Consider the following 57,671-nt stretch of genomic DNA (forward strand, 5'->3'; position numbering starts at 1 on the left):
ATACCTGCTTGCTTAACATCACTCCAAAAACTTTGAGAATTTTCTAATTCTTCTTCAAAAATTCTTTGACTTTTTGAATTTAAAAATTTTGTATAAAAATAATCTATTCCAACACTTGTTGCATAAGCAATCCAATTATAATCAATATTTTGATTAAAAATTTCATTGAGATAGGACAGATTATCATCGTTATTATTAATGGAATTAGCTATGATGAAATTTTTTCTGTCATTAGGTTGAGTTAGACTAAGAAATACAGGATTGTAGTTTATTTGGGTAGATAATAAAACAAAAGGATGAATATCATAAAATCTTAGTTGAGAACTACTTAAAGCTGTTTTAATTAGTGGAGTATTAAAAAATATTGAAGCATCATTTAAATTTCCTTGAGATTTAAAAAGTTTTTCAAAATCGAGCTTATCACCTTCAATTTTATAAACTCTAGCTTGATTATTTTGACTTAAGATTTGAGTATTTAAATTGTTTGATAAGATAGAATTATCACTAAAGATTGCTATGTTAGAATTAGAATATTCTAGTAATTTTTTAATTTGTTCACTATAATCAATACTTCCGAAATAAATATTTTCATTGTTTATATTTGTATTGCTTTTATGTATAGTAGGTATAAATATTTTTAAATTTCCTTTATAATCATTTAAAGCATTAACGCCTTTTAAGGTAAATCCTGCTATGAGATATTTATAATTTTGATTTTCAATTTGTGATAAAGTTTGTTTAATCTTTACTTCATCTTCTGTACCAATTAAAAAAACTTTAACTTTAATTTCGGCACGTTGCTTTAAAAGATAAGCAATACTTGCATTAATTATAGTATTAGAATAACTTTTAATTGTTTTTTCTGGAATAATAATAGCTATTTTTACAGAAGTAATTTTTTGTAAATTTGTTTCAAAGTCAGTAATGGAGTTAAGAAGTTTAGAATAAATATTTGATAAAAATTTATCTTTATTATCTGTAAATTCGCTTAAAAAACTAAGATACATTTTTGTTTCTAAAAGTTCAAATAAACAACTAGAATCGCAAAAATTTGTATTCAATTTAGGATAAAAATTTTGCACTAAATCACCTTCTATAAGCTTTTGTTCTTTTGAATATGAAAAACAAAACATAAAAGAGATGATTAAAAGTATTTTTTTCATAAAAATCCTTTAAGTTTTTTTAGATCTTCAATAAATTTTTGTTCATAGCTTGGATTTTTTTCTATAAAATCAAGCTCAAAGCTTGGTAAAATAAAAAAATTTTTATAAGAAAAAATTTCACCACGTAAAATATTAAAATCTTTTAGACCCAAGCTTTGGAAAGCATACTCTCCAAGACATAATAAAATTTTAGGTTTTATAAGATTTAATTCATTATAAAAAAAAGGTAAGCAAGATTGTAGCGAAAAATCGTCATTTTTTCTATAATCAAAACATTTAAAAAGATAGGAAAAATAAAAATCTTTTTCTTCTAAATTTAAATATAGTTTAAGATATTCTTTAAGTAGAGAACCTTTGTGAGAATTTAGCAAAATTCCGCTTTCATTTTCACTTTTATCTCCATGAGAAGTTAAAATCATTAAATTGACTTTTTTTTGCACTTTTTCCATTAAAGAATTTTTTCTATTTTTAGAAAAATGACATAAAGTGCATTGTTTTACATTATTATTTAAATTTGCAAAGCTGATATTATATTCATTTTTATAAGGAAAGTCTTTTAAAAAACTATAACCCATAGCTTTAAGATAATGTAAATCCCTAATCATTATTACTTAATTTATTTAATTGGTCTTTGTTTAAACGATATATTCTCCATTGATTTAAATGAATTGAAGATAAATTTTCATAAAATTTAATACCTTCTTTATTATCGTTTAGACAAAGCCATTCTAATCTTTGCAAATTTTCTTTTTGACAAATATCAGCCAAAAATTTAAAAACTTGTTTTCCATAGCCTTTATTTCTATATTCTTTTTTTAGGTAAATATCTTCAAGATAAATTCCATTGGCACCCAAAAATGAAGAAAAAGTATAAAAATAAATCATATAGCCTATAGTTTTATTATTTTCTTTTAACAAAAAAGCTTTGGCTACTTTTGTTTTAAAAATAGAGTGATATAAATTTTCTTTATTACATTTTATTTCATCTTGCATAATTTCATGCAAAGCAAATTCTTTAATTAATTCTATTAAAATATCTAATTCTTGTTCTTTTAAAACTTGTATTGCAAAATTTTGCATTTTAGTACCTTATTTAAGATAATTTGCGTAAAAATTTATCAAAATAAATTAAAATTAGCTTTAATTAAAAGCAATTTTAAGTAAGATTAAATATAATACCTGATTTATAACATATTTTATTAAAATTAAGGAAAATAGACTATGAAAAGAACTTATCAACCACACAATACTCCAAGAAAAAGAACTCATGGTTTTCGTATGCGCATGAAAACTAAAAATGGTCGTAAAGTTATTAATGCAAGACGTGCTAAAGGGAGAAAAAGATTAGCGGTATAAAAGAATTTTCAAGACTTAATCAGTCTGAAGAATTCTCGCTTATTTATAAAAAAGGTAAAAAATGGCATTGTAAAGGAGCTATTATTTTTTATCTTAAAAGTCCAGAAAAAAAGGTTGCTTTTGTTGCAAGCAAGAAAGTTGGGAAAGCTGTAGTAAGAAATAGATCTAAACGTGTATTGCGTGCTTTATTTTTTAGCATAAAAAATCAGCTTGAATATGGAAAATACATAATAGTTGCCAAAGCAGAAATAAAAGATTTTTCTTTTTTTGAGTTGGAAAAAAATTTCAGATGGGGTTTAAAAAAAATACAATGTTTAAAAGAATCTGCTTAGCAATAATAAAATTCTATCAAAAAAATATAAGCCCCTTAAAACCAAAGGTTTGCAGATATTATCCAAGTTGCTCGGAATATACATCTTGGCAATTTCAAAAAAATCATTTTTTATTCGCTTGTTATTTTTCATTTTTAAGAATTTTAAAGTGTAACCCTTTTTTTAAAGGCGGTATAGATTACCCTAAAATTTATAAAATAATTAAACATACAAATTTCTGCTTTAAGCCTATTTTTTTAGCCAAAAAAAGACTTAGTTTTTTATATATCCCTTGTAAGGATAAGGGTTTTTTTATTATTAAAATAATATAAAAGGAATAATAGTGAACAATTCAAATAATATTTTCGAACAAAAACGCATACTTTTAGCAGTAATTATATCTTTTTTATTTTTTGTTATATATGATTATTTTTTTATTCCAAAAAATAATCATATCATTGAAAAGAATATAACTCAAAATCAAATTGCAAGTCAAACTCAAGAAAATCTTGCACCAAGTATAGAAAGTAAAAATATAAATTCAGATTTAAATTTTAGCAATCAAGATTCGATTATTTCTATAGTTAAAAGTGATCATTTTGAAGCTCAAATTGATTCTTTGGGAAGAATTACTGCTTTTTATTTGAAAGATAAAAAATTTCAAGATAAAAATAATGAATTTATTAATCTTGTATCAAAGGAATTAGCGCCTTATCCACTAGAAATAAGATTTAGCGATAGTGCTCTTAATCAAGAAGCGTTTAAAGTAGCTTATACTGCTGATAAAAAAGAACTTTTTATAGATGAAAATGAAAGTAAATCTTTATATTTAACCCAAAAATTATCCAACATTGAAGTAACAAAAAAAATTACTTTTTATTCTAAGGGAAATTATGAAATTGAGGTAAAATTAAACAAAAATGCTAGTTATTTTATTTCTCCTGGATATCGTCCTAATATAGCAGTAGATAGCTATACAGTACATGGAGCTTTAGTGCTTGATGATAAAGAAACTTTGCATACTATTGAAGATGGAGATGTAAAACAAGATGAGAATTTTAAAAATGTTTTAATGACCTCTGCTTTTGATAGATATTATGCAACATTTTTTTATAATTTTGAGAAGCCTTTAAATATCACCATAACTAAAGATTCAAAAAATAATCCTTTGATATTTGCATATAGCGAAAACGAATTTCAAGCAGGTGCTTATATAGGTTCTAAAGAGCATAAAATTTTAAGATCTATTAATCCAAAGCTTGAAGCAGTAGTTGAGTATGGTTGGTTTACTTTTATTGCTAAGCCAATGTTTGAATTTTTAGATTTTTTACATAATTATATAGGCAATTGGGGTTGGGCTATTGTTGTTATGACTTTGATCGTACGTATTGTGCTTTTTCCTTTAACTTATAAGTCTATGATTTCTATGAATAAATTAAAAGATTTAGCTCCAAGAATGAAAGAAATTAGAGAACGTTATAAAGGCGATCCACAAAAAATGAATATCCATATGATGGAACTTTATAAAAAACACGGGGCCAATCCTATGAGCGGATGCTTGCCTATACTTTTACAAATTCCTATCTTTTTTGCAATTTATCGTGTTCTTTTAAATGCCATAGAATTAAAAGCGGCTCCTTGGGCATTTTGGATTCATGATTTATCTATAATGGATCCTTATTTTATTTTGCCTATTTTAATGGGTTTAACAATGTTTTTGCAGCAATTAATTACACCTATGAGCATACAAGATCCTATACAAGCTAAAATTATGAAATTTTTACCTTTAATTTTTACCTTTTTCTTTATAACTTTTCCAGCAGGACTTACTCTTTACTGGTTTGTTAATAATGTTTGCTCTTTAATTCAGCAATGGATCATTAATAAAATCTTTCAAAAGGAACACTCTAATAAAAAAGAGAGTATCAAATGATAATTGAAGAAAAAGATTTGCAAAGCGCCTTAACAAAGGCGTCTCAAACTTTAAATTGTTCTGTAATAAATCTTGAATATAAAATTTTACAATATCCTAAAAATGGTTTTTTAGGTTTTGGAAGAAAAAATGCTATTATAGAAGCTAATATTAAAAAAAAAATTAAAGATCATAAATTTCATAAAAAATCTCATTATGATAATAATTTTGAAAAATCATTGAAAAAAATTGATGAGTTTATAAAAACAGAACATTATAAAGAAAAATTAGACCAATATCAAATAGAACTAGAAAAGCCATCTTATACAATAAAAAATGAAAAGATTTTTGATGCTTTTTATAAAGAGGAAATAGATTTAGAAAATACAGATAGTATTTTAGAAGAAATTAAAATTCAGCTTACAAATCTTCTTAAAACTTTTGATTTTAAAATTGAACTTCTAGAACTTTGCATGTATGAAAAAGATTGTATTTTAATTAGACTTGATGGAGAAGATTCTGCTTTAATGATAGGAAAAGAAGCACATCGTTATAAAGCAATTTCTTATCTTTTGTATAGCTGGATTAATGATAAATATAAGCTTAATATTCGTCTTGAAATTGCACAATTTTTAGAAAATCAAAGCAAAGCTATGGATAATTATTTATGCGGGATTATTGAAAAAGTAAAACATTATGGAAGAGCACAAACTAAGCCATTGGATGGAGTTTTGATTAAAATTGCCTTAGAAAAACTTAGAGAACAATTTCCAGATAAGTATGTAGCCATTAAGCAAAATAATGATCAAAAATTTATAATTATTAGTGATTTTTTTAAAAAACATGAATGAAACAATAGTAGCTATTGCTACAGCACACGGTATAGGCTCTATTAGTATTGTTAGGATAAGTGGGACAAAAGCTTTAGAATTTGCTTTAATTCTAACAAATAAAAAAGAGCTTAAAGTGCGTTATGCTCATTTTTGCAAGCTTTACACAAAAAATCAAGAATTTATAGATGAGGCTATTGTTATTTATTTTAAAGCCCCATTTAGTTTTAGCGGAGAAGATGTAGTTGAATTTCAACTTCACGGCGGCTTTAGTGTAAGCGAGATTGTGCTTGAAGAACTTTTAAGTTTAGGAGCACGATTAGCAGAACCTGGAGAATTTAGCAAAAGAGCTTGTTTAAATAATAAAATGAGTATTATAAAAGCTCTAAGCATACAAGATTTAATTTTGTCAAAATCAGCTTTAGCTGCAAAAATTATAGCTAGAAATTTAAATGGAAATTTAGGAAATCTTTTAGAAAAAATAAGAACAGACTTGGTAAAAACTTTAGCTTATGTTGAGACATCTATTGATTATGCAGAAGAAGATTTGCCACAAGATTTGCTTTTGCAAATTGAAAAAATGTGCGAAGAAAATGCAAAGATTTTATATGAAATTTATGTTCTTTCCCAAAGTAAAAAAGGTTTAATAGAAGGTTTTAAAATAGCTATTATAGGAAAACCAAATGTAGGTAAAAGTTCGCTTTTAAATGCATTTTTAGGTTATAAAAGGGCTATTGTTTCAAATATTAAAGGAACAACAAGAGACACTATAGAAGAAAGCTTTAAACTAGGAACCCATTTGCTTCGTATCATTGATACTGCCGGCATAAGAGAAAGTAATGATGAAATAGAATGTATTGGTATAGAATTAAGTAAAAAAAGCATACAAGAAGCAGATATTGTTTTAGCACTTTTTGATGCTTCTAAAGAGATAGAAGAAGAAGATTTAGAAATTTTAAATTTAGCAAAGCAAAGTGGTAAAAAAGTTTTTTATATTCTTAATAAAATTGATTTAGAACTTAAATTTAAAAATGACGAGATAAAAAATTTTATAAAATTAAGCACACAAGAAAATATAAATATTTTAAAACAAGAATTAAAAAAATATTTAGATAGTTTTGATACAGATGGGATAATGGTTAGTTCTTTAAGTTTAATTGAAGCTTGTAAAAAAGCAAGTGAAGCTATTAGTAGGGCTCAATTTCTTTTAAAAGAATCCAGTTTGGAACTTTTTGCTTTTGAAATTAATGAAGCTATAAATCAGCTTTCTAAATTTAGCAAAGATTTTGATAGAAATGAGATATTAGATGAAATGTTTAGTAATTTTTGTTTAGGAAAATGATTATTTAAGGAATGAAATGGATTTAAAAACTATAAAAGCTCATAAAATCAGTCAAGATGAATATAAAGAAATTTTAAAAATTTTAAATAGAGAACCTAATCTTTTAGAGCTTGGTATTATTAGTGCTATGTGGAGTGAGCATTGCTCTTATAAATCAAGTAAAAAATATTTACAGGGTTTTCCTACTCAAGCTTCTTATGTGATACAAGGCCCTGGAGAAAATGCAGGGGTTATTGATATAGGCGATAACTTAGCAGCTGTATTTAAAATAGAAAGCCATAATCATCCAAGTTTTATTGAGCCTTTTGCAGGTGCTGCTACTGGGGTCGGTGGTATAATAAGAGATGTTTTTACAATGGGTGCGCGAGTTGTGGCTTTAATGAATTCTTTAAAATTTGGCAATATACACAATAAAGAAATGGGCAAATATCAAAAATATCTTGTTAAAGGTGTTGTAAATGGTATTGCTCATTATGGAAATTGTATGGGAATTCCAACTATAGGTGGTGAATGTGCTTTTGATGAATGTTTTAACGGCAATATATTAGTCAATGCTTTTGCTTTAGGAATTTGCAAAAAAGAGGATATTTTTTATGCTAAAGCTGAAGGTATAGGCAATCTTATCATTTACGTTGGTTCGAAAACAGGTAGAGATGGTCTTGGTGGTGCTGTGATGGCTAGTGATAGTTTTAATGAGGAAAATAAAAGATTAAGACCTACTGTTCAAATTGGAGATCCTTTTTGTCAAAAGCTTTTAATGGAAGCTTGCTTAGAACTTTTTAAAAGTGATTGTATTATAGGAATTCAAGATATGGGAGCTGCTGGACTTACTTCTAGTTCTTTTGAAATGGCTGGAAGGAGCGGTAGTGGTATGAAGCTTTATCTTGATAAGGTTCCAACAAGAGAAAAAGATATGACCCCTTATGAATTGATGCTTAGTGAATCTCAAGAAAGAATGTTAATTTGTGCTAAAAAAGGGTATGAAAAAAAAGTTTTAGAGATTTTTAAAAAATGGAATTTAGATGCTGTTGTGATTGGAGAGGTAAATAATAGTGGCAAAATGGAGCTTTTTTGGCATAATAAATTAGTAGGAGAAATTCCTATTGCTCCTTTGAGTGAAAAAGCACCTATTTTAAATCGTCCTATAAATAAACCTAAGTATTTGGATGAAATTAAAGATTATGAGTTTAAGCTTAAGGAAAATGTACAAGATATTTTTATAAAAATGTTGCAAAATGAAAATATTAATGATAAGTCTTATATTTATGATCAGTTTGACTCAAGTGTACAAACTAATACTTTAAAAGCAGATGGAGCTTTAGGAGCAAGCACTATATGGGTAAAAGAAAATAATAGTGCTCTTAGTATAGCTATAGAATGTAATTCAAGATTAAACTATATTGATCCTAAAAAAGGTGCTATTTTAGCTGTAGCAAATGCAGGAAGAAAAGTGGCTTGCACCGGAGCTAAGCCTTTAGCTATTACAGATTGTTTAAATTATGGAAATCCTGAAAATGAAGAAGTAATGTGGCAGTTTGCAAAAGGATGTGAAGGCATTAAAGAAGCGTGCAAGACTTTAAATATTCCTGTTGTAAGTGGTAATGTTTCTTTATATAATCAAAGTAAAGATTTAAATATTTATCCAAGTCCCACTATAGTAAATGTAGGCTTATTAAAAGATGCAAATAAATTATTAAAAAGTGCTTTTATAAATTCTAATACAAGTGTTTATTTATTAGGTAGGACTTATAAAGAATTTGGAGGATCTTTAATTTCTAAAATACAAGATAAAGTAGTTAAAGGAAAATTAAAAGATTTTGATTTTGAATCCGAATTAAAACTTTGGAAATTTTTAGAAGAAGCTTGTAAACAAGAAGTATTAGAATGTGCAAATAGTGTTGGTATAGGTGGTATAGCAATAACTTTAGCAAAAATGTGTGCTGTTTCTTGTGTGGGTTTAAATTTAAAAACTTCTTTTCAAGATAAAGCTTTACTTTTTGAGGAAAGTCCAACTAGAGCAATAGTAGGCGTTAAAAATGAAAAAGATTTTTTAGAGCTTGCAACTTCAATGGAAATTCTATTTTTTAAACTAGGTCAAACTACTAAGGAAGAAAAATTTATTTTAGATGATATTTTTTTAGAACTTAAAGATCTTAAAAAAATTTATTTTTCAAATTTTAGGGAAATGTTATTATGATTTTTATTCTTATTGTATTTGTTGTTTTGGTGTTTTATTGGTATTATAAAACTTGGGATAAACAAGGTTTATTAAATTCAACAACTCGCGGTGCCAAAAGTTTTATGCGAGGTTTTGCAAAAGGTGTAATGGAAGAAAGAATTGATGAATTTAGAAAAAAAATGAATTATTACGTTATAGCTTTACTTGCAAAAATTGCAAAAAGCGATGGCAGGGTAAGTCAAAGCGAAGCTGATATGATTTCTCAAATTTTAGATGCTAATGCCAAAAATGAAAGAGAGAGAGAATTTTTAAAAAGTTGTTTTAATGAGCATAAAAATAATCTCAATGATGCTTATGAAGTGGCAAAAGACTTTTTAAAAGAAGTTCCTTTACCAAAAAATGAGCGTTTAAACGTATTAAGAGTTCTTGTTTTTATGGCTTTGATTGATGGAGAATTTCACAATAAAAAACAAGAAATTTTAAATCAGATTGCTAGAGCTTTTGGAATTTCTGATAGGGAACTTAAAGAATTTATTCAAGAAATTAATAATCTTAAAAGCCAAAGTAAAACTATGAGCATAGAAGAAGCTTATAATGTTTTAGAACTTAATTCTAGCGCCACTCTTAATGAAGTAAAAAAACAATATAGAAATTTAGCCAAAAAATATCACCCTGATATTTTAAATGCTAATAATGTTTCCAAAGAAGAATTAGAAAAAGGAGTGCAAAAATTTCAAAAAATCAATGAAGCTTATGAAAAAATTAAAAAATATTTAGAACAATGAAATAGATAATAATTTTTAAATAAATAAAAATAATTGATATTAAAAAACAGGAAATAATATGAAAAGAGCTCTAATAAGCGTAAGTGATAAAGAAGGTATAGTAGAATTTTCAAAAGAACTTGAAAATTTAGGTTTTGAAATCCTTTCTACAGGCGGAACTTTTAAACTTTTAAAAGAGCAGGGTGTTAAAGCTATTGAAGTAAGCGAATTTACTAATAGTCCAGAGCTTTTTGAAGGACGTCTTAAAACTTTACATCCAAAAATACACGGAGGAATTTTATATAAAAGAGATAATTTAAAACATCAAGAAGAAGCAAAAAAATATAGTATTAATAATATAGATTTAGTTTGTGTTAATTTATATCCTTTTAGGGAAACAACACTTAAAACAGATAATTTTGATGAGATTATTGAAAATATAGATATCGGCGGTCCTACTATGATAAGGAGTGCAGCTAAAAACTATAAAAATGTTTTAATTGTTTGTGATGTTAAAGATTATAAAAATATAATTGAAAGTATAAAAGAAAAAAAAGATGATGAAATAATGAGACGTAGTTTAATGATGAAAGCTTATGAGCATACTGCAAATTATGATTCTTATATAGCTAATTATATGAATGAGCGTTTTAATAAAGGTTTTGGAAATTATAAATTTATAATAGGAAAAAAAGTTTTTGATACAAAATATGGTGAAAATCCTCATCAAAAAGGTTCTTTATATGAGTTTGATCATTTTTTTAGTAAGAATTTTAAAGCTTTAAAAGGTGAGGCAAGTTTTAATAATTTAACAGATATTAATGCAGCTTTAAATTTAGCAAGTAGTTTTGATAAGGCTCCAGCAGTTGCTATTGTTAAACACGCTAATCCTTGCGGTTTTGCTATAAAGGAAAATCTTCTTCAAAGTTATATTCACGCTTTAAAATGTGATAGTATAAGTGCTTATGGAGGAGTAGTGGCTATAAATGGAACACTAGATCTTGCTTTAGCTCAAAAAATTAATGAAATTTATATAGAAGTTATTATTGCTGCTAATGTGGATAAAGAAGCTTTAGCTGTTTTTGATGATAAAAAGCGTATTAAAATTTTCACACAAGAAAGCCCTTTTTTAATACGTAGTTTTGATAAATATGATTTTAAACATATAAATGGGGGTTTTGTTTATCAAAATAGTGATGAAGTGGATATAAATGAACTTAAAAATGCTAAATGTATGAGTACAAGAAAAGCTAATAAAGACGAGTTGAAAGATTTAGAGATTGCTATAAAAATCGCTGCTTTGACAAAATCAAATAATGTAGTTTATGTAAAAAATGGTGCTATGGTAGCTATTGGTATGGGAATGACAAGTAGAATTGATGCAAGTAAAGCTGCTATTGCTAAAGCTAAAGAAATGAAACTTGATTTAAAAGATTGTGTTTTAGCTAGCGAAGCTTTTTTTCCATTTAGAGATAGTATAGATGAAGCTCATAAAATAGGGGTTAAAGCTATAGTTGAGCCAGGTGGAAGCATAAGAGATGATGAGGTTATAAAAGCAGCTAATGAATATGGTATGGCACTTTATTTTACAGGGGTAAGACATTTTTTACATTAATATTTTATTAATTTTAAATTAATAAAATATTACAATTTTGAATAATATTTTATTTCAGGAAGTGCTTAATGCTTAAAAGTATGGGTTTTAAAGTTTCAATCTCTATGTTTTTTGTTTTATTAATTAGCTTTATTATTGTGCAAGTAATTATAAATTTGGATTTTAAGAATACAGCAAATAAAATGAGTCAAGCTAATTTAAATAGTATTAGCATTTCTGTTTTTCAGACTATGAGAATGGCGATGAATTTAGGAGATCCTGAACAAATTCAAGATGCCATTAAAGAGGCAAAAAAAATTGAAGGAATTAATAATATAAAAATTTATCCTTCTAAAGAAACTATAGAGCTTTTTGATATGAAAAATCCTCTTATTTCAAATGAAAAAATCATCTTAGATCAGTTTATAAACCCTCAATCAAAATCCTTAAAAGAAGAAATTAATAATATCAATCATTTAAGATTAATACGCCCTTTAATAGCTGATCAAACCTGTATTACCTGTCATGCAAATGTTAAAGAAGGTAGTGTTATAGGTGTTATGGATGTTTATCATTCTTTAGAAAGTATTGAAAAAGATATTAATAAAACTAGTCGTTCTTATATTATTATATTTGGCTTGGCTTTAATTTTTACACTTATTGTTGCGCTTATAACTTTTAAAATAGTTGTTGGTAATCCTATATTAGAACTTTTAAAACATGCTAAAGAACTTGCTCAAGGAAGTGGTAATTTAAAAACTAGAATAAAAGTCAAAGGACAAGATGAGATAGCAAAGGCTTGTGATTATATCAATCAGTTTATAGAAAAAACACATAAAACAGTAAGTGGTGTAAATTTAAGTTCTAAAAGTGTGGAACAACAAAGCAAGCTTTTAAATTCAAATGCCATTTCTTTAAATGATAATTCTAAATTAAGCCATCAAAAAATTGACTCTAGTTTTCAACTAGGGGCAAATATCGGTTCTGATTTAACAGAGTTAGCCAACTTATCAGGTGATGCAAATGCCGCAAATGACAAATCTTATAAACTTTTAGAACAGATGTTAAAATCTTTATTTGAAGTGGCACAAAAAGTTACTGATGTAGCAGAAAATGAAAATAATTTAGCCAAAAAAGTTGAAAATATGGTTTTGCAAGCAAAAAATATACAAAAAACCACTCAAATGATGGATGAAATTGCAGATAAAACAAATCTTTTATCTTTAAATGCAGGAATTGAATCTGCAAGAGCAGGAGCTTTTGGAAGAGGATTTTCTGTTATAGCTGAAGATATTAGAACTCTTGCTAATCATAGTGAAGAATTTTTAACTAATGTTGCAGTTATTACAAAAGAGCTTTTGGATAGTATAGAAGAAATAGCTAGCGAATTAAGAAAAAATTCTCAAAGCATACATTCTTTACATGAAAATACAAATTTACTTGTAAATGATGCCAATGAAGTAAAAATTTGCAATCAAGATTCTAAAAATCTTGCAATCTTATGTGCAAATAAAATAAAAACTTGTCAAGAAAGCATACAAGATTTATTAATGAGAATGCAAGAAAATGTTGAAGCGAGTGAAAAAAATGAAGAAATTTCTAAAATTTTACTTCAGGTTGTAGACGAATTAAAATTAGTATGTCATAATCTCGAAAGTGAATTAAAACAATTTCAAATTTAAAGGATAATTCAATGAAAAAAATTTTTCAAATAGCTTCTTTAGCTACAATTTTATTTGCAGGATGCGCATCAAATAATATAGCAACAAAGGAAAATAATATGTCTTTTGATATTTTGCCTCAAAATGCAATTTTAAAAATTGAAAAAATAGTTGTAAATGATAAAACTTTTATTCCTAAAAATACAGAAGAGGATCCAAATATTAGTTTTGACAATAATAAATTTTATGGTTATTCAGGATGTAATCGTTTCTTTGGCGCTTATCAAAGTGATGGAAAAATTCTTACAGTTGAAGGTGATCGTGTAGCCTCTACTCAAATGTATTGTCATCCACAAGAAGTAATGGATTTTGAAAATACTTTTTTATCTAATTTTAAAGGGAAATTTAAAATTTTAAATGAAAATGGAAAACTTAATTTGAGTAATGAAAATGGATCAATGAAAATCTTTTTTAAATAATATTTTATCCATTAATGAGTAAAATACGCCTTTTATTATCAAAAAAGGTTAAAAATGATAAAAACTATTGCTGAATGGAGCGAGCAAGAATATTTAATTCTTGCACTCCCTCATAAAAATACAGACTGGAAGCCTTATTTAAATGATATTCTTAAAAGTTATAAAGAATTTATAAAAGCAATTATTCCTTTTCAAAAAGTATTATTGATTGCTCCTTCTAAAGAAGATTTTATTCCTTATTTATCATTTAATAACGTTGAATTTTTTATTTGTGATACTAATGATACTTGGATAAGAGATTATGGACCCATTGCGATTTTAGAAGAGAATAAGCTAAAAGCTTTAGATTTTACTTTCAATGCTTGGGGTAATAAATTTCAAAGTAATTTGGATAATAAAGTCAATACAGAGCTTTTTTTAAGAAAATTTAAAGAGAAATTAGAAAAAATTGATTTAATCTTAGAAGGAGGAAGTATTGATTTTAATGGAAAAGGTGTAATGCTTACTACTTCAAATTGTCTTTTAAATTCAAATAGAAATTCACATCTTAATAAACAAGAATTAGATAAAAAATTAAAAAATATTTTTGGACTTGAAAAAATTATATGGCTTGAAAATGGATTTATACAAGGCGATGATACAGATCATCATATCGATACCTTAGCACGTTTTATTGATGAAAATACCATAGCTTTTTGTACTTGTGAAGATAAAAAAGATATTCATTATGAACCTTTAAAAAAAATGAAAGAAGAGCTTTTAAAAACAGGATTTCATCTTTTAGAACTTCCTTTACCTAAGCCTTTGTTTTATGAAGGAAAAAGACTCGGTGCTACTTATGCAAATTTTGTTTTCATTAATAATGCTTTAATTATGCCTTTTTATAAAGATGAAAACGATGAAATTGTTGCCAAAAGATTAGCCAAAGCATTGCCCAATAGAAAGATTATAGGAGTTGATGCAAGAGTATTTTTAAGACAAAATGGTTCTTTGCATTGTTCTTGTCAAAATTATTTTAAGAATTTAAAATGAATTTACAAAAAAAAGCAACTATTATTGCAAGTTCTTGTGCTTTTTTTCTTGCTTTATGTAAATTGATTATTGGTTTAATGAGTGGCTCCATAGCTATCCTTTCTAGTGCTATTGACTCTATGGTGGATTTTGTTATTTCAGCTTTTAATTTTCTGGCCATACGTAAATCAGCTCAAAAGCCAAATGAAAACTATAATTTTGGTTATGGAAAAATTGAAGCTATTATGGGATTTATTGAAGGTTGTTTTATAGCTGGAATTGGCATTTTTATTTTTTATCAAAGTATTTTAAAGATTTATTATCAAGAGAAAATTCAAGATATTAATATCGGTATTTTTATAATGATTTTTTCTTTGATTTTAACTCTTTGTTTAGTTATTTTTTTAAGTTATGTAGCTAAAAAAACAAAAAGTTTAATCGTAGAGAGTGATTGTTTGCATTATAAAAGTGATCTTTTAACTAATTTTGCAACACTTTTAGCTCTTGTTTTAATTTCTTTAACGGGCTATTTTATTATAGATGCTCTGTTTGGTATAATTGCAAGTTTTTATATAGCTTTTAGTGCTTTTAAGATTATAAAAAAAAGTATAAGTTTATTGATGGATGTAGCACTAGAAGAAAATAAAGTTGAAAAAATTCGAGAGTTGATTAAAAAAAATAAAGAAATTATAAGTTTTCATCATTTAAAAACTCGAAAAAGTCCAAATATGAATTATCTTAGTGTTCATCTAGTTTTTTGTCCTATAATTTCTTTATATAATGCGCATAAGATTTCAGATGAAATTGAAATGAGTATTAGAAAAGCTTTTAATGATGAAAAATGGGATATTCAAATTCATCTTGATCCTTATGATGATCAAGAGCAGGAGGAAACAAATGAAAATAGCTTTAATACAGCAAAAATTTCACCAAAATAAGCAAGCTACCATTGAAAATACTTGCGAGCTTATAAAAAAAAGTGCCAAGGAAGGAGCTGAGCTTGTTTGTCTTTGTGAGCTTCATCAAAGTGAGTATTTTTGCCAAAGCGAAAATGTTGATTTTTTTGATTTAGCTAATGACTATGAAAAAGATCTTGAATTTTGGTCTAAAGTAGCTAAAGAAAATAATATAGTTTTAATTACCTCTTTATTTGAAAAGCGTAGTGCTGGACTTTATCATAATACAGCCGTAGTTTTTGAAAAAGATGGAAGTATAGCTGGAAAATATAGAAAAATGCATATTCCAGATGATCCTTGTTTTTATGAGAAATTTTATTTTACCCCAGGAGATTTAGGGTTTGAGCCTATTAATACAAGTATTGGAAAATTAGGAGTATTAATTTGTTGGGATCAATGGTATCCAGAGGCAGCAAGGTTAATGGCTTTAAAAGGAGCTCAAATTCTTATTTATCCAACAGCTATAGGTTGGTTTAATAAAGATAGCATAGAAGAAAAACAAAGACAACTTGATGCTTGGATAGGCATTCAAAAAGGACACGCTATCGCAAATGGTTTATATGTTGTTAGTATCAATCGTGTTGGTTTTGAAAAAGATAAGAGTGGGGTAGAAGAAGGTATAAATTTTTGGGGAAATTCTTTTATAGTAGGACCTCAAGGAGAGGAACTTTTTAGAGCTGATGATACAAGTGAATTATATAAAGTTGTAGAAATTGATCAAAAAAGAAGCGAAAATGTGCGTCGTTGGTGGCCTTTTTTAAGGGATAGACGTATAGAATATTTTAACGAATTAAATAAAAGATTTATTGATTAAGTAAAACCTTAAAGGTTTTACTTAGCTATAAGTTTTTGGGTAATTTTTGTTATTTCTAATTCTTCATCAGTAGGAACAACAAGGATTTTAATTTTAGAAGAGCTTTTGTTAATTTCTCTTTCTTTTTTTGATCTTTCATCATTTAATTTTTCATCAAGCTCAAATCCTAAATGTAAAAGTTTTTGACAAACAAGTTTTCTTACTAAATTTCCATTTTCTCCAATACCGCCTGTAAAAATTAAAGCATCTGTTCTTGGCAATACTGCTAAATAAGAGCCTATATATTTAACAAGACGATAGCAAAACATATCAAGAGCGAGTTTGGCTTTTTTATCACCTTTTTCAATTTGATTTTCTATATCTCTAAAATCATTAAATCCACAAATTCCATAAACACCACTTTTTTTATTAACTAAAGTATCAATTTCTTGCATGCTAAGATTTTGAGTTTGTGCTATAAAAGGTAAAATAGCAGCATCAATATCCCCACATCTTGTTCCCATAATAAGACCTTCTAAAGGAGTAAAGCCCATAGAAGTATCTACGCTTTTTCCATTTTCTATTGCACAAACACTTGCGCCATTTCCAAGATGCGCACTAATTGCATTGAAATTATTGTAATCTTTATTTAAAAATAAAGCAGCTTTCTTACTCACATAAGCGTGAGATGTTCCATGGAAACCATATTTTTTAATATTATATTTTTCATAATATTCATAAGGCAGGGCATACATTGAAGCAAATTCTGGCATTTGTGAATGAAAAGCTGTATCAAAAACAGCTACATTTTTAACATTTGGCGCAGCTTTAATCATTGTTTTAATCCCTGCTAAATTTGCAGGATTATGTAAAGGTGCAAAAATACTAACTTTATCAATTTGTTCTAAAACCTTATCATCAATTAAACAATGTTCGCTAAGTTCTTTTCCTCCATGAACAATTCTATGACCACAACCATCAAGCTCACTAAGATCGGTTAAAATTCCAGATTCTTTGAAAAGTTCATTTGTGATTTTTAAACCTTCTTCGTGATTTTTAATATTTACCTTTTTTTCAAATTCTTCACCCGTTAAAGTGTTTTTTAACTCAACTCTTGAGCCATTTTCTCCTATTTTTTCTATCAATCCGCTAGCTTTTACAACTTCATTATCAAAAAGTTTAAATTTGATAGAAGATGAACCCGAATTTAATACTAAAATTTTCATTTTTTCTCCTTTTATTGTTATTGTGCTTGAACTGCACTTAAGATTACTGTATCTACAATATCATCAACCAAGCAACCTCTACTTAAGTCATTAACTGGTTTTTTAAGACCTTGTAAAAGAGGACCTATAGCTAAAGCATTGGCAGTTCTTTGAACTGCTTTGTAACATATATTTGCAGCATTTAAGTCAGGAAAGATAAAAACATTAGCATATCCTGCTATTTTTGAATGAGGCATTTTACTTTTTGCTGTACTAGGATCATATGCTGCATCAAATTGTATAGGACCTTCAATAGCTAAATCAGGATATTGTTCTTTAGCAATTTTTACAGCTTCTTTAACTAAATCAACGCTTACTCCTTTTCCACTATCTCCACTTGAATAAGAAAGAAAAGCAATCTTTGGATCTAATCCAAATGCTTTAGCACTTAAAGCACTAACATAAGCACTTTGCGCTAGTTCTTGAGGAGTAGGATTTGGATTTACAGCGCAATCTGCAAAAGCTAAAACTTCATCTTTAAGCCCCATAAAAAATATGCCAGAAACTGAAGTAATTCCTTCTTTTGTTTTAATGATTTGCAAAGCAGGGCGTATAGTTTCAGCTGTGGTTGTAGAAGCTCCACTTACCATTGCATCAGCCTTTTGGCTATGAACAAGTAAAGTGCCAAAATAAGTCCTATCTTTGATTAATTCTTTAGCCTCTTCTAAGCTCATACCTTTAGCTTTTCTTGCTTCATAAAGCATAGTGGCAAATTCTTCATTAAAAATAGAATTTTTAGGATTTAGAATTTGAATTTTGCTAGTATCAAAATTAGCCTCTTTTTTAATTTGCTCTTCATCACCTAATAAAATAATATTAGCTAAATCATTTTTTATTAAAATTTCACACGCTTGTAAAATTCTTTTATCATCACTTTCTGGTAAAACAATAGTTTTTTTATTTTTAATATTTTTTTTAATTAATTCATATTTAAAACGATAAGGGGTTAAAAAATCATAATCTTTTAAAGTATCAAGTTCATTTAAAGTAGAATTTTCACTTATAAGTGCATAATTTTTATTTTTTAATGCTTGATCTAAATATTTTTTTGCAAGTATATTATTTTGTGTAATCACTGCAATAGGAGTATTAAGATTTTTAGCTAAATTTATATTTAAATCTAAAGTATCTAAAATGTCAAATTCATTAAAAGCTATTGCAAAAACTATGTCATATTTATTTTTTAATGTTTCATATTTATCTAAAATAGTATTAAAGAAAATAAATTCATCATCATTAAATTGCTTTATAGCTTCTGATGATTTAAAAACATAAGTGCGATTTAATTCTTGTTGTATATTGAATTTTTGCATTAAAATTTGTATGTCGTTTATTTCATTTTCATTGATAACAGGATAAAAAAGTCCTATTTTTTTATTAGAGTATTTTTCTAACACTTTTGTAAGAATTTTAGAATTTAGTTCTTTGTTGTTTGATCTAATAATATAAATTCCATTCATATTTTTCTCCTATGCTTTTAAAAATAATAGCTTAATTTAAACAAATATTAACTTAATACTTAATTTAAAAATGAAAAATTATTTTGGAACTTTATTTGCTTCTAATTTGATCAAAGGAAGTATTTTTTATAAATTGATTTTATAGAAAATTTCATATTCAAAGGATAGATAATGAAAAAGAAGATAATTTATATGTTACCAATTGTATTTTTTGGTTGTAGTGCTACTGTAGATCCACAAATTTCTATGAAGCCACCCGCATATGTTGAAGAGTTGGCTCCAAAGCAAAGTAATAATATAGAAAGTGCTCCTGGCTCTTTATTTGGAAAAGGCGATAATCCTTTATTTTCTGATAAAAAAGCTATGAATGTTAATGATCTTGTAACTGTTGTAATACAAGAAAGCACAACACAAAGCACACAAGCTAATAAAGCAACTACTAGAACAAATACAGCGAATTTAGGTGGAGGAGCTTTAAGCGGAAGTACTGGAGTTGTTGGTAATGCTATTAATAAAGTTAATGCTTATTCTAATATAGGTTTTCAAACCAATAGCACTTCTAATTATCAAGGAACAGGCTCTCAAAGTCGCAATGAGAGTTTCAATACAACTATTTCAACAAGGGTAATTAAAATTTTATCTAATGGCAATTATTTTATAGAAGGTTCAAGAGAACTACTTATAAATGGAGAAAAACAAATAATACAACTTAGCGGTGTTATACGCCCTTATGATATAGGTCAAGATAATACCATAGATAGTCGCTATATTGCTGATGCTAAAATTCTTTATAAAACCGAAGGCGAAGTAGATAGAAGCACAAGAAAACCTTGGGGAAGTAAAGTTATAGAAGCTATTTGGCCATTTTAATTAAAAGATTAAACCTAAAAAGGTTTAATCTTTATCAAATTTTATAATTCTTTTTTCAAGATTTCTAGCAATAAGTTCATTTTTTAAATTGTTAATATTTTGTTCTAATAAATTTTTAAAAATTTCTATTTGAGAAAATATAAGGGTAAATAAATATAAATGATCTTCTATCCATAAATTCTTTTTGGCTAAAAGTTCCTCTTTATTGCTTGGATTAAGAACAAAAATTTTTGCTAAATTAAATTCAAATTGATTAATGGTAGGATAAAAAGCCATATATATACTAGAATGATTATTTCTAACCTCGTCTATTTTTAATTTAATTTCATCGATATTTTTAATAAGTTTGCTATATAAATTTTCATTATATTCTAATTTAAGATTTAAAAAATCATTGCTAAGTAGTTTTAATTCTTTATCAAAATAATTTATAAAATCATTACATTGTTTTATAAGACTTTTTATTTTAGCATAAGCTTTTAATAGATATTCATTTTGCTTTGCAATACTAGGTATGGGTATTTCTTTAAAATTTTTTTCATCATTTAATAAATTTGCACAAATACTTTTAAAACTTTGTTCTATACTTCCTTCTATCCTAGCACCCCCTTCAGTGCAATTATATACTTTGATATGAGGATTTTGGGCTATATTTTTTTCAAAGGTGGTTCTAAAAATATTCCAAATTTCTTGTGTATAAACTAGACCTTTTCCACCATAAGCTGTAGTTTGAAGTTCATATTTTATATCATTAGGATCTTGCTCATCATTAGCTCCATATAAGTATTCTTTAGGATGAGAATTTCCTTCTTTATCGTAAGCTAAATCTTGTCCTATTAAAATGATATTTTTATGATTTAATATTAAAGCTAAATCATAACACATATGTGCAACACTATGTCCTTGTCCAAGACCTAAAATTTGTTTAAATTTAAAATTTCTAAAGAACATATCTTTTGGAGTTAAGATATATTTTCTATTGGCATTTTGAATATGTTTTAGGGTTTGTGGATGTGTAAGAGTGCTTAGTATAAATAAAATTCCTTGATCAAATTCTTTAAAATCATTATCAAAAAATTTAGAAGTTTCAATAACTCTTTCTGTGGATAAAACATAATCAGGCTTAATGCCATAATTTGCTAAAATTATATAAGAACTATCAGCACAAAAAATAGAGGCTTTAGAAGTATATTGTTTAAGCAATGGTAATTGTTTTATAAGAGAAGGGCCTGTTGAAACTATAATAGCATTTTGCATTTTGTTTTTTCTTGCTTTTATAAGATCTAATAATGAAGAATTAGTAAGCATAGGAGCAAGATGTTGTAGATTATGTCTAATTCCAATCAAAACATCTTCTGGATCATTTCCTTGTTTCATAAATATATCTTTAATCAGTTCAGTAAATTTTTTGTTTATTTTTAAAATATTTTCTTGATGATTTTTTGCATAAAATTTAGAATGAATATCCAAAAAATATACTCTTAAAAATTTAAAATACGGCTCTGCTTGACTAAGAAGTAAAAGATCGCCAAAAAAGTTTTCTTCATAAGGATTAAGTATGATTAAATTAGCAAGTTCTTTAGAAAAATCAATAGAATTAAATAAAACAAAAAGTAAGGGAATATTAGGTTCAAAAATAACAATTTTTTGATGATTTTTATTTTGCAGAAGAATTTTATATAAAATTCCATTACCAAAGCCATAAAAATAAAGCACAGGGTATAAATAATATTTATGATTATAAAGTTCTAATTTTTCTTTTAATTCTTCTAAAGGATTTTGATATATACCCCCCCCCATTTTAGAGTGAATATTGATATCTAAATTATCTTTTCCTTGTAAAATATAAAACCCATTTTCAAAATGAGTATTTTCTTTAAGTTTAAGAAGCTTTTCTTTTAAAACAATATTACTTAATGCATTGATATTTTTATAAAAAATTTCCATATCTACTCCTTATAAATAACTTGGTGCATCATTGGAAAAAAGTATTAAATCTCCATCTTTTGTTTCTTTGGTTAAAATACTGATAAGTTCTGATTTTTCTTTTAAAAAAAGACTTGAAATTGTAAGAGTTTCTTTAAAAATCTCTTGATTTATTTTAGCACTAATTATAACCAAATCAAAACATTCATTAATAATTTTTGCAAGTTTAATATTTTCTTCTTTATTTACTTCAACAATACCAGGTGTTATTAAAATTTTACGCCCTTTATATGTTTTACAAAGTTTATAACTTTCACTCATTCCTTTAAAATTTCCATTAAAACCATCATCTATGATAAATTTAGGTTTTTTTGAAAGTATTTCTAAGCGATGTTTAACGGATTTAATTTTAAGAACTTGTGTTTTAATTTTTTCTAAATTAAGACCTAAGAAATTAGCACAAAGTATGCAAGCACAAAGATTTTGAGCATTAAATGAGCCTAAAATAATGCTTTTAAAAGAATGATTTTCATTGTTTAAGAAAAGATCAAATTTTATCCCTTCTAAAGAGGTATCAATTTTTGAGATTTTTTTATCATAAAGACTTATAATATTATTTTCATTTTCTTTAGTACTTGTATGTAAAAATGCTTTTTTAAGCCTTTTGGAGCTTAGAGCTTCTAATTTTGTCTTTCTTGTATTTTCTAAATTTTTAAAATACTCCAAATGAGCATTTCCAATCTCTCCTATAATGCAAATTTGAGGCTCTAAAAGTTCAGTAATTTCTTTTATATCTCCTTGATTTCTAGCTCCTGCTTCTGCTATATAAATATCAAATGTTTCATTAAGATTTTCGTTAATATCGCGTATTATACCCATAAGCGTATTAACGCTTTTTGGGGTTTTATAAACTTTGAAATCGTCCTTTAAAAGAGTATAAAGAAAATTTTTAATACTTGTTTTACCAAAACTTGCTGTAATAAGTATAATAGTAAGATTTTTGTTATTTAGAATTTTTTTCTTTGCCTTAGAATAAAAATATTTTGCTCCAAAAAAATCATAGATTTTTAAACAAATTAAAGAGCAAGGTAGGCTAAAAAGATTAAATAAAAAAGATATATGAAAAGATAATAAAGCAAATAAAGTATTAAAAATAAATACAAACATAAAAAATATTTTAACTTTTTGAGTAAAAACAAGTTTTTTGTCAATTTTTTTATTCCAAAAGTATAAAATAACAATATGAATTAGAAAATAAAATAAAGAATAAAATGGAAAAGCTAAAAATAAAAAATAGGGTAAAAATAAAAAATATAAATGCCATAAAGGTTTATGATAGTGAAATATAATACGTTTGATTTTATAAGAATACCACTGTAAAGCACTAATAAGATAAAAAGCAACACAAAAATTAAAAATTAAAGTATTAAGATAATAAATTATATTAAGCATTTTTAATTCCTTGTATTTTTTGAGCAATAAAATCAGCGTGTTTTAAAAAGAAAAAATGATCTCCATTTAAAGGATAAAATTCGCTATTTTTTATAAAAGAATGAATAAGTTCTCCACTCTTTAATGGGGTATCTTTATCATCAATACCCCAAAAAATTAATGATTTAGCTTTTTGTTCTTTAAAAATAGTTTCGTAATTTTCATCAACTACCTTTTTAAAGGTTTCATACATTAAACTATTCATATGAGCTACATCTTTACTTGCAAAGAATTTATAAAAAGAGTTTAGACCTAAAAATTTTAAACATTTAAAAATATAAATTTTTGTTTTTATTTTTAATGATTTTTTAGGAACTATACCAGCGCTTGAAAGCAAGATTAATATTTGATTTTCTTGACAAAGCAAAGTGCTTAATTTTCCTCCAAAAGAATGCCCTAAAAAAACATCAATATCTAGTTTTTTTTGGATTAGAAATTCTTTAACAATTGAAGCATAATCATAAGAATTTAAAGCTTCACTTATACTAGATTTTCCAAAACCTGGCAAATCTAAATAAATTTGACAAAAAGAATTAAGTTTTTTTTCAAAAGCTTGTTTCATAAGCTCTTTATTAGCCCCCCATCCGTGAAGGATTAAAATTTTTAGTTTTTTATCTTGATTAATTAATTCATAAGAGAGTTCATATTTTTTTTCTTTAAATATTATACTAGTTAATGCCATTTTAAACCTTCTGATCTGTGTAGATTTTTTCTAAAAGTTCTAAAGCATTTTGTAAGCGTTCGTATTCTTCTATATTGAGCATCACAGCTTCAAATTTATTATTTTTTAAAATGACTATTTTTCCTGATTTGCTTTTTTTGAGTTTGTCTATAATGGGACTAAAATTCCTTACAACTTCTGTGGCAGTGTAAATTTCATCTTTTTTAAAAGAAAGCATATAACAATCCTAAAATATGTTAAATTTTATGTAAAATTTAACATATTTTGCCTTAAAAAGCCTATAATTTACCTTTTTGCCCGTTGATAGAATTTAAAAATTTATATTCAATTGAAAGTGATTTTTCATTTTTGCAATTTTGTGCTAATTTTTGCAAAAGCTCTGTAAAATTATCAAAAAGATAGTTAGCTAAAGATCCTGGATTTGGATTAATTTCATTAAGATAAATTTCATCATCAATAATAAAAAAATCACAACGTATTAATGCTCCTTTAAAAAGAGGATTATAAATTTTTTTAAAATTTTCTTTAAGTTTTTCTTTAAGTTTTTCTTCTAAAGGAGCTTCTTGAACTTTTGCATGAGAAGAGAAACTAAGATATTTTTGTTCAAAATCTAAATATTCTTGTTTTTTTGGTTCTTCTATAATTGAAAAAATAAACTCATCATCTATCATGCAGCCTGCTAGATTATATTCTTTAATATTATTTTTAAAACATTCTACTAAAATTTCATCATCAAATTCAAAAGCTACATCTTTAGCGTATTCAAGTTCTTGTTCGTTTTTTGCAACACTTATTCCTATACTACTTCCAAGTCTAGCTGGCTTTAAAATAACCGGAAATTCAATATTTTGTTTTTGATCATCATATCTTTTAATCATAGTATAAGGTAAGGTTTTAACTCCAACTTTTTGTGCATAAAGTTTTGTTAATTCTTTATTGTATGATAAAACACTTGCCTCTAATCTTGCCCCTATATAATTTATCTTATAAAAATCAAATAAAGCTGCTATTTTGCCATCTTCTCCATCTTTTCCGTGTATAAGATTAATTACGCAATCAAATTCTATTTTTTTTTCGTTAAAAATATTTTTTTGATAAAAACCTGCATTTTTAAGAAAAATTTGTTTTTCTTTTTTGTATAAGCCTTTACAAAAAGTTTTTGAGTTCATTTTCTCACTTGGAATAAGATAAAAATTTCTTTCTAAATCACAAAATATAAAAATAGTTTCTTTTAAGATTTTTTTTAGAACTACTGCACTAACAATGCTAATTTCATGCTCATAAGAATTTCCTCCAAAAAGTATTACATAAGTCATTGTTTTCTCCTTTAGCTTAATTTTTTAAGCGCTTCTTTAATTAAATCACTTGTGTTGTTTGAAGTGCAATTTGATAAAACTTTAATGATTTTATCTTGTTTAAAACCAAGAGAGATTAAAGCAGCTAAAGCTTGTGATTTATCATCGCTAATTTGTTCTAAATGGGTTTTAGCATCGCTAAGTTCTATAAGTATGCGTTTAGCACTTTTTGGTCCTATTCCTGGTACTTTTTTAAAAATATTTTCATCATTAAGACTTAAAGCCTTATAAAATGAATTTACATCAAGACTTGAGCATATAGTCATAGCTGTATTAGCACCTATGCCATTTACTTTTAAAAGCATTTCAAAAATTTTTTGCTCTTCTTTATCTAAAAAGCCATAGAATTTATTAGAATCTTCTTTAATGATTTGAGTAATTAAAAATTCATATTTTTGTCCAAGCTCAACTTTTGCTGAGCAAAATAAAGAAATAAATACACCATAACTTAGCCCATTAATACATTTAAGTATGATAAAAGTAGGTTCTTTTTTTGTAATTATTCCTTCGATACCAACAATCATTGTATATCCTTTTCATCATAATCTAATTTCCTATCAATTTCTATAGTTGTTTCTTTTTTTATAACTCCTATAGATTTTGTTTCTTCGTGTTCTAAGATGGAGTAAAAAGCCATTACTTTTGGGTGTAAAAATTCATATTTAATCTCATTCATATTTCCCCATTTGCCGCTTTTATTAATGAGTTTTGCTCTTAAAAGTTCATTTTGTAAAAGATCTAATCCTTGTAAAATCTGATTTTTTTCATCTTCTAATTTTTGTCTTTGATTTTGTTGTTTTGTTAGCTCTTGATTGTAAAGATGAAAGTCTTTAATAATTTTTTCATATTGTAAAGGGATAGGTTGGTTTGAATTTTTAAGCTCAAGAACTTTTTTTTCTAAAGCATATATCTCTTCTTGATTGGAATTTATATTTTGTTTTAAAATATCTATTTTTTGATCAATTTGTAAAATTTGATTTTTATTATTAAAAAGTTCTTCAGTATAATTTTTATTTAAACTTTTTATTTTTGCGTTAAATTTATTATTATTTCCTTCGCATTTTCCTAAAACTATATTTTGATAAAAAGTAAAGGTGTTATTTGTTAAAAGCTCATCTATATAAATTTTATCAGCTTCTATGATCCCGCCCAAACTTTTTTTAATTTTTACAATTTGAGCTTTAATTTTTCCACCTTCTAAAAGATCTATATTTACTTCTTTTGCTTCAATATAACCTCTATGTGTTTTAACATAAATTTCTTCAGCATTTATTTTGCTTTTGCTATGCGTTGTTCCTTTGATATTTATTTTTATTGCATTTAAAAAAGTATTTGCAGCAACATTTCCTTCAACATTTAGCTCTTGACACTCTATTTTAATTCCTGAGTTAATAGCATCGTGGAGATCTGAAGGAAATTTAACATTGATAATAATTTCTTTATCAAGTCCAGCTTTAATAGTTCCTATTTTTTTAAAATCTAATTCTTGAAAATCTAAGACATTTTGGATATCGTATTTATTTCCATCTTCAACGACAAATCCTTTTTTTTGCGCTATATATTCTATGCGATCTTCTTTTTCATTTATTTTTATAGCATCTGTATGAGAAATACTAAATTTATTTTGCATAGGATCAAGAACTTTTAATAAATGTAAATTTAAATCTCTTCCTTCTTTTCCATTTTTTGCTTTCATATGAGTAAGAATGATTTCATTTTCATCAACTACAATAATGCCTGATCTTTTTTCATCTTGAGTATAATTCTTAGTTTTTTCTTTATAGTTAAAAACTAATATTTCATCTTGGGCTTGTATAGGTGAGATCCCTTTTGCAACGGTAATTTGAGTAAAATTATGTGAAGAAGACTTAATTTTTGCAACACTTTCAAGTAATTGTTTTTTAAAGTCAAAAATACGAATACCAATTAGAAATTTCAATTTAATCATTTTTTTATAAATATTTTGAAGCAATTCTAATGCTATTTTATCATGATACGTTATTTTTTGAAGTTCTATTTCTGCTATAAGTTTTGTTAAATTTTTATTTGCAATCAGCTTAATAGCATCATTAATATTTTTATTTTCATTATGAATAATTTCTATTTTATATTCTTGTTTAATTTCTAAATTATTTTTTAAAAAAATTTCATCTTGTTCAAAAATATTGAGTTCTTTTTCGCTAATTTTTTTCCATTCTTCATTACCAAAACGATACCAAGTTGAAAACGCAAGAAGATTATAGTCAAGTTCATTGATATCTATATTTGTGCGTGAAGCAACTGCTAATAATTCTTTATAAGGGTTTGAAGTGTAGGAAATAATTTTTTCATTTTCTAACAAGTTGTTCTCCGCTATTTTTCATATAAATTATATATTATAGTAAATTTTTAATCAATTTTGGTTAAAATATTTATTCTAAAAAATTATTAAAATCTTGGTTCTATGGTATTATGAAGAATTTAGTGTTTAAAAATTTTATTATTAATGCTTTGGGAATTTTATTTTCTAGAGTTTTAGGTTTAATAAGGGATATTTTAATTGCTTTATTTTTAGGAGCGGGGCTTTATAGTGATATTTTTTTTGTGGCACTTAAAATGCCTGCCTTTTTTAGAAGAATTTTTGCTGAAGGTGCGTTTAATCAATCTTTTTTACCTAATTTTACAAAAGTAACAAAAAAAGGAGCTTTTTGCATAAACGTACTTTATCAATTTAGTATTATTGTATTTTTATTTTGCCTTTTAGTAAGTTTTTTCTCTTCGTTTTTTACAAAAATTTTTGCTTTTGGTTTTGATAAAGAAACTATAAAACTTGCTTCTCCTTTGGTAGCCATAAATTTTTGGTATTTATTTTTTATTTTTATTGTAACTTTTTTAGCATCTTTGTTAAATTATAAACAAAAATTCTTTATTACTTCATTTTCATCTTCTTTGTTTAATCTTAGTATAGTTATAGCAGCTTTTTTTGTGGATAAAAATAATCCTTATGAAACGCTTTATTATTTCTCATATTTTATAGTTTTAAGTGGAGTGGCGCAATTGGTTTTGCATATGATTGTTTTTTATAATAGTAGAATTTTAAAAGCTATAATACTTTCTTTAAAATTTAAAAAAACAAAAACAAATTTGAAATCTTTTTATGAAAATTTTTTTCATGGAATTTTAGGTTCTTCTGCTACACAATTTAGCTCTTTACTTGATACAACTATAGCCAGTTTTTTGATCACTGGAAGTATTTCTTATCTTTATTATGCAAATCGTATTTTTCAACTTCCTTTAGCCCTTTTTGCTATTGCTTTAACGCAAGTTTCTTTTCCTAAAATTTTAAAATATTTAAAAAGTAATCAAGAAAACTTGGCTTTAGAATTTATGAAAAAAGCTTTAGCATTTTTAAGTATTTTACTTGTTTTTTCTTCTATGATTGGTATAATTTTTTCTCAAGAAATTACTAAAATGCTATTTGAAAGAGGTAATTTTTCTAATGAAGATGCCACAATAACAGCTTATGTTTTAATAGCATATCTTTTAGGGCTTTTGCCTTTTGGGTTGCAAAAAATATTATCTTTATGGCTTTATGCTAAATTTAAACAAAAGATAGCTGCTTTTATAGCTTTTAAGGCTTTAACTTTAAGTGCTTTATGTTCTATAGTTTTTATTTTATTTATTGAAGATGAAAAAAATAAGATCTTAGCCGTTGCTTTTTCTTCGTCTATTAGTGCTTTTTATTTATTATTGGCTAATATTAAAGAATTCGGTTTTAAAGAATTTTTTTCTTTAATTTCTTGGAAATTTTGCATTTTGTTTATTGTTATATTTGCTTTGATTGCTGTTTTATTATTTGAATTTAAATCAAATATAATTTTTGTTTTTTTATATATATTTGAGTTTATAAAAGGGATAATTTAATGAAATTAACAGATAGTGTCTCAAAAGAAAAAAAAGAGTTTATTCCAAAAGAAAAAGGAAAAGTAAATATTTATCTTTGTGGTCCTACAACTTATGATGATGCTCATTTAGGTCACGCTAGAAGTAGTGTGTGTTTTGATCTTTTAATGAGGGTTTTTAAAGCCAAAGGTTATGAGCTTTATTTTGCGAGAAATTATACTGATATAGATGATAAAATTCTAAAAAAAATGCAAGAAAAAAATAAAAGTTTAGAGGAATTGAGCGAATATTATATTAAAAGCTATGAAGATGATATGAAAGCACTAAATATATTAGAACCAAATTATAAACCAAGGGCTACTCATTTTATAAAAGAGATGATAGAACTAATTCAAAAACTTTATAATGAGGGTTATGCTTATATTTTAGAAGATGGGGTATATTTTGATACAAGTAAAGATAATAAGTATTTTAGTCTTTCTAAAAGAGATGTTTTTCAAAATCAAAGTCGTTTAGAAAATGAAGTTTTTAAAAAAAATGAAAGTGATTTTGTTTTATGGAAATTTGATGAAAAATTTTATGAAAGTCCTTTTGGCAAAGGAAGACCCGGTTGGCATAGTGAATGTATAGCTATGATAGAAAGCATTTTTCAAGACAAGCTTGATATACACGCTGGTGGGATTGATTTATTGTTTCCACATCACGAAAATGAAGCAACACAATGTCGTTGTGCATATGATTATGAAGTTTGCAACTATTGGCTTCATAATGGTTTTGTAAAAATTAATAATGAAAAAATGAGCAAGAGTCTTAATAATAGTTTTTTTATTAAAGATGCTTTAAAATTATTTCCTGCAGAAGTTCTTAGAATTTATCTTTTAAGCACTCATTATAGGGCCCATTTTAATTATTCTTTAGAAGATTTACAAATGAGTAAAAAAAGACTTGATAAATTTTATAGACTTAAAAAAAGAATAGCACTTCAAAAGTGGGATAATCAATTTATAAATGAAAAATTTGAAAGTAAAATAAGTCAAGAAATTTTATTTGCTTTGGAAGATGATTTAAATATTTCAAAAGCTTTATCCTTGCTTGATGAATTTATTATTAATGTAAATCTAAGGCTTGATAAGGAGAATAAAGATAAAAATTTAAAACAAGAGCTTTCTAGAAGTCTTAAAGAACTTTGTTTGATTTTTGGTTTTGGCTTTTTAGATCCTAGTGAGTATTTTCAGTTTGGAGTAAGTTTAGAGGAAAAAGAATTTATAGAAGAGCAAATTTTTTTAAGAAATGAAGCTAAAAGAAATAAAGATTTCAATAAAGCAGATGAAATTCGTGATAATTTACTTAAAAAAAATATTATTTTAATGGATACTCAAAATGGAACCTTATGGGAAAAAAATAATGCATAAAAAAATGACTTTAATTGATGTTTTAATGCGTTTTAAGCCTTTTTATAAGCAATATTGGAAATATTTTTTATTTGCTATTATAGGCATGCTTTTTGCATCTTTAGGAACCGCTGCAAGTGCTTATGTAATTAAACCAATTTTAGATGATATTTTTGTAAATAAAAATCTTAGCTTATTGTATATAACTCCTTTTTTTATTTTTATAGTTTATTTTTTTAAAAATTTAGGAGCTTATTTGCAAAGCTATTACACAAGTTTTATTGGAATTGATATATTAAGAGTATTAAGATCTAGAGTACTCGAAAATCTTTTAAAGCTTGATATGATGTTTTTTAAACGATATAGAAAAGGGGAGTTAATCAGTCGTTGTACCAATGATATCAATGCTTTGCAAAGTGTAGTAGCTAATATCATTCCTGATTTTTTAAGAGAAGTAATTACTGCCATTGGACTTATAAGTGTTGTAATTTATCAAAGTCCAATTTTAGCTTTTTTTGCTTTAATTGTTTTGCCAGTAGCTATTTTTCCACTTGTTTGGTTTGCTAAAAAACTTAAAAAATATGCAAAAACAACTCAAGAAAAAAATTCAGATCTTTTATCTCGCTTGAGTGAAATTTTTTCTAATATAGAAATTATTAAAGTAAATAATGCTGAAACCAAAGAAAAACTAAGATTTTCAAAAGAAAATGATGAATTAAGTAAAGTTATTTTAAAAAGTGTTCGTGTAACTTCTTTAACAAGTCCTATTATGGAGATTATAGGTTCTTTGGGTGTATCTATAGTTATTATAGTTGGGGGAAGAGAAGTTATACTTGGCAATATGAGCGTGGGAACGTTTTTTAGCTTTATTACTGCACTTTTTATGATTTATACTCCTATAAAAAGGATCTCTTATTTATATGGAGTATTGCAAACTGCTATTGTTGCAAGTGAAAGAACTTTTTATCTTTTAGATTTGAAACCAGAAATTAAAGGAGGAGACAAAAAACTTGAAAATATTTCAAACCTTGTTTTTAAGGATGTTTATTTTTCATATGAAAATGGAAAAGAAATTTTAAAAGGACTTAGTTTTTCTTTAAATAAAGGAGAGATTTTAGCTTTTGTCGGATCTAGCGGGGGAGGAAAATCTTCTATTGTGGGATTAATTCTTCATTTTTTTAGTAGAAATTCAGGAGATATTTTTATCAACAACCATTCCATAGATGATTTTTCTTTGCAATCTTTAAGATCTAAAATATCTTTAGTTACCCAAGATATTTATATTTTTAATGATACTATTGCTCAAAATGTTGCTTATAATGAAGAATTTAATGAAAATAAAGTGATTGAAGCTTTAAAATTAGCTAATGCTTATGAATTTAGTATGCAAATGGGAGGAATTCATTCAAAGCTTTATGAAAATGGTAAAAATTTAAGCGGTGGTCAAAAACAAAGAATTGCTATTGCTAGAGCTTTATATAAGAATCCCAATATGCTTATCTTTGATGAAGCTACTTCAGCTTTAGATAATGAAAGTGAAAAAATTATTGTTCAAACTATAGAAAATTTAAAAAAAGATAGATTAATCATTATGATTGCTCATAGGCTTAGCACTATAGAAAATGCTGATAAAATTGCCGTGATAGATAAAGGAAAGGTTTTAGCAATTGGAACCGATCAAGAATTAATGCAAAATTGCACTCTTTATCAAAAATTTAAAAACAAAGAACATAAAATAAAAGCTTAACTTTATTTTAATTTAGTTAGAATTTAAGTTAAAATTTTTAAGGAAAAAAATGATTTATAAACACATAAAGCCTTTAATTTTTAAATTAGATCCAGAATGTGCCCATAATTTGGTTGAATACTCTTTAAGGAGTCTTAATACCATTTTTCCGGGTGCGCTTAGTTTTTTAGCTAATCGCTTTATAATTCAAGATGAAAGTTTAAGTCAGAATTTATTAGGTCTTCAATTTAGCAATCCTGTTGGTTTGGCTGGAGGTTTTGATAAAAATGCAACCATGATAAGACCTTTGAGTGCTTTAGGATTTGGTTTTTTAGAATTTGGAACTTTTACACCTAAAGCACAAGAAGGTAATGAAAAACCAAGGGTATTTCGATTAGTGAAGCAAGAAAGCATACAAAATGCCATGGGTTTTAATAATAAAGGTTCTAAAGAGATTTATTCAAATTTAATTAAAATTTATCCTTTTATTTTGCCTTTGGGTGCTAATATAGGAAAAAATAAAAATAGTGAAAATGCATTAGAAGATTATTTTATTTTATTAAAAGAATTTAAAGATTTATGTGATTATTTTATTATTAATATTTCTTCACCTAATACTAAAAATTTAAGATCTTTACAAAATCATAGTTTTTTAAATGATTTATTAAGTGAAGCAAAAAAGATTACCCAAAAACCAATTTTAATTAAAATAGCTCCTGATTTAGAAATACCTTTAGCTATTGATTTATGTAAAAAAGCTATAGAAAAAGGTGCTAATGGATTTATAATTGCAAATACAAGTACTGATTATTCTTTACTTGATAATGGTAGAACTTTTGGAGGAATTAGTGGCAAGCTTATACAAGAAAAGAGTAGTAAATTTTTTAAAGAATTAGCTAAAGAGCTTTTTTCTCACACTCTTTTAATTTCTTGTGGAGGAATTGATAGTGGCAGGGAAGCTTATGATCGTATTAAAAATGGCGCCCATTTGATTCAAGTTTTTACAGCACTTATTTATAAAGGCCCATCTCTTGTTAGGAATATCAATCAAGAATTGCTTACTTTATTAAGAGAAGATGGTTTTATGCATATTAGCGAAGCAGTTGGAGTAAATATTAAATGATTGATTTTAAAAAAATAAGTTTAAAAAATAAACTTGAAGTCTATGCATTACCTGTAAATAAGAATAGCGAAGTTATTAGTGTTGATATTTTTTATAAAGTAGGCTCTAGAAACGAATTTATAGGTAAAAGCGGTATCGCACATATGCTTGAGCATTTAAATTTTAAAAGTACTAAAAATTTAAAAGCTGGAGAATTTGATGAAATTATCAAAGGATTTGGTGGTGTAGATAATGCTAGTACAGGTTTTGATTATACGCATTATTATATTAAATGTGCTAAAAAAAATTTAAATAAAGCTTTAGAGCTTTTTGCAGAATTAATGCAAAATTTAACTTTAAAAGATGAAGAGTTTCAACCGGAGAGAAAAGTTGTTTTAGAAGAACGTAGATGGAGAACAGATAATAATCCTTTAGGATATTTGTATTTTAGACTTTTTAATCATGCTTTTATTTATCATCCTTATCATTGGACTCCTATTGGGTTTTTAAGAGATATTGAAAATTGGACAATAGAAGATATTAGAGAATTTCACAAGACTTATTATCAGCCTAAAAATGCTATTTTACTTGTAAGCGGTGATATTGATAGCAAAGAAGTTTTTAATCAGGCTAAAAAATATTTTGAAAATATAAAAAATACAAAAATTATTCCAAAGATTTATATGAAAGAACCAAAACAAGATGGTCCCAAAAGAATAGTTCTTAAAAAAAATTCTCAAACCCAAATTCTTGCCATCGGTTTTAAAATTCCTAATTTTAAACATAAAGATATTCCAGCTCTTAATGCTTTAGCTGAACTTTTGGGTAATGGGAAAAGTTCTTTAATGAATGAAATTCTTGTAGATAAATTAAATTTAATCAATGATTATTACGCTTTTGTTAATGATACCATTGATGAAAATTTATTTATTTTTATTTGCAATTGTAATTTAAATATCAAAGCCGAACAAGTTGAGAAAGAATTGTGGAAAATTATTAATAATATAAAAAATGGGGAAATTTCAATAAAAGATTTAGAAAAAATAAAAAATAATACTAAAAGTGATTTTATATTTTCGCTTAGCACTGCAACTGAAGTCTCAAATCTTTTTGGTTCTTATTTGGCAAGAGGAGATTTAAAACCTCTTTTAAATTATGAAACAGATATTGAAAATTTAACTATAGATGATTTAATAAAGTGTGCTAAAAAATATTTTAATGATAATAATTCTACCACAATGATCTTAAGGAAAAAATGATGAATTTAATCGGAGCAATGACTGCTTTAATTACCCCTTTTAAAAATGGTAAAATAGATGAACAAAATTATATCAAACTTATCAAAAGACAAATTAATAACGGTATAGATGTTTTAGTTCCAGTAGGAACAACAGGAGAAAGTGCAACTTTAACCCATAATGAGCATAAAACTTGTATAGAGCTTGCTGTTGCAACGTGTAAAAATACTTCTGTTAAAGTTTTAGCAGGTGCAGGAAGCAATGCTACTCATGAAGCTATAGATTTAGCTAAATTTGCACAAAAATGTGGGGCTGATGGTATTTTAAGTGTTACACCTTATTACAACAAGCCAACTCAAAAAGGACTTTATGAACATTATAAAAGTATAGCAAATAGTATAGAAATTCCTATGTTATTATATAATGTTCCAAGTAGAACAGGCTGTGAAATTGTAACAGATACTATAATAAAGCTTTTTAAAGATTGTGATAATATTTTCGGCGTAAAAGAGGCTAGTGGAAATATTGAAAAATGCGTTGATCTATTGGCTAATGAGCCAGATATTGTTTTAATTAGCGGTGATGATGTTATTAATTATCCTATCCTTGCTAATGGAGGTAAAGGTGTTATTTCTGTAAGTTCAAATTTATTACCTGATCAAATTTCTTTGTTAACTCATGAAGCTTTAAAAGGTAATTATAATTTAGCTAAGGAAATTAATGATAAACTTTATAATATAAATAAAGTGTTATTTTGTGAGAGTAATCCTATCCCTATTAAAACAGCAATGTTTATTATGGGGCTTATAGATTCTTTAGAATTTCGTTTGCCTCTTTGCTCTCCAAGTAATGAAAATTTTAAAAAAATTGAAAATATATTAAAAAATTATAACATTAAAGGATTTTGATGAATAATGAATTTTTAGGAAAAACTTTAGTAATTAGTGGCGGAACAAGAGGTATAGGAAAAGCTATCGTATATGAATTTGCAAAAATGGGCGTAAATATAGCTTTTACTTATAATTCTAATGCTGAATTAGCTAAAGATATGGTAAAAGATTTAGAAGATAATTTCAATATCAAAGCTAGAGCTTATGAATTTAATATTTTAGAGCCAGAAACTTATAAAGAACTTTTTGAAAAAATTGATCAAGATTTTGATAGGGTAGATTTTTTTATTTCCAATGCTATTATTTCTGGACGTGCAGTAGTTGGTGGATATACTAAATTTATGAAACTTAAACCAAGAGGAATCAATAATATCTTTACAGCAACTGTCAATGCTTTTGTTGTTGGCTCTCAAGAAGCTGCTAAAAGAATGGAGAAAGTAGGGGGAGGAAGTATTATTTCTATCTCATCAACTGGAAATTTAGTTTATATAGAAAATTATGCAGGGCATGGCACTGCAAAGGCTGCGGTAGAAGCTATGGCAAGATATGCTGCTACCGAATTAGGAGAAAAAAATATACGCGTAAATGTAGTAAGCGGTGGTCCAATAGAAACAGATGCTTTAAGGGCTTTTACAAATTATGAAGAAGTAAAACAAGCTACAATTAATCTAAGCCCTTTAAATCGTATGGGACAGCCAGAAGATTTAGCTGGTGCATGTTTATTTCTTTGTTCATCTAAAGCAAGTTGGGTAAGTGGTCATACTTTTATTGTAGATGGTGGAACTACTTTTAAATGATAAAATAAATTATAAAATTTATTTTTGTTTACACTTTTTTTATATAGTAAGTTTCATTTATTAAAAGAAAGGTTTATTTATGAAAAAAGTATTTTTATATTTTTTAATGATAATTTCATCATTGATTTTATCAGCTTGTTTTGATTCTAATAATACAAATTCTTTGGAGCAAATTAAAAAGAATGGCTTTGTAAGAATAGGGGTTTTTGGAGATAAACCTCCCTTTGGTTATATAGATGAAAAAGGTGAAAATCAAGGTTATGATGTTTATTTTGCTAAGCGTATTGCCAAAGAGCTTTTTGGTGATGAAAATAAAGTTCATTTTGTTCTTGTTGAGGCAGCTAATCGTGTTGAGTTTTTAAAATCTAATAAAGTTGATATTATATTGGCAAATTTTACTAAAACACCCCAAAGAGAAGAACAAGTTGATTTTGCCTTGCCTTATATGAAAGTTTCTCTTGGAGTAGTCGTGCCTAAAGATTCTACTATATCTAAAATTGAAGATTTAAATGATAAAACTTTATTGCTCAACAAAGGCACAACAGCTGATGCATATTTTACAGAAAATTATCCTAATATTAGAACTTTAAAATATGATCAAAATACAGAAACTTTTGCTGCTTTGCTTGATAAAAGGGGAGATGCCTTAAGCCATGATAATACTCTGCTTTTTGCTTGGGTTAAAAATCATCCTGATTTTAAAATGGCGATTAAGGACTTAGGCAATCATGATGTAATAGCTCCAGCTGTTAAAAAAGGTGATATACAGTTAAAAGAATTTCTTGATAATTTAATTATAAAGCTTTCTAATGAGCAGTTTTTTCACAAAGACTATGAAGCAACACTTAAAGATCATTTCTCAAGTGATATAAGCGCCGAAGATGTTGTTATAGAGGGTGGAAAAATCTAATTTTTAATGAAAAATAAAAAAATAAAAAATATTGTTTATGCCTCTTTAGGAGGCATTTTAGAATTTTATGATTTCATTTTATTTGTTTTTTTTCTTGATATCTTTATTAAAATTTTTTTTCCTCCTCAAGATGAATCTTTTTTAAAATTCAGCTCTTATTTGTTATTTGGTATTGCTTATTTAATACGCCCTTTGGGTGCTATTTTTATGGGGCATTTTGGTGATAAAGTAGGGCGTAAAAAAATCTTTTATATAAGTATGCTTTTGATGATTCTGCCTAATTTTGTTATTGCTTTTTTACCTAATTATGAAAGCATAGGAATTATAGCACCCATTATTTTGTTTTTTATGAGAATTTTACAAGGTTTGGCAATAGGTGCTGAAGTGAGTGGTTCTTGGGTGTTTGTAAGTGAGTTTGTTAGAGGTAGGCAAATACCCTTAGCTTTAGGTTTTATTTCTATGACTTTGACATTTGGTTTATTGTTAGGTGGTTTAACATTTATTATTTTAAAAAATACTTTTAGTGAAAATGAATTAGAATCTTATGCTTGGAGAATTCCTTTTATTATAAGTGCAATATTTGGATTTTTAGCACTTTTTTTAAGAAAACATCTTGATGAAACTCCTATTTTTGAGAAAATAAAAAAGAATAATCAAATTTTAAAATTTCCTCTTAAACAAGCTTTTAAAACCCATAAAACTAGTATGCTTGTTTGTTTTTTAATGAGCGTAGTATTAACAAGTGCTATTGCAACTTTAATGATATTGCCAAAATATTTTCATAAAGTTTTATCTCTAAATAACACGGAAGCTCTTTATATCCAAAATTGGGCAATTTTTATTTTAATGATAGGCTCATTGATACAAGGAATTTTGGCTAAATTTTTTGGATCTTATAAAATTTGTATTATATTTAGCTTAATGTTTATTGTATTTTCTTTATTATTTTCTTTATATAATGATTATTTTATTTTATTTTATTTTTTAGCTTGTTTTTCTCAAGGGATTGTAACTTTTGCACCTGTATTTATGACTCAAATTTTTAAAAATGAATTAAAATTTAGTGGTCTTTCTTTTGCTTATAATATTTCTTATGCTATTTTAAGTTTTATAACCCCTTTTATAGTAGATTTATTTTTTAATACTTATTTAAAATTTTATTTTATTTTTGTAGGTTCTAGTGCCTTGGTTTGTGTGTTTTTATTAAAATATTTTCTTGCAAAAAATGCAAGAAATATATTTTAATTATTGATAATTTTTTAAAAGTTCAAAAACAATTTTTGATATTCTTTCAACTGAAGCAAGTTCGCATCTTTCGTCTGTAGAATGTGGATTATATATATTTGGTCCTATAGAACAACATAAAATTTTTTGTTTTTTTTCGATAATCCCGCATTCTAAACCTGCGTGTATTGCTGAAATTTTAATATTTTTATTTTCTTTTTTAAATATTTTTAATAAGTTATCGCTAAGCTCATTTTCTTTTCCTTCCCATGGTGGATAAAAATTAAAAGATCGGGCTTTAAAATTAAAGGCTTCAAAAAGTGTTAAAGTTTCAAATTCAACTTGTTTTAAATCTTCTAATAAATTTGATCTTGCAAAAAGACTAATTCTTATTTCTTGTTCATTCATTTTTAAAATAGCTAAATTAATACTTGTTTGAACTATATCTAATGTTTTATTAAAGCTTCTAACCCCTTGAGAAAAAGAAATTAAAAGGTTAAGTAAAATATCAGATTTTAAACATATTTTTTCTTTTCTTTCTTCTATAAATTGACAATGAATATATTTATTTGACTTAACATCATTATCAAATAATACTAAAGCTTTTGCATATTTTGGTATAGAATTTACTCTTTCTCCGCCTTCAAAATTTATAATTTTTCCTTTATTTTCTTTAATAAAACGAGCCATTTCCTTTATGGAGCTTTTTGGATTATCAATAATATCAATGCCAGAATGACCCCCATTAAAATTTATTGCACTTAGTTCATAAACTTTTCCAAAATATTCTTTTGTTTCATATTCTAAAAAAGCTTCAATATCTACTCCGCCAGCACAACCTATAATGATTTCATTCTCATTTTCGTGATCTAGATTTAAAAGCATTTTAGAATGAAGTTTATGTTCTAAATCATTAACCCCCATAAGTCCAACTTCTTCATTATTAGTAAAAAGACATTCTAAATTTGAAAATTTTTGCATTGCTTCTAGCATTATAGCTATCCCGATGCCATTATCAGCTCCTAAAGATGAATCTTTAGCTTTTAAATAACCATTATCTTCATAAACTTCTATTTTTGGGGCATTTCCCATACAGACCATATCATAATGACTTTGTAAACAAATTTTAGGATTGCCTTTGATGCAGTGAATATTACCAGCTAAATCAATATTTACTTTAAAGTTTTTTTCTTTGGCATAAGCATTTAAAAAATCTCTCATTTGATTTGTTTCATAGCTACAATGCGGTATTTCACATAATTTTTTAAAATTTTTTATGATATTTTGCATTTTAACTCCTTTTGTTAGATAAAATTATACATAATTTTTATTTTTTGGGTTTAAAATGAGATTAAATATTGAAAAAATATTAAATTTAAGAAAAATTTTAAGTGATCCTAAGAAATTTTTTTCTTTTTTAATTTTGATATTTATATTAATTTTTATAGAGAGTTTTATAGCGCAAACAAAATCTTTTGATGCAAAAGTTATAAAAGTTATAGATGGAGATACTATAGAAGTTTTAAATTTAAAAGGGGATAAAAATAAAATAAGACTTTTCGGAATTGATGCTCCAGAACTTAAACAAAAATTTGGAATAGAAGCTAAAAATTATCTTAGATCAATAATTCAAGATAAGAAGGTTAAAATAATTTATAAAGATAAAGATATTTATGATAGAATTTTAGCAATTGTAGAATTTGATAATTTAGATATTAATCAAATAATGGTTTCTAAAGGTTTTGCTTGGTCATATAGTTTTTATAGTGATATTTATACAAAAGATCAAAAATTCGCACAAAAAAATCATTTAGGTCTTTGGGAAGATAAAAATCCTATAGAACCTTATAAATGGAGAAAACAAAATAAATTTTAATTTTTGGATAATATTATGATGAGATATATAATTTTTTTTATACTTGTATTATTTTCTGGATGTTTTGTAAATGAAAGAGGAATTTCAAATAGGTATTATAGTGATTGTAAGGAATACTATGATGCAAGTGGAATTTACCATAAAGAATGTCCTAATAATTGGGTTGATCTTCCCTTGGATCCGAAATAACTATTTTCCCATTGAAGCCATTAATGTTGCAGCCATTGCCTCTGGGTTTGCATTTGTACTAGTTTCTTTTTCATTTGTCTTAGCTTCTTGTTTTATTGTACTAGAAGGAGGTCTTTTGAGTTTAAATATATGATCATCCATAGTAACAATTTGTAAATTTGCTTCAAAAACTTTAATTTCACTCACATGTCCTATAATTTTAACTTCTCTTTTTTTAGATGAATCATCAAAAAGAGCATGAGCTTCAAGTTCTAAAATATCTCCTAGTTTTAAAGGGGCATAAAAAAAGCATTTTGAACCTATTAGAACAGAATATTCTTTGTTTATAGCAGCTTGTGCAACATAATTTGCTGCAGAAAAAATAAACGCATCAAATATAAGTCCTTGATTATCTACTATCATTTCTGGAGAGGTAATTAAGATTGATTTTGCATAGTTTTTTGAAAGTTCAATAATGGTCCCAGAAAGAGAATTGTTTAAATCAGGACATGTTACAAGTTCTGTTTTAATGCGTGATATGTCTTCTTGTGATGCATATTCTTCTAATTGAGCATACTCTTCAAAATTATCTTTTTTTGCCATTATCAGACCTTTAATTTTACATAAATTCTTCTAGGTGACTCATAACCTTCATAAGTTAAATTACGATTGTTTGGATCTAAAAAATTTTCCAAAGAATAAGAGTCAATCCACTCTGTTTTTCTTTGTTCATTTTTAGTTGTTTTTTTAATAGCCAAAATTTCAAATTCTTTAAATCCAGCACGTTCGCACCAATTTCTTAGACCTAATATCGACGGAATGAAAAAAATATTTGATATTCTAGAATAAGTTTTTCTAGGAATTAAAGCAACCTCCCTTTTGTCTTTAATAAACATAGTATCTAAAAATACAATTCCATCTTTGTTAAGACTTTGTTTTAATTGTTTTAGCATTTTAACGGGATCACTGCGGTGATAAATCACACCTAGACAAAAAATAACATCAAATTTATGATGATAGTTTGGTAAATCTTCAACTCCTAAAAGTTCAAATTTAATATCTGTTTTAGCTAAAGCGTTAATAAGCTCAAATTGTAATTTGTATTTTATAGAAGGATCAAAACCTACAATCTTTTTTGGATTGTATTTTAACATTTTAAACATATAATAACCATTGTTACATCCAACATCTGCAACAACTTTATCTTCAATATCTTTCATAAAAGGTTTTAATATATTAAATTTTATAAAACTTTGCCATTCAGAATCTATAAAAAGGTCATCAATTTTAAAAGGACCTTTTCTCCAGGGTTTTAATTCTATTGCAATCTGTTTAATTTGCTCTTTTACTTTTTGATTTGTTTTTATGTTTATGCTTCTTGTAGTAAAAAATTTGGAATTTAAGTTTAATTTTTTAATTTTTTGTATTGAAGCATATAAATGATTTTTTTTTAATTGTTTTTCTAAGGATTTTGTTTTCATGACATTCCTTATATAAAAAGAAAAGGCTATAAAAGAATTTGGGATTTATAGGCAAATCCCAAGAATAATTAAAAATTATTTATCTCTAAGTTTAAGTTCGTTAATAAGTTTTATATAACTATTATGATCTTTTCTCTTAAGGTAGGATAAAAGCCTTTTTCTTTGTCCTACAAGTTTTAAAAGACCTAAACGTGAAGAGAAATCTTTTTTGTAGATTTTTAAATGTTCAGTTAATTCTGAAATTCTAGCACTTAAAAGTGCAACTTGAACTTCTGTAGAGCCTGTATCTCCTGATTTTTTAGCAAATTTAGCAATAATTTCTGCTTTTTTAGCCGAATCTAAAGCCATTTTGACCTCCTGATTGGTATATTTAAAACTGGTATTATACCTATAAAATCAAAAAATAAACTGAATTTATTAAATATATATTAAAATATTTATTGAAAATTAATATCATTTTTATAAAAAATTTAGAAAAATAGTATATAATTTTTTAATAATTATTATCATTATTTTAATTAAGGAAATTTTTGTTTAGTTGTTTTATAAAACTAAGAGTTTTATTATCAATGCTTTTTATTTTATCTATAATAAGTATTTTTATAGGAGTAAAAGATATTTCTTTATTTTCTTTAGATAAGGAAGATTTAGAACTTTTATTCATAACAAGAATTCCAAGAATTATAGCTATTATTATCACAGGAATGAGTTTGGGAATTTGTGGTCTTATTATGCAACAAATTACTCAAAATAAATTTGTTTCACCAACTACCGCTGGAACTATGGATTGTGCAAGATTTGGAATTTTGATTTCATTAATATTTTTTCATACTTATTCTTTTTTATTTCAAACTTTAATAGCTTGTATTTTTACTATGCTTGGAAGTTTTGTTTTTATACAAATTTTAAGAAATATAAAATTTAAAGATAGTATTTTTATCCCTCTTATAGGTTTAATGTTTGGTGGAATTATTAGTTCTTTAACAACATTTTTTGCCTATAGTTTAAATTATATTCAAAATATTCAAGGTTGGTTACAAGGAAGTTTTGCCAATGTTATGCAAGGAAACTATGAGTTAATTTATATAAGTTTGCCTTTATTGATAATTGCGTATATATTTGCTAATAAAATTACTATTGTGGGTATGGGAAAAGAAGTATGTATTAATCTAGGCGTTTCTTATAATTTTATTCTTAGTGTAGGTTTATTTATCGTTTCAGTTATTACTTCAGTAATCGTTTTAACTGTTGGAGTTATACCTTTTTTAGGTCTTATTATACCTAATATTATTTCTATTTATAAAGGAGATAATCTTAAAAAAAATCTTAGCTATATTGCATTAAGTGGAGCTTTGTTTTTACTTATATGTGATATTTTTGCAAGAATAATTATTTTTCCTTTTGAAATGCCAATTAGTATAGTAGCTGGAGCTCTTGGATCTTTGATATTTATTTGGATTTTATTAAAGAGAAAAAATGATTAAAAAAATATATTTTTTAATTTTTATTACTTTACTTAGCGTAGGTATTTATTTATTTAGTTTTATGGGAGAATTTAGCGACTATGCTTTAAAAAATCGTAGTTTGCAAGTTATTTCGATTATCATTGTTGGTATATGTATTGCTGTTTCAAGTATTATTTTTCAAACCATTAGTAATAATAAAATTCTTACACCAAGCATTATAGGACTTGATTCTTTATATATGCTTTTACAATCTTGTTTAATCTTTATCCTAGGTTCTACAAATTTAATTGTGTATAAAGAAAATATTAATTTCTTAATTTCTTTATTTTGTATGATAATCTTTTCTTTACTTTTATATAAGCTTCTTTTTAAAAATGAAAGAAATATTTATTTAATTATGCTTTTAGGAATTATTTTTGGAACATTTTTTTCTACTTTGGGAACTTTTTTTGAAGTTTTAATTGATCCTGATGAGTTTATGATTATCCAAGGAAGAATGTTTGCTAGTTTTGATAATATTGCAATTGATGTTTTATTTTTAGCAAGTATTATTACATTAATTAGTATTATTTTTGTTATTAAATATTTAAAATTTTTAGATCCATTAATTTTGGGTAAAGACTTAAGTATCAATTTAGGAATTAATTATCATAGAACTATAAAGCATCTTATGATAATTATAGCTATATTAACTTCTATAAGTACAGCTTTAGTCGGTCCTATTACGTTTTTAGGGCTTTTAGTGTGTAATATCACTTATGAACTCTTTAAGACTTCTAAGCATAAATTTTTACTCCTAGCTTGTTCTTTAATTGCAATAATATTTTTAGTTATAGGTATCTTTTTTGTTTCAAGAGTTTTTGAATACAACACAACTATAAGCGTGATTATAAATTTCATTGGTGGAATATATTTTTTATATCTTGTTTTTAAGGGTAATAAATTATGATAGAGTTAAAAAATATAAGTAAAAGTTATAATAAAAAAAGCATAGTTTCAAATTTAAATTTAACTTTTCCTAAAAATAAACTTATTTCATTAATTGGTGCTAATGGAGCTGGTAAAAGTACTATACTTTCTCTTATTAGTCGTTTGATGAAACCTGATAACGGTGAAATATATATTGATAATAAAAATATTAATTCTTATAAAGAAAATATATTAGCCCAAAAAATTTCCATTCTTAAACAACAAAATAATTTAAATTTGAGATTAAGTGTTGAAGAGTTGGTATCTTTTGGTCGCTTTCCTTATTCTCAAGGAAGACTTAATCCACAAGATAAAGAAAAAATCAATGAAGCTTTAAATTATACAGGGCTTTATGAAATAAAAGATAAATACTTAGACACTTTAAGCGGTGGACAAAAACAAAGAGCTTTTATAGCAATGATTATCGCTCAAGATACTGAATTTATTTTATTTGATGAGCCTTTAAATAATCTTGATATGAAGCATTGTGTTCAGATTATGAATTTGATGAAAAATTTAATTAGAGATTTTAATAAATCTATCATAGTTGTTTTGCACGATATTAATTTTGCTTCAATTTATTCTGATGAAATTCTTGCTTTAAAAGATGGAAAGGTTGTTAAATTTGATCATACAGAAAAGATTATTGATAGTGAAATTTTAAAAGAAGTTTATGATATGGAAATTCCTTTAATGGAATTTAAAAATAAAAAAATATGTCTTTATTTTTAATTTATTTTTAAGGAGAAAATATGAAAAAGAAAAATATTTTACTATTTTTTTGTTTGTTTTTATGGTTTGGTTTTAGTGGCTGTTCAAATGATAAGGCTAAAGATAACAATGAGAATGCTTTAACTATTACTCCTATAAGCATAATCGATGAGGGAGATTTTTTTTTAATTAAGCATTCTTTGGGTGAAAGTAAGGTTGTTAAAAATCCTTCAAAGGTTGTAATTTTAGATTTTGGTTCCTTAGATACTTTTGATTCTTTAAATTTAAATGATAAAGTTGTTGGAGTTCCTATTAAAAATTTACCTACTTATTTGAAGCAATATGATGATAAAAATAATATAGGCGGTGTTCAACAAGTAGATTTAGAGGCTATTAATGCATTAAAACCAGATTTAATCATTATTTCAGGACGTCAAACTAGATTTTATGATAAATTAAATCAAATTACACCTACTATATATTTTGGTATAGACAATACTGATTTTTTATCTTCTTTTGAAAATAATGTCTTAAGCATTGCAAAACTTTATAATAAAGAAGAAGAAGCAAAAAATAAAATATCACAAATAAAAGAAGAAATTTCGGAAATAAAAAGTAAAATCAATAAAGATAAAAAAGCCCTGATAGTACTTACTAATTCTAATAAAATTTCAGCTTTTGGATCTTCTTCGAGATTTGGTCTAATACATGATATTTTAGGTATTGAACCTGTGGATAAATCTTTAAAAGTTGGCACACATGGTAAGAGTATTAACTCAGAATATATTTTAGGGAAGAATCCAGATTTTATTTTTGTTATTGATAGAAATGTTATTGTTGGAAATCAAGCAAAAGCTAAAGATATTTTAAATAATGCCTTGATTTTAAAAACCAAGGCAGCACAAAATAATAAAATTATTTATCTTGATCCACAATATTGGTATCTTTCAGGCGGCGGGCTTGAATCTTTAGAAGTTATGATTCAAGAAGTAGCTAAAGCATTAAATTAATCTTACTAATTTAATAAAATTTATTATTTAGCTGATAAACTATGATATAATTTTTATAATTACGAGCTAAATTGATTATAAAAGAAGGTAATTATGAATTCATATCTTAGTTTAAATATTATTAATCCATCTACTTCTTTTAAAATCACTAAGGCTTATATTAAAGAAAGTTTGGAAGATTTATTTGTTTGTGAATGTGAAGGTTATATTGAAATTTTAGAAGAAGATTTGATTAATAATCAAAATACAAATTTTTATCCTAATTCTTTAATTGATCAAGAGGCTCATTTTATTATCAAAAATCCTTATGAAAATAAAACAATTAATTTTACACATAAAGAAAATAAAATTTATAAGGGTATTATTTCTTATGTTAATTATTTGGGTTTAAGTAATGAAAGCGCCAATAATATAGTTAATTCAGAAATAAAACATCTTTCTTACAAGCATTTTTTTAAATTTACTCTTACTTCTGTATTAGCCAGAATGTCTTTTAATAGAGCAAATAGAATCTATACAGATTTAAGTATTTTAGAGGTTATTAGGATCACTTTAGAATTTTATCAAGGAAAGTTTATTAATAAAGAAATTGATTTTTCAAAACTTAAGCATAATTATTCTAAAAAAGAACTTATTGTCCAATACAATGAAAGCGATTTAAAATTTATTACACGACTTGCTCATAATAATGGCATATATTTTTACGAGGATGATGAAAAAATTTATTTTTGCGATGTTTTTGTGGCATCTAAGCATCAAAACATTCAATTTAATTCCAATATTAATAATATTTTAAATGAACCTTGTATTTATTCTTTTATAAAAGAAAGTTCTATTTTTCCCAACCAATTTACCTATTCGAGCGCAAATGCTAACTATCCTTTAAATTTAAATTCTTTAAATTTAAACATAGTAGATCAAAAAAATAAAAGTTCGCAATATTATAATGAACATATTTATGAAAGTGCCAATTCTTTTACAGAAGATATAGACTTAAAAACCCCTATTTATTTAAAAGAAAGAAGATATAAGCTTTTAGGTGAAAGTTTTAAAGCAAAAAGCAATATTTACAATTTATTTTTAAATGATAGTATCAATATAAATTTTAACCCTTCATTTACAAGAGACCTAAAAAGCGAAAAAAAAGATTTTGTTATTATAAAATTAGAGCAATATTTAGTTGATGATGCAATTTTGGCTAATTCTATAAATACAAATGATAAGCAAGAAATTAAAGATTTGCAATTTACAAAATCTTATTTTAATATAATCACTTTTTTACCAAGCCATATAACATATACACCAAGTTTTAAGCCAAAACCTAAAGCACCTAGTCAAACAAAAGGAATAGTTATAGGTCAAAATAATGAAATTTCAAATGAAAGTAATTTAATTTTTACAGATAAATATGGTCGAGTAAAAGTAAGATTTGATGCTTTTATTAATCAAGAAGCAATTGATAAAAAAGAAAATTTATATCATCATAGCTGCTTTTTAAGAATAAGCTCCCCTGTAGCCTCAAGTCATTCTGGGTTTTTTAGGATACCAAGAGTTGGAGATGAGGTATTAATTTCATTTTTGGAAAATGATATCGATAAGCCTTTTGTAAGCGGAAGTTTTTATAATGAAAATAATGCTTTACCACTTTATTCTTATCCTAAATTTAAAAGAGAAATTGCTAATAATACTTTAAATTATTTAAAACAAATTCCATTAATGAGATATGAAGGATTACCTGAGCTTAATATACAAGAAAATAAAGATTATGCCTTAAATTATACAAATAATCATTTTTTAACTATATCTAATTCAACCTTGGGGCAAGAAAATTTAAAATCTTATGAGAGAAATGAATTAACTTTTAAAAATGAAGCTGGAAAAGAAGAAATTTATCTTTTAGCACAAAAAGACTATAAAGAAGAAATTACCAACAATCGTGAGCAAGTTATAAAAAACAATAAAACTTCAGAAATTGGTGGTTTGTTTAGTGAATTTATTATTTTAGGACATATGCAAAATATTGCTGGTTTTAAAAATGTTAATGTTGGAGCAGAATATTTAGAAAATACTTTACTTTCAAAAGATACCAATGTAGGGCTTAGTAATACTTTAAATGTAGGTGTAACTCATAAAGTTAATATAGGTCAAGATTGTGAAGAATATATAGGTAATGATAAAAAAGTAGAGATAAAGAATAATTTTGAAAAAGATATTTCAAATGATTATATACAAAGAGTAGGAAATAATAAAAATGAAACGATTGAAGGTTCTTATACTCTTAGGGTTAAAGATGGCATAAAAATAGACTCTTCTAAAGATATAGCTTTATTAAGCAAGGAAAATTTACAAATTCAAGCTGAAGATTCTTTAGGTTTTAGAACGGATAAAAATTGTTCTTTTAATGCTGATTTTGTTAATTTTTTGGCTAATGAAGAAAATATTATAGTCGCAAAGAAAAAAGCTGTAACACAAATAGAAAGTGGTTCTGCAATTATTCATACTAAAAAAGAAGTTATTATAAAAGTAGATGGGGTAGAGGTAATTATAGATTCTAATGGACTTAGAATCAAAGGCGGAGATTTAAGAATTGAATAAATAGGAAATATTTATGCCTGAACTTATAAAATTTAATGATATTGTTTTTTTGGTTAAAGAATTTCGAAAAGTTTTTATATTGTCAAATTGCAGACTTGCTTTTTATGAACCTAAGCATTTTTTAGTTAAAGAAAAAGAAATACAAGTAAAAGAACCTTCACAAAAAAGAAAAAAAGGGAAAAATGCAGATTTAAAAAAAATAAAAGAATTAGAATTTAATAAAAAAGATGGAAGTAGTATTTTTTTAAAAGAGATGGAACTTTATAAGCAAGATTCTATAGAGGTTAAAGACGATGCAAATATAGATATAGATTTTAAAGATATTGCTAAATATGAAAAAAATATAGACTCTCAAATAAATGATGCATCATTAAATCATAATTTTGAAGAAAAAAAGCTAGGTAATTTAAAATCAAGATTTGATGAAGGTGATGAATTTGATATTTTTTATGATAGATACACTAAAGAAGAAAAAGAAATTAGAAGTTTTGAAATAAAAGATGGCAAAGTTACTATTCCTGCTAGTTTTTTAACAGAACAATTTGAAAAAGGTATTAGAAGTTTAGTTGTGAGATTAATTCCTAAACAAAAAAATAAAAGAGGTTTTGTTTTTGATCCTATTCCTTTAGAAGATAGGGCTATTATTTTAACAGAGCTTAGGAAAATAAAAGAAAAAACATTAACCTTTCAAAGAAAAATAGCTCAAATTCAAAATGATGCTTTAAATCTTCAAAGTCCAAAAGAATTTTTAGCTGTTTTAAATGGAGAAGAAAATCTTTCACAAGAAGAGATTAAAAAGCAACAAAGAGAAGGTATATTAATTTATGCTAAAAAAAGACAAGAGGAACTTTTTGATAGTATTAATAAAGATAAAATTTATAATGTAGATATGCTAAAAAAAGTAATAAGTAAGAAAAAATTTAAAAGTGCAAGAGAGAGTTCTCAAATGGGAAAATATGAGTATGCTAAAAGTTTTGATAAAAAAATAAAAGATTATGAAGAAAAAAAGGAATCCAAAACCCAAAAAAAAGTTAAAAAATTTAAAAGTAATTCCTTAAAAGAAAAAAATCCCAATCCAAAAGACATAGGAGAATTAGGCGAATATGCAGCTTCTATGCTATTTAGTAAAGGATCTACAAGATATATTTCAAATAGAAGAAAATTTGATGCAAATTTTAATCAAAATAGTTACAACTTTACCATTCCTGATTTTTTAGTTGTAGTAAATGATAAAAGAAGTATTATAGAAGTTAAAAATGTTCAAAAACAAGATTTAACAGAGCAAATAAGTTTTGAATTAAAACTTGCACAAGAATACGAGCTTGATTATATATTTTTGTGTAATCATTATACAAAATTAAGTGATAGTATAGCTATTGATAAAGAAAAAAATGAAAAAATCATTAACAAGCTAAAAAAAGAAAATCCTAATTTTTCTTTTTTAAATCTTAGAGTTTTTATAAAAGGAGATTTGGGAAGTAGAAAAGGTTTTATTTATCATAGACATATGCATAGAAGTATAAAAACTATTTTTAAAGAACTTTATTTAGATCATTTAAAAAATAATGCTCCAAATAAAATAGTAATTAAAAGACTAAATTTAAACGATCCATTAAGCATAGAAGATGAGCTAAATAAAGATCAACAATTGCAAATACCAAGATAAGGAGTATGTGTGAGCATTAAAGAAATATCTAAACGAGAATTAGAGGCTAGAGAAAGAATTAGTGCTCTAAGTGATAAAGAAATAGATGATTTAAGAGATGAGCTTTGTGATTTGGTTTTTGCAAATGATTTTGAAAAAACAGTCAATTTCTTAAAAGATTATCCTATAAAGCAAAGTTTTTATGAATTATTATGCGAAGAAGAGGGTATAAAAACTCCTTTATTCTTTTGTGACAATACTCTTGCTAATGCCGCTGCTGGATCTATAGAGCAAGGAAAAGATACGAAATTATTAGATTATCTTATAGACATTTGTGGCATAAATCCTAATTTTAAATTTGAACATACAAAAGATAATTATAATGCTTTAACTTTTTATATGGATCAAATAGGGCTTGATGAAAAAGTGATAAAATATTTTATTCAAAAAGGAGCAACATTTAATGTTTTTAATCACTTAGGAGATAGTATTTTGCATGATTGGGCTATAAGAGGAGAAATTGATGAAATAAAACTTGCATTAAAATATGGAGCAAACTTAGAAATACAAAGTCAGATTTATCAAAAATTTAATGAAAAATCTAAAGAATATGAAGAAGAATTTTATTTTGCAGGATCAACCCCTTTAATGTCTATTGTAGAAAGCAATGATGAGCAAAATTATAATACTATAAAAGTTTTATTAGAACTTGGAGCAAATCCAAATCATGTGCGTTGGCCAAGATTAACTTCTATAATAGAGGTTTGTCAAATTTCTAAAGTCAAAAAAATTCTATTAGAATTTGGAGCTAAAAGTCAAAAGAAAATGGAAAATGAAATCTTTAAATTTCAAGATGAATATATAAAAAATAAAGGCATTAAAGAAGAGGATTTAACACGTGAAGATATGATGAATATAGCTAGAATAATCAATGATAAATTTATTAAAGAAATTAAAAATAAAAGTTAATTATTGATGAAATATTTAGAAGAATTTCAAACAAGTAATCAAATTTCTTTTTTGTTTTTTTCAAAAAATTCTTTTAGTGATGATAAGAATCTCAAGGCTTGGAGTTTAGATTCTCATCGCTTTGATATGAAAGAATGGTTTGACTTTAAAAATCAAAATTTAGGAAAGTTTTATAATATTAATTTAGAAAAAATATTAAATACTTTAATGAAATTAAATTCATATTTTAGCATTGATAAATTTAAGGGTATTAATTTACATAAAGAGGATGATTTTTTTAGTTTTAATGAAAAAGCTTATATTAAAATTTATGATAGATTATGTCAAGATCAAAGCAAATTTAATCTTTACAAAAAATTTCAAAATAAATACTTAAAAATAGGGAGTTTATATAATTTTTCTCCCCATTTTCCTTTTTGGAATGCCAATGGAAAAAATTTTTCTCAAAGTGAAATTAATACTTTTATTCTAGAGAGAAATTTACCTCCATTTTTTAATTCAAGTGATATTTATTTTAATTCTTGTTTGGCGTTAAATTATAATATTACACAGCAATTACTTGATTATCTTGTTGAAAATTATGATGCAAAATTTAAAAATAATTTTTTTCATAAAAATAATAACAATAACCAAATAAGCAATAAAAATAAAATTTTAGAAGAACTTAAAGATATATTTTTATTACTTTGCAATGGAATGAATGCTGATTATGCTTTTATGGATTTTACTTATTTTTTTTCTGGATATGATTACACTATTAATTCTAAAAATAATATCTTAAATTCTTATTTGCAAAATTTTAAAGATATTATTTATAAGGATACAATGATTGATACTATTAATGAATATGGAAAAAATTTTTTCATTAATTATTATTCTAAAGAAATATTATCTTTATTGGATAAAGATGATCTTTTAGAAGCTAGAATGAATATTCTTATTAAAAATTATCAACAAGATTTAAATGATATAGATTCCAAAGGCATACTTTCTCAAAAATATGAAAGTGATTTTATTAAATTAGTTCCTTTTGTAGAATGGGAATATTATGTTTATGAGGGAGATATTTTACAATTATATGAAAAAGAAGATGAGCAGATAAAAAAATACTGGGAAAAATTTCTTTTTAAAAATACTTTAAAAGCTTTGCCTTTAGAATGGGATTGTTCTATAAATGAAAAACTTATTTGGGTTAATGATAGTGATTTATTCCAAGCTTTAAATGCACATAAAATTTTACACCAAAATTAAAAATTATTTTTGATTAGGATTTGGTAAGGTTGCATTTGAACTACCAAGATTTTGATTATTAGGAGTATTTATAGGTGTGTCTATTTGTTTTAAAAGTTCTATAGTGTTATTAAATTCAAAACTTTCTTCAGGATTTTGTCCTAGAAAATTTTGCATAAATTCTTTTTTGGCTATAGCTTCATCAAGTTCTTTGTCGCTTCCTTTTTGATAAGCTCCAATGCGGAGTAAAACTTCATTTTCTTTAAGTAGTGAATTTAATCTTTTAAATTTTCTTGCTAAAAGCTTATGTTCATTTGTGATTATATCACCCATAACCCTTGAGGCTGAATTTTGTATATTAATGGGAGGATAGATACCAAAATCAGTTAATTCTCTACTTAATACTATATGTCCATCAAGTATAGATCTGCTTTGATCAGCTATAGGATCACTCATATCATCTCCATCAACAAGAACGGTAAAAAAAGCCGTTATTGTGCCTTTGCCTTCTTCTTTTCCAGCTCTTTCCATAAGTTGGGGTAATAAACTTAAAACACTTGGAGGATAACCTTTAGTTGTAGGTGGTTCTCCTAATGCTAAACCAATTTCTCTTTGTGCCATAGCAAAACGTGTTACACTATCCATAATAAAAAGAACATCTTTTCCTTGTTCTTTAAAATATTCTGCTACACTCATAGCGCAAAAGGCTCCATATTTTCTCATTAGAGCACTATCATCGCTTGTTGCAACGATTATAACTGTATCATCTAATTTTCCACCTAAGTTTTTTTGGATAAATTCAGGAATTTCACGCCCTCTTTCTCCAATAAGAGCTACAACTTTTATAGGAGCCTTAGAGTTTTTAACTATCATACCCATAAGAGTAGATTTACCAACACCACTTCCTGCAAAAATCCCTAATTTTTGTCCTACTCCGCAAGTTAAAAGCGCATCAATAGTTTTAACTCCAACAGGAAAAACTTCTTCTATAAGTCCTCTTTTCATTGCATCAATAGGAGCTCTCATTATAGGCATAAATTTACTTGCCTCAATAGCACCTTTACCATCTTTAGGTTTCATAAAAGGATCTACAACGCGTCCTAAAAGTTCATCGCTTACCCCAATTTGCATTCCTGCATCACTTAAAAATGCACGATCTCCTATTTTAAAACCTTCTATAAAGCTAAAAGGACTCAAATAGCTAAATTTATCTTTAATTTCTACCACCATAGCCAAAGTTTGGAGTTGTTCATTTTCATTTGAGACAAGTTTTATAATATCCCCAATCCCAGTTTTTAGTCCTTTAATCTCTATACTTGTAGCAGAAATTTTTGTAATTTCTCCAAAGATGGAATTTAAATTTTCATTTTTTAGTTTTTGTCTTAATTTATTAAGTTCCATTAAAATCTTACTTGCTTTGGAGAATTAATTAAAGAAAAAAATTCTTTTCTTGTTTTTTCGTTTTTTAAAAATAAACCCCTTAAAGCTGAAGTGCTAGTAATTGAATTTGCTTTTTGAATCCCGCGCATTTCTATACACATATGTCTTGCTTCTATTACAACGCCAACGCCTTTTGCTCCAACTCCATCCATAAGAGCATCTGCAATTTGTTCTGTGAGTTGTTCTTGAATTTGAAGTCTTCTAGCAAACATTTCTACCAAACGTGGGATTTTGCTAAGACCTACAACTTTTTTATCAGGTATATAAGCTACGCTTACTCTACCAAAAAAAGGTAAAAGATGATGTTCACAAAGGCTATAAAATTCTATATCTTTCACTAAAACCATTTCATTATTAGAACTTTCGAATAGGGCATTGTTTAAAATGTCATTAATATTTTCATTATAACCCTTACTTAAAAATTCATAGGCCTTAAAAACTCTTGTTGGAGTCTTTAAAAGACCTTCTCTTTTTGGGTCTTCTCCTATAATTTCTAACATAGTTGCAACACAATTTTCAAATTTTTTTTGCAATTTTTTCTCCAAAATAGTTAAAATAATAAATAATTCAGTCTAAATTTAAATATAATATTATCATAAATATATTGAAATTTTTATGCAAGTAATAAGGAAAAATTTGTTATATTTCAATAATTAACTTTTTATTTTTGAAGGAAAAACTATGGAAATTAAAGCAAAGCAATTAGATTCTGTTAATGCAATTGCTAATGTAAAAATCCCTTTAGGAAGCATTAAAAATGAAGTTCAAAATCTCGCAAAAAAAGCTTCTAAAAATATTAAAATGGATGGATTTAGACCAGGACATGTTCCAGTTAGCGCTGTACTTAAACGCTATGAAAAAGAATTAATGAAAGATGCTGAGCAAAATCTTTTTAAATACGCTGTTGATAGTGTTTTAAAGGAATTAAAAAAAGAAAATAAAGAACTTATTGGTAATCCATATTTTGAAAAATTTGATAGAAAAGATGGAGAAATTGAAGCTGAATTAATGCTTTCATTTAAACCTATTATAAAACTTGATGGTTATGAAAAATTAATACCAGAGTATCAAACTCCAAAAGTAAGTAAAAAAGAGATTGAAGATAAAAAAGCAGAACTTTTAAAAAGATTTGCAACCCCAGAAGCAATTAAAACAAAAAGAGCTTTAAAAGAAGGCGATTTTGCTAAATTCGATTTTGAAGGTTTTATAGATGATAAAGCTTTTGATGGTGGTAAAGCTCAAGATTATGTTTTGGAAATTGGTTCTAAGCAATTTATTCCAGGATTTGAAGAGGGTATGATAGGATTAAAAGCAGGAGAAGAAAAAGACATAAAAGTTACTTTTCCAAAAGATTATGGTGCTGCTAATTTAGCAGGAAAAGAGGCTATTTTTAAAGTAAAACTTCACGAAATTCAAGAATTAAATATACCAAAACTTGATGAAAAAAGTCTCAAAACTCTTCTTCCTAATGAAAAAGAACCAACAGAAGAATTACTTGATGAAAAATTAAAAGAACAAATTAAAAATGAAAAACTTTTTAAATTGGTTAATGATGAATTAAAGGCTAAATTTGCTGATGCCTTGATCGAAAAATTTGAATTTGATTTGCCAAAAGGCATTGTAGAACAAGAAATAGATATGCAATTTAGAAATGCTTTTTCGAATTTTAATGAAAAAGAAATAGAAGAGCTTAGAAATAATAAAGAAAAATATAAAGAAAAAAGAGATAGCTTTAAAGAGGATGCTGAAAAAAGTGTTAAACTTACTTTTATTATCGATGAACTTGCAAAGATTAGAAAAATTGAAGTAAGTGATCAAGAACTTATTCAAGCTGTCTATTTTGAAGCCTATCGTTATGGTATGAATCCTAAAGAGCATTTAGAAAATTATAAAAAACAAGGCGCTTTACCTGCTGTTAAAATGGCTTTAATTGAGGAAAAACTTTTTAGTGATATTTTTATGCCAAAAAATAATAAAAAAACAAAAAAAGAGGTTGAAAAATAATGAGTCTTTATATACCTTATGTTATTGAAAAAACAAGCAGAGGTGAAAGAAGCTATGATATTTATTCTAGACTTTTAAAAGATAGAATCGTTATGCTTAGTGGAGAAATTAATGATGATTTAGCTTCTTCTATAGTTGCGCAACTTCTTTTTTTGGAGGCTGAGGATCCTCAAAAAGATATTTATCTTTATATTAATTCTCCAGGAGGAGTAATAACAAGTGGATTTAGTATTTATGATACTATGAATTATATAAAGCCTGATATCTGTACTATTTGCATAGGACAAGCTGCTTCTATGGGTGCATTTTTGCTAAGTTGTGGAACAGAGGGAAAACGTTTTGCTTTGCCAAATTCAAGAATTATGATACATCAGCCTTTGGGTGGAGCTAGAGGACAAGCGAGCGATATTGAAATTCAAGCAAAAGAAATTTTAAGATTAAAATCAATTCTTAACGAGATTTTAGCTAAAAATACTAAGCAAAAATTAGCTAAAATCGTCAAAGACACTGAGAGAGACTTTTTTATGAGTTCAAACGAAGCTAAAGAATATGGACTTATTGATAAAGTTTTAGAAAAGAAAATTTAAGGTGTTATTTTGATAAGAAAAATCATTACTTATCCAAATAAAAATCTTTTTTTAGAATCTAAACCAGTAGAGATTTTTGATGAAAAGTTGCATTCTTTATTGGATGATATGTATGAAACTATGATAGCAAGCAATGGAGTAGGGCTTGCGGCTATACAAATTGATATACCTTTAAGAGTTTTTATTGTAAATATTTTAGATGAAAATGAAGAGCAAAAAAAAGAAGACTTAATAGAAGTTATAAATCCTAAAATTAAATTTTTAAGTGAAGAAAAAATTGTTTGCACGGAAGGTTGCCTTAGTGTTCCTGATTTTTTTGAAAAAGTAGAAAGATATGAACATATTTTGCTTCAATATCAAGATCGTTATGGAAATCATAAAGAACTTGAAGCTAAAGGTTTTTTAGCTGTAGCAATTCAGCACGAAAACGATCATTTAGATGGACATTTGTTTATAGAAAAACTTTCTTTTTTAAAAAGACAAAAATTCGATAAAGAATTTAAAAAACAAAAAAAATCTAAATGAATTATCTAAAATGCATAAGTTTTGATGAAAGTTTAGATATCATAGATGTTGAATCAACTTTTACAAGAGGAATTCCAAATCTTACTATAGTAGGTTTAGCAAATGTAGCAATTAAAGAGAGTGTTGAACGTATTAAAGCTTCTCTTGCTACTTGTAATTTTGTTTTTCCTTCAAAAAAAATTACAATCAATTTAAGTCCATCTGGAATACCAAAAAAAGGTTCTCATTTTGATTTGGCAATTGCTACACTTATTTTATTGCAAAATGAAAATTTAAATGATTTTTTTGTTGTTGGAGAGCTTGGGCTTGATGGAAGTATAAAAAGTACAAATGAACTTTTTTCCTTGCTTTTATTTTTAAGCACTAAAATCAAAAAAGCAAAGATTATTGCTCCTAAGAGTATAGCTTCTAAAGCTTCAATGATTCCAAATTTAG

At 25.9% G+C, this 57,671-nt stretch carries 56 protein-coding genes (1 of these 56 running past the window's edge); 38 read left to right on the top strand and 18 right to left on the bottom strand.

Features of this window, described 5'->3' with window-relative positions:
- From JG676_RS03055 to JG676_RS03065, 3 genes are all read right to left on the bottom strand, one after another.
- The coding region (locus JG676_RS03055; RefSeq protein ID WP_200217271.1) for a hypothetical protein at nt 1-1,163 on the bottom strand (1,163 nt) is incomplete at its 3' end.
- Nucleotides 1,160-1,768: a uracil-DNA glycosylase family protein gene (locus JG676_RS03060; protein ID WP_200169094.1), complete on the bottom strand. Its 609-nt coding sequence runs from the start codon at nt 1,766-1,768 to the stop codon at nt 1,160-1,162. The genes JG676_RS03055 and JG676_RS03060, both read right to left, overlap by 4 nt.
- Nucleotides 1,761-2,243, bottom strand: coding sequence for a GNAT family N-acetyltransferase (locus tag JG676_RS03065; RefSeq protein ID WP_200217272.1), 483 nt, complete (start codon nt 2,241-2,243; stop codon nt 1,761-1,763). Before JG676_RS03065 ends, JG676_RS03060 begins: the two co-directional genes overlap by 8 nt.
- Before the next feature lie 141 nt (nt 2,244-2,384).
- On the opposite strand from JG676_RS03065, the gene rpmH reads away from it, so the two are divergent.
- From rpmH to JG676_RS03135, 14 genes are all read left to right on the top strand, one after another.
- Entirely contained in the window at nt 2,385-2,519 is a 135-nt protein-coding gene (gene rpmH / locus JG676_RS03070) for a 50S ribosomal protein L34 (protein WP_131163412.1), read from the top strand.
- Nucleotides 2,516-2,851, top strand: coding sequence for a ribonuclease P protein component (gene rnpA / locus JG676_RS03075; RefSeq protein ID WP_200169138.1), 336 nt, complete (start codon nt 2,516-2,518; stop codon nt 2,849-2,851). Before rpmH ends, rnpA begins: the two co-directional genes overlap by 4 nt.
- Nucleotides 2,830-3,162 carry a membrane protein insertion efficiency factor YidD gene (yidD, locus tag JG676_RS03080; RefSeq protein ID WP_200169092.1) on the top strand — a complete coding sequence of 111 codons (333 nt, stop codon included), beginning with the start codon at nt 2,830-2,832 and terminating at the stop codon, nt 3,160-3,162. Before rnpA ends, yidD begins: the two co-directional genes overlap by 22 nt.
- An 11-nt stretch (nt 3,163-3,173) precedes the next feature.
- Nucleotides 3,174-4,763: a membrane protein insertase YidC gene (gene yidC, locus JG676_RS03085; RefSeq protein ID WP_200217273.1), complete on the top strand. Its 1,590-nt coding sequence runs from the start codon at nt 3,174-3,176 to the stop codon at nt 4,761-4,763.
- Entirely contained in the window at nt 4,760-5,593 is an 834-nt protein-coding gene (locus JG676_RS03090) for a Jag N-terminal domain-containing protein (RefSeq protein WP_200217274.1), read from the top strand. Before yidC ends, JG676_RS03090 begins: the two co-directional genes overlap by 4 nt.
- Nucleotides 5,586-6,914 carry a tRNA uridine-5-carboxymethylaminomethyl(34) synthesis GTPase MnmE gene (mnmE, locus tag JG676_RS03095; protein ID WP_200217275.1) on the top strand — a complete coding sequence of 443 codons (1,329 nt, stop codon included), beginning with the start codon at nt 5,586-5,588 and terminating at the stop codon, nt 6,912-6,914. Before JG676_RS03090 ends, mnmE begins: the two co-directional genes overlap by 8 nt.
- 16 nt (nt 6,915-6,930) lie before the next feature.
- Nucleotides 6,931-9,111 carry a phosphoribosylformylglycinamidine synthase subunit PurL gene (purL, locus tag JG676_RS03100; protein WP_200217276.1) on the top strand — a complete coding sequence of 727 codons (2,181 nt, stop codon included), beginning with the start codon at nt 6,931-6,933 and terminating at the stop codon, nt 9,109-9,111.
- Nucleotides 9,108-9,878: a molecular chaperone DjiA gene (locus JG676_RS03105; RefSeq protein ID WP_200217277.1), complete on the top strand. Its 771-nt coding sequence runs from the start codon at nt 9,108-9,110 to the stop codon at nt 9,876-9,878. The genes purL and JG676_RS03105 overlap by 4 nt, the downstream gene beginning before the upstream one ends.
- A 58-nt stretch (nt 9,879-9,936) precedes the next feature.
- The gene (gene purH / locus JG676_RS03110) at nt 9,937-11,472 is read left to right on the top strand and encodes a bifunctional phosphoribosylaminoimidazolecarboxamide formyltransferase/IMP cyclohydrolase (protein ID WP_200217278.1); all 1,536 of its coding nucleotides are present in this window, start codon (nt 9,937-9,939) and stop codon (nt 11,470-11,472) included.
- 68 nt (nt 11,473-11,540) lie between these two features.
- Nucleotides 11,541-13,133 (top strand): methyl-accepting chemotaxis protein, encoded by a 1,593-nt coding sequence (locus tag JG676_RS03115; protein ID WP_200217279.1) that lies wholly within the window; start codon nt 11,541-11,543, stop codon nt 13,131-13,133.
- Between the two features lie 11 nt (nt 13,134-13,144).
- Entirely contained in the window at nt 13,145-13,591 is a 447-nt protein-coding gene (locus JG676_RS03120; RefSeq protein ID WP_200169084.1) for an META domain-containing protein, read from the top strand.
- A 54-nt stretch (nt 13,592-13,645) separates the two neighbouring features.
- Nucleotides 13,646-14,623, top strand: coding sequence for an agmatine deiminase family protein (locus JG676_RS03125; RefSeq protein ID WP_200169083.1), 978 nt, complete (start codon nt 13,646-13,648; stop codon nt 14,621-14,623).
- Entirely contained in the window at nt 14,620-15,540 is a 921-nt protein-coding gene (locus tag JG676_RS03130; protein ID WP_200217280.1) for a cation diffusion facilitator family transporter, read from the top strand. The genes JG676_RS03125 and JG676_RS03130 overlap by 4 nt, the downstream gene beginning before the upstream one ends.
- Nucleotides 15,500-16,372 (top strand): N-carbamoylputrescine amidohydrolase, encoded by an 873-nt coding sequence (locus JG676_RS03135; protein WP_200169081.1) that lies wholly within the window; start codon nt 15,500-15,502, stop codon nt 16,370-16,372. The genes JG676_RS03130 and JG676_RS03135 overlap by 41 nt, the downstream gene beginning before the upstream one ends.
- A 17-nt stretch (nt 16,373-16,389) precedes the next feature.
- Here the strand turns inward: JG676_RS03135 and JG676_RS03140 are convergent, their stop codons facing one another.
- The gene (locus JG676_RS03140) at nt 16,390-17,577 is read right to left on the bottom strand and encodes an acetate kinase (protein ID WP_200217281.1); all 1,188 of its coding nucleotides are present in this window, start codon (nt 17,575-17,577) and stop codon (nt 16,390-16,392) included.
- Nucleotides 17,578-17,594: 17 nt separating this feature from the next.
- Entirely contained in the window at nt 17,595-19,076 is a 1,482-nt protein-coding gene (gene pta, locus JG676_RS03145) for a phosphate acetyltransferase (RefSeq protein ID WP_200217282.1), read from the bottom strand.
- A 171-nt stretch (nt 19,077-19,247) separates the two neighbouring features.
- On the opposite strand from pta, the gene flgH reads away from it, so the two are divergent.
- The gene (flgH, locus tag JG676_RS03150; protein WP_200217283.1) at nt 19,248-19,946 is read left to right on the top strand and encodes a flagellar basal body L-ring protein FlgH; all 699 of its coding nucleotides are present in this window, start codon (nt 19,248-19,250) and stop codon (nt 19,944-19,946) included.
- A 24-nt stretch (nt 19,947-19,970) separates the two neighbouring features.
- On the opposite strand, the gene JG676_RS03155 is transcribed toward flgH, so the two are convergent.
- From JG676_RS03155 to JG676_RS03185, 7 genes are all read right to left on the bottom strand, one after another.
- Nucleotides 19,971-21,893 (bottom strand): motility associated factor glycosyltransferase family protein, encoded by a 1,923-nt coding sequence (locus tag JG676_RS03155; protein ID WP_200217284.1) that lies wholly within the window; start codon nt 21,891-21,893, stop codon nt 19,971-19,973.
- A 9-nt stretch (nt 21,894-21,902) separates the two neighbouring features.
- Nucleotides 21,903-23,324, bottom strand: coding sequence for a UDP-N-acetylmuramoyl-tripeptide--D-alanyl-D-alanine ligase (locus tag JG676_RS03160; protein WP_200217285.1), 1,422 nt, complete (start codon nt 23,322-23,324; stop codon nt 21,903-21,905).
- Nucleotides 23,317-24,045, bottom strand: coding sequence for an alpha/beta fold hydrolase (locus JG676_RS03165; protein WP_200217286.1), 729 nt, complete (start codon nt 24,043-24,045; stop codon nt 23,317-23,319). The genes JG676_RS03160 and JG676_RS03165 overlap by 8 nt, the downstream gene beginning before the upstream one ends.
- A gap of 1 nt (nt 24,046) precedes the next feature.
- Complete coding sequence (locus JG676_RS03170) at nt 24,047-24,262, bottom strand: type II toxin-antitoxin system Phd/YefM family antitoxin (protein WP_200169074.1); 216 nt, start codon at nt 24,260-24,262, stop codon at nt 24,047-24,049.
- A 61-nt stretch (nt 24,263-24,323) separates the two neighbouring features.
- Entirely contained in the window at nt 24,324-25,361 is a 1,038-nt protein-coding gene (locus JG676_RS03175; RefSeq protein WP_200217287.1) for a D-alanine--D-alanine ligase, read from the bottom strand.
- An 11-nt stretch (nt 25,362-25,372) separates the two neighbouring features.
- Complete coding sequence (gene ruvA / locus JG676_RS03180; RefSeq protein WP_200169072.1) at nt 25,373-25,924, bottom strand: Holliday junction branch migration protein RuvA; 552 nt, start codon at nt 25,922-25,924, stop codon at nt 25,373-25,375.
- Nucleotides 25,921-27,741 carry a flagellar assembly protein A gene (locus tag JG676_RS03185; protein ID WP_200217288.1) on the bottom strand — a complete coding sequence of 607 codons (1,821 nt, stop codon included), beginning with the start codon at nt 27,739-27,741 and terminating at the stop codon, nt 25,921-25,923. The genes ruvA and JG676_RS03185 overlap by 4 nt, the downstream gene beginning before the upstream one ends.
- A 110-nt stretch (nt 27,742-27,851) precedes the next feature.
- Here JG676_RS03185 and murJ point away from each other — a divergent pair, with 110 nt between their 5' ends.
- The 9 genes from murJ to JG676_RS03230 all read left to right on the top strand — a co-directional run bounded on the left by murJ (nt 27,852) and on the right by JG676_RS03230 (nt 38,581).
- Nucleotides 27,852-29,303: a murein biosynthesis integral membrane protein MurJ gene (gene murJ / locus JG676_RS03190; protein ID WP_200169070.1), complete on the top strand. Its 1,452-nt coding sequence runs from the start codon at nt 27,852-27,854 to the stop codon at nt 29,301-29,303.
- Entirely contained in the window at nt 29,303-30,694 is a 1,392-nt protein-coding gene (gene cysS, locus JG676_RS03195) for a cysteine--tRNA ligase (RefSeq protein WP_200217289.1), read from the top strand. The genes murJ and cysS overlap by 1 nt, the downstream gene beginning before the upstream one ends.
- The gene (locus JG676_RS03200) at nt 30,687-32,420 is read left to right on the top strand and encodes an ABC transporter ATP-binding protein (RefSeq protein WP_200169137.1); all 1,734 of its coding nucleotides are present in this window, start codon (nt 30,687-30,689) and stop codon (nt 32,418-32,420) included. The genes cysS and JG676_RS03200 overlap by 8 nt, the downstream gene beginning before the upstream one ends.
- A 49-nt stretch (nt 32,421-32,469) precedes the next feature.
- Nucleotides 32,470-33,522 (top strand): quinone-dependent dihydroorotate dehydrogenase, encoded by a 1,053-nt coding sequence (locus tag JG676_RS03205; protein ID WP_200217290.1) that lies wholly within the window; start codon nt 32,470-32,472, stop codon nt 33,520-33,522.
- Nucleotides 33,519-34,760 (top strand): pitrilysin family protein, encoded by a 1,242-nt coding sequence (locus JG676_RS03210; protein ID WP_200169067.1) that lies wholly within the window; start codon nt 33,519-33,521, stop codon nt 34,758-34,760. Before JG676_RS03205 ends, JG676_RS03210 begins: the two co-directional genes overlap by 4 nt.
- Nucleotides 34,757-35,647, top strand: coding sequence for a 4-hydroxy-tetrahydrodipicolinate synthase (dapA, locus tag JG676_RS03215; RefSeq protein WP_246801790.1), 891 nt, complete (start codon nt 34,757-34,759; stop codon nt 35,645-35,647). Before JG676_RS03210 ends, dapA begins: the two co-directional genes overlap by 4 nt.
- Nucleotides 35,647-36,426 carry an enoyl-ACP reductase gene (locus JG676_RS03220; protein WP_200217291.1) on the top strand — a complete coding sequence of 260 codons (780 nt, stop codon included), beginning with the start codon at nt 35,647-35,649 and terminating at the stop codon, nt 36,424-36,426. The genes dapA and JG676_RS03220 overlap by 1 nt, the downstream gene beginning before the upstream one ends.
- A gap of 79 nt (nt 36,427-36,505) precedes the next feature.
- The gene (locus tag JG676_RS03225; RefSeq protein ID WP_200169065.1) at nt 36,506-37,336 is read left to right on the top strand and encodes a cysteine ABC transporter substrate-binding protein; all 831 of its coding nucleotides are present in this window, start codon (nt 36,506-36,508) and stop codon (nt 37,334-37,336) included.
- Nucleotides 37,337-37,342: 6 nt separating this feature from the next.
- On the top strand, nt 37,343-38,581 hold the full coding sequence (locus tag JG676_RS03230; RefSeq protein ID WP_200217292.1) for an MFS transporter: 1,239 nt from the start codon (nt 37,343-37,345) through the stop codon (nt 38,579-38,581).
- On the opposite strand, the gene JG676_RS03235 is transcribed toward JG676_RS03230, so the two are convergent.
- Complete coding sequence (locus JG676_RS03235; RefSeq protein ID WP_200217293.1) at nt 38,582-39,850, bottom strand: M20/M25/M40 family metallo-hydrolase; 1,269 nt, start codon at nt 39,848-39,850, stop codon at nt 38,582-38,584.
- A 55-nt stretch (nt 39,851-39,905) separates the two neighbouring features.
- Between JG676_RS03235 and JG676_RS03240 the strand changes: the two genes are divergently transcribed.
- Both JG676_RS03240 and JG676_RS03245 read left to right on the top strand, forming a co-directional pair.
- The gene (locus JG676_RS03240) at nt 39,906-40,436 is read left to right on the top strand and encodes a thermonuclease family protein (RefSeq protein WP_200169062.1); all 531 of its coding nucleotides are present in this window, start codon (nt 39,906-39,908) and stop codon (nt 40,434-40,436) included.
- A 15-nt stretch (nt 40,437-40,451) separates the two neighbouring features.
- Nucleotides 40,452-40,625, top strand: coding sequence for a hypothetical protein (locus tag JG676_RS03245; protein ID WP_200217294.1), 174 nt, complete (start codon nt 40,452-40,454; stop codon nt 40,623-40,625).
- On the opposite strand, the gene JG676_RS03250 is transcribed toward JG676_RS03245, so the two are convergent.
- From JG676_RS03250 to rpsO, 3 genes are all read right to left on the bottom strand, one after another.
- The gene (locus tag JG676_RS03250; RefSeq protein WP_200217295.1) at nt 40,626-41,207 is read right to left on the bottom strand and encodes a hypothetical protein; all 582 of its coding nucleotides are present in this window, start codon (nt 41,205-41,207) and stop codon (nt 40,626-40,628) included.
- 2 nt (nt 41,208-41,209) lie between these two features.
- Nucleotides 41,210-42,085, bottom strand: coding sequence for a tRNA 5-methoxyuridine(34)/uridine 5-oxyacetic acid(34) synthase CmoB (gene cmoB, locus JG676_RS03255; RefSeq protein WP_200169060.1), 876 nt, complete (start codon nt 42,083-42,085; stop codon nt 41,210-41,212).
- Between the two features lie 75 nt (nt 42,086-42,160).
- Entirely contained in the window at nt 42,161-42,433 is a 273-nt protein-coding gene (gene rpsO, locus JG676_RS03260; RefSeq protein WP_131163377.1) for a 30S ribosomal protein S15, read from the bottom strand.
- Nucleotides 42,434-42,654: 221 nt separating this feature from the next.
- Between rpsO and JG676_RS03265 the strand changes: the two genes are divergently transcribed.
- The 8 genes from JG676_RS03265 to JG676_RS03300 all read left to right on the top strand — a co-directional run bounded on the left by JG676_RS03265 (nt 42,655) and on the right by JG676_RS03300 (nt 52,701).
- Entirely contained in the window at nt 42,655-43,569 is a 915-nt protein-coding gene (locus JG676_RS03265) for an ABC transporter permease (RefSeq protein ID WP_210328624.1), read from the top strand.
- Nucleotides 43,562-44,500 carry an iron chelate uptake ABC transporter family permease subunit gene (locus JG676_RS03270; protein ID WP_200217296.1) on the top strand — a complete coding sequence of 313 codons (939 nt, stop codon included), beginning with the start codon at nt 43,562-43,564 and terminating at the stop codon, nt 44,498-44,500. The genes JG676_RS03265 and JG676_RS03270 overlap by 8 nt, the downstream gene beginning before the upstream one ends.
- Entirely contained in the window at nt 44,497-45,252 is a 756-nt protein-coding gene (locus JG676_RS03275) for an ABC transporter ATP-binding protein (RefSeq protein ID WP_200217297.1), read from the top strand. Before JG676_RS03270 ends, JG676_RS03275 begins: the two co-directional genes overlap by 4 nt.
- Nucleotides 45,253-45,272: 20 nt before the next feature.
- Nucleotides 45,273-46,241 carry a siderophore ABC transporter substrate-binding protein gene (locus JG676_RS03280; protein WP_200217298.1) on the top strand — a complete coding sequence of 323 codons (969 nt, stop codon included), beginning with the start codon at nt 45,273-45,275 and terminating at the stop codon, nt 46,239-46,241.
- A gap of 93 nt (nt 46,242-46,334) precedes the next feature.
- Nucleotides 46,335-48,836 (top strand): type VI secretion system Vgr family protein, encoded by a 2,502-nt coding sequence (locus JG676_RS03285; protein ID WP_200217299.1) that lies wholly within the window; start codon nt 46,335-46,337, stop codon nt 48,834-48,836.
- Between the two features lie 13 nt (nt 48,837-48,849).
- Nucleotides 48,850-50,502, top strand: coding sequence for a putative toxin (locus JG676_RS03290; RefSeq protein WP_200217300.1), 1,653 nt, complete (start codon nt 48,850-48,852; stop codon nt 50,500-50,502).
- Between the two features lie 9 nt (nt 50,503-50,511).
- Entirely contained in the window at nt 50,512-51,450 is a 939-nt protein-coding gene (locus JG676_RS03295) for an ankyrin repeat domain-containing protein (RefSeq protein ID WP_200169054.1), read from the top strand.
- A 6-nt stretch (nt 51,451-51,456) separates the two neighbouring features.
- Nucleotides 51,457-52,701, top strand: coding sequence for a hypothetical protein (locus JG676_RS03300; RefSeq protein WP_200217301.1), 1,245 nt, complete (start codon nt 51,457-51,459; stop codon nt 52,699-52,701).
- Between the two features lie 3 nt (nt 52,702-52,704).
- Here JG676_RS03300 and fliI read toward each other — a convergent pair whose 3' ends face one another.
- Nucleotides 52,705-54,081, bottom strand: coding sequence for a flagellar protein export ATPase FliI (gene fliI / locus JG676_RS03305; protein ID WP_200217302.1), 1,377 nt, complete (start codon nt 54,079-54,081; stop codon nt 52,705-52,707).
- Nucleotides 54,081-54,653, bottom strand: a complete 573-nt coding sequence (gene folE, locus JG676_RS03310) for a GTP cyclohydrolase I FolE (protein ID WP_200169051.1) — start codon at nt 54,651-54,653, stop codon at nt 54,081-54,083. The genes fliI and folE overlap by 1 nt, the downstream gene beginning before the upstream one ends.
- Before the next feature lie 148 nt (nt 54,654-54,801).
- On the opposite strand from folE, the gene tig reads away from it, so the two are divergent.
- The 4 genes in view from tig to JG676_RS03330 are tightly spaced (at most 9 nt apart) and all read left to right on the top strand, a layout consistent with a single transcriptional unit that may run on beyond the window.
- The gene (gene tig / locus JG676_RS03315; RefSeq protein WP_200217303.1) at nt 54,802-56,124 is read left to right on the top strand and encodes a trigger factor; all 1,323 of its coding nucleotides are present in this window, start codon (nt 54,802-54,804) and stop codon (nt 56,122-56,124) included.
- Nucleotides 56,124-56,711, top strand: coding sequence for an ATP-dependent Clp endopeptidase proteolytic subunit ClpP (gene clpP / locus JG676_RS03320; RefSeq protein ID WP_200217304.1), 588 nt, complete (start codon nt 56,124-56,126; stop codon nt 56,709-56,711). Before tig ends, clpP begins: the two co-directional genes overlap by 1 nt.
- Before the next feature lie 9 nt (nt 56,712-56,720).
- Entirely contained in the window at nt 56,721-57,236 is a 516-nt protein-coding gene (gene def, locus JG676_RS03325; protein WP_200217305.1) for a peptide deformylase, read from the top strand.
- A protein-coding gene (locus tag JG676_RS03330; protein WP_200217306.1) for a YifB family Mg chelatase-like AAA ATPase crosses the window boundary here: on the top strand, nt 57,233-57,671 show its beginning. It continues 1,067 nt past the right edge of the window; 439 of the gene's 1,506 nt are visible here — the first part of the coding sequence; its start codon is at nt 57,233-57,235; the stop codon falls past the right edge of the window. Before def ends, JG676_RS03330 begins: the two co-directional genes overlap by 4 nt.

Source organism: Campylobacter sp. 2018MI34 (genome assembly GCF_016598975.1).
Taxonomy (GTDB): domain Bacteria; phylum Campylobacterota; class Campylobacteria; order Campylobacterales; family Campylobacteraceae; genus Campylobacter_D.

Bases quoted from the DNA above. Each gene is read 5' to 3' on its own strand.
- JG676_RS03060 (WP_200169094.1), bottom strand. From the start codon at position 1,768: ATGATTAGGGATTTACATTATCTTAAAGCTATGGGTTATAGTTTTTTA.
- JG676_RS03065 (WP_200217272.1), bottom strand. From the start codon at position 2,243: ATGCAAAATTTTGCAATACAAGTTTTAAAAGAACAAGAATTAGATATT.
- rpmH (WP_131163412.1), top strand. From the start codon at position 2,385: ATGAAAAGAACTTATCAACCACACAATACTCCAAGAAAAAGAACTCAT.
- yidD (WP_200169092.1), top strand. From the start codon at position 2,830: ATGTTTAAAAGAATCTGCTTAGCAATAATAAAATTCTATCAAAAAAAT.
- JG676_RS03090 (WP_200217274.1), top strand. From the start codon at position 4,760: ATGATAATTGAAGAAAAAGATTTGCAAAGCGCCTTAACAAAGGCGTCT.
- mnmE (WP_200217275.1), top strand. From the start codon at position 5,586: ATGAATGAAACAATAGTAGCTATTGCTACAGCACACGGTATAGGCTCT.
- purL (WP_200217276.1), top strand. From the start codon at position 6,931: ATGGATTTAAAAACTATAAAAGCTCATAAAATCAGTCAAGATGAATAT.
- JG676_RS03105 (WP_200217277.1), top strand. From the start codon at position 9,108: ATGATTTTTATTCTTATTGTATTTGTTGTTTTGGTGTTTTATTGGTAT.
- purH (WP_200217278.1), top strand. From the start codon at position 9,937: ATGAAAAGAGCTCTAATAAGCGTAAGTGATAAAGAAGGTATAGTAGAA.
- JG676_RS03115 (WP_200217279.1), top strand. From the start codon at position 11,541: ATGCTTAAAAGTATGGGTTTTAAAGTTTCAATCTCTATGTTTTTTGTT.
- JG676_RS03120 (WP_200169084.1), top strand. From the start codon at position 13,145: ATGAAAAAAATTTTTCAAATAGCTTCTTTAGCTACAATTTTATTTGCA.
- JG676_RS03125 (WP_200169083.1), top strand. From the start codon at position 13,646: ATGATAAAAACTATTGCTGAATGGAGCGAGCAAGAATATTTAATTCTT.
- JG676_RS03130 (WP_200217280.1), top strand. From the start codon at position 14,620: ATGAATTTACAAAAAAAAGCAACTATTATTGCAAGTTCTTGTGCTTTT.
- JG676_RS03135 (WP_200169081.1), top strand. From the start codon at position 15,500: ATGAAAATAGCTTTAATACAGCAAAAATTTCACCAAAATAAGCAAGCT.
- JG676_RS03140 (WP_200217281.1), bottom strand. From the start codon at position 17,577: ATGAAAATTTTAGTATTAAATTCGGGTTCATCTTCTATCAAATTTAAA.
- pta (WP_200217282.1), bottom strand. From the start codon at position 19,076: ATGAATGGAATTTATATTATTAGATCAAACAACAAAGAACTAAATTCT.
- flgH (WP_200217283.1), top strand. From the start codon at position 19,248: ATGAAAAAGAAGATAATTTATATGTTACCAATTGTATTTTTTGGTTGT.
- JG676_RS03155 (WP_200217284.1), bottom strand. From the start codon at position 21,893: ATGGAAATTTTTTATAAAAATATCAATGCATTAAGTAATATTGTTTTA.
- JG676_RS03160 (WP_200217285.1), bottom strand. From the start codon at position 23,324: ATGCTTAATATAATTTATTATCTTAATACTTTAATTTTTAATTTTTGT.
- JG676_RS03165 (WP_200217286.1), bottom strand. From the start codon at position 24,045: ATGGCATTAACTAGTATAATATTTAAAGAAAAAAAATATGAACTCTCT.
- JG676_RS03170 (WP_200169074.1), bottom strand. From the start codon at position 24,262: ATGCTTTCTTTTAAAAAAGATGAAATTTACACTGCCACAGAAGTTGTA.
- JG676_RS03175 (WP_200217287.1), bottom strand. From the start codon at position 25,361: ATGACTTATGTAATACTTTTTGGAGGAAATTCTTATGAGCATGAAATT.
- ruvA (WP_200169072.1), bottom strand. From the start codon at position 25,924: ATGATTGTTGGTATCGAAGGAATAATTACAAAAAAAGAACCTACTTTT.
- murJ (WP_200169070.1), top strand. From the start codon at position 27,852: ATGAAGAATTTAGTGTTTAAAAATTTTATTATTAATGCTTTGGGAATT.
- cysS (WP_200217289.1), top strand. From the start codon at position 29,303: ATGAAATTAACAGATAGTGTCTCAAAAGAAAAAAAAGAGTTTATTCCA.
- JG676_RS03200 (WP_200169137.1), top strand. From the start codon at position 30,687: ATGCATAAAAAAATGACTTTAATTGATGTTTTAATGCGTTTTAAGCCT.
- JG676_RS03205 (WP_200217290.1), top strand. From the start codon at position 32,470: ATGATTTATAAACACATAAAGCCTTTAATTTTTAAATTAGATCCAGAA.
- JG676_RS03210 (WP_200169067.1), top strand. From the start codon at position 33,519: ATGATTGATTTTAAAAAAATAAGTTTAAAAAATAAACTTGAAGTCTAT.
- dapA (WP_246801790.1), top strand. From the start codon at position 34,757: ATGATGAATTTAATCGGAGCAATGACTGCTTTAATTACCCCTTTTAAA.
- JG676_RS03220 (WP_200217291.1), top strand. From the start codon at position 35,647: ATGAATAATGAATTTTTAGGAAAAACTTTAGTAATTAGTGGCGGAACA.
- JG676_RS03225 (WP_200169065.1), top strand. From the start codon at position 36,506: ATGAAAAAAGTATTTTTATATTTTTTAATGATAATTTCATCATTGATT.
- JG676_RS03230 (WP_200217292.1), top strand. From the start codon at position 37,343: ATGAAAAATAAAAAAATAAAAAATATTGTTTATGCCTCTTTAGGAGGC.
- JG676_RS03235 (WP_200217293.1), bottom strand. From the start codon at position 39,850: ATGCAAAATATCATAAAAAATTTTAAAAAATTATGTGAAATACCGCAT.
- JG676_RS03240 (WP_200169062.1), top strand. From the start codon at position 39,906: ATGAGATTAAATATTGAAAAAATATTAAATTTAAGAAAAATTTTAAGT.
- JG676_RS03245 (WP_200217294.1), top strand. From the start codon at position 40,452: ATGATGAGATATATAATTTTTTTTATACTTGTATTATTTTCTGGATGT.
- JG676_RS03250 (WP_200217295.1), bottom strand. From the start codon at position 41,207: ATGGCAAAAAAAGATAATTTTGAAGAGTATGCTCAATTAGAAGAATAT.
- cmoB (WP_200169060.1), bottom strand. From the start codon at position 42,085: ATGAAAACAAAATCCTTAGAAAAACAATTAAAAAAAAATCATTTATAT.
- rpsO (WP_131163377.1), bottom strand. From the start codon at position 42,433: ATGGCTTTAGATTCGGCTAAAAAAGCAGAAATTATTGCTAAATTTGCT.
- JG676_RS03265 (WP_210328624.1), top strand. From the start codon at position 42,655: ATGCTTTTTATTTTATCTATAATAAGTATTTTTATAGGAGTAAAAGAT.
- JG676_RS03270 (WP_200217296.1), top strand. From the start codon at position 43,562: ATGATTAAAAAAATATATTTTTTAATTTTTATTACTTTACTTAGCGTA.
- JG676_RS03275 (WP_200217297.1), top strand. From the start codon at position 44,497: ATGATAGAGTTAAAAAATATAAGTAAAAGTTATAATAAAAAAAGCATA.
- JG676_RS03280 (WP_200217298.1), top strand. From the start codon at position 45,273: ATGAAAAAGAAAAATATTTTACTATTTTTTTGTTTGTTTTTATGGTTT.
- JG676_RS03285 (WP_200217299.1), top strand. From the start codon at position 46,335: ATGAATTCATATCTTAGTTTAAATATTATTAATCCATCTACTTCTTTT.
- JG676_RS03290 (WP_200217300.1), top strand. From the start codon at position 48,850: ATGCCTGAACTTATAAAATTTAATGATATTGTTTTTTTGGTTAAAGAA.
- JG676_RS03300 (WP_200217301.1), top strand. From the start codon at position 51,457: ATGAAATATTTAGAAGAATTTCAAACAAGTAATCAAATTTCTTTTTTG.
- fliI (WP_200217302.1), bottom strand. From the start codon at position 54,081: ATGGAACTTAATAAATTAAGACAAAAACTAAAAAATGAAAATTTAAAT.
- tig (WP_200217303.1), top strand. From the start codon at position 54,802: ATGGAAATTAAAGCAAAGCAATTAGATTCTGTTAATGCAATTGCTAAT.
- clpP (WP_200217304.1), top strand. From the start codon at position 56,124: ATGAGTCTTTATATACCTTATGTTATTGAAAAAACAAGCAGAGGTGAA.